The following is a 41308-nucleotide window of genomic DNA, read 5'->3' on the forward strand; positions in this document are numbered from 1 at the left end:
GTCTCGCGCATCACCACCCTGGCGCTGGGCATCATCGCCGTGCTGCTGGGCATCGTGTTCGAAAAGCAGAACATCGCCTTCATGGTGTCGCTCGCCTTTGCGGTGGCGGCTTCGGCCAACTTCCCGGTCTTGCTGCTGTCGGTACTGTGGAAGGGCTGCACCACCCGTGGAGCCGTGATCGGTGGCTTCCTGGGCTTGATCTCGTCGGTGGCGCTCACCATCGTTTCGCCCTCGGTGTGGGAGGCGACGCTGGGCTATCCCAAGGGCTCGGCCTGGTTCCCGTACACCTCGCCCGCACTCTTCTCGATGACCATCGGCTTTGTCGGTGTCTGGCTGTTCTCGGTGCTCGACAAGAGCACCCAGGCTGCCAAGGAGCGCGATGCGTTCGCCGCGCAGCAGGTGCGCTCCGAAACCGGCCTGGGCGCTGCGGGTGCCTCCGGGCACTGACGGCACACATCGTCAGTCCACAAAAAAACCGGGCTTGCCCGGTTTTTTCATCTCTGGTCTTTGGCAACAAGGGCCGAATCAGGCGGGCTTGAGCCCCGATGGCCGGTTCGCGGCGCTGTCCCATTCATTGCCTGCAAACCATGCGTCGCCATTCAGGTAAGCCGTCAGCATCGGCAGGCCATCCAGCCCCCAGAACTGCTTGCCATCCACCGCCACAGCAGGCACGCCAAAAACGCCAGCAGCAATGGCCGCATCGGTATTGCTGCGCAACAGATCCTTGGCGCGTTGATCAGCGCCCTCGTCCGTCTTGATCTGCTCTGCCAGCGGCAACTCCAGCGCCTGCAGACGGTCGGCATCCAGTGCAGCAGCGCCACCCAGCCATACATGGCGAAAGATGGCATCAGCGGTAAAGCGGTTGATATGACCGTCACGGCTGGTACGCAGGGCCAGGCGTAACAATGGCAAAGGGTTGAACGGATGCTGCGCAGGCATCTGCAAGCCGCAACCGAGTGAGTGCCCCAGCCAGCTGACGTGGCGATAGGTCCACTCACGCTTGCCCGCAATGCCTGCAGGGCCCGGGTTGTTGTGCTGCTGCAGCAAGGCCCCCAGCAACACCGGCGTATAGCGCACATGCACGCTGTGGCCTTGCAACGCCTGTGGCAGCGCATGGAACGCCAACCAGGCATAGGGAGAGACAAAATCCAGATAAAAATCAACGGTTTTCATACGATTCCTTGCATGACGACGGTCGCTCGGGAATTCCTGGCCTGCCACATGAGGCTTTCTTAGCTTCCGGCCTCCGAGGCCGACTCATCCTTTGGCAGCGCACGTCCATCGTGGCCCAGGCCTGCGCGCGCCAGCAATTGCTGCCACATCTGCAAGCGGCCTGCGTTATCGGATTTGGACCAGGCACGGATCTCGTCAATCGTGCGGTAACACCCCAGGCACAGGCTGCGGTCCGCATTCATTTTGCAGACCGATACGCACGGCGAAGGCACCACATCGTCATACCCCGCAGCAAACGCGCCGCTGGCCCTTACCTGCTTGGTGCGCGCCGCCAAAGGCGCATTGGTGTAGACCTCGGCGAGCTTTTCATCCAACTCGGTCATGCCGCATCCTTCACCACGTCAGCCACCGGCGCGCCAGTCAGTTTTTCCAGATCCTGTGGAGCGAGCGAAAATACACCGTAGGGATGGCCTGCGGCAGCCCAGATCTGGGCAAAGCGATACAGATCGCGGTCGATCAGGGTGACCGGCTCGCTGGCGTGTCCCACGGGCGACACCCCGCCAATCGCAAACCCGGTGCGCGCCTTCACAAAATCGGCATCAGCCTTGCCGACCTTGCCAATCAACGCTTCCACCTTCTTTTCGTCCACGCGCCGGTCGCCGGAGGTAATCACCAGCACACAGGCATCATCGCTCTTGCGCCGGAAGATGATGCTCTTGGCGATCTGCCCGACGACGATTCCCAGTGCATCGGCGGCTTCCTGCGCCGTGCGCGCCGCGTCGTTGAGCATCTGCGGCGCATGCGGATGGCCTTTGTCCTGCAGCACTCTGGCGACACGCTGCACGCCTTCAGGCAGACTCTTCAACTCCGCTCCACACATGGTTCTTGCTCCTAGGTATCGATGCCCAGATTGTGCCGCCGTGCCGAACGCACCGCAGCACCCCGGCAATTCACCTCAATTTTGATAGCTGATAGTGCTTACCGGTTCAGCACCGTAGCAATTTTTTCCCACAAGGCAAAGCCCGCACTCAACAGGGCAGGCTTTGCATCGCAGGGCGGCAACCAAGCCGTCATCCCGCCCGCTTGTTGATCAGTGCCACCGCAACGCGCGAATTGGGTTTGCGCTGCAGGAAGTCGCTGATGAAGATGCCTGCATCCACCAGCTTGTCCAGATCAATGCCTGTCTCGATGCCCATGCCGTGCAGCATGTAGACCACATCCTCGGTGGCCACATTGCCCGTGGCCCCTTTCGCATAAGGGCAGCCGCCAAGGCCCGCAATGGACGACTGAAAATTCCAGACCCCCATCTGCAATGCCGCCAGGGTGTTGGACAGCGCCTGGCCGTAGGTGTCGTGGAAGTGACCGGAGACATGGTCCACATCAAAATACGGCAAGGTGGCCTCGATTGCCTTTTGCACTTTCAGTGGCGTGCCCACACCGATCGTATCGGCCACATCGACCCGCTCCACGCCAATGCCCTTCATCAGCTCTGCCAGGTAGGCGACGCGCGAAGGCGCAATCTCGCCTTCGTAGGGGCAGCCTACCGTGCAGCTCATGGCACCGCGCACCGCAATGCCTGCGGCCTTGGCCGCAGCCACCACCGGCGCAAACCGCTCAATGCTCTCGGCAATGCTACAGTTGATGTTTTTCTGGCTGAAGGCCTCGCTCGCTGCGCCAAACACCACGATCTCGTCAGGCTTGGAATCGACGGAGGCCTCATACCCCTTCATGTTAGGGGTGAGTACCGAATACCGCACGTCCGCACGGCGCTGCACGCCGGCCATCACCTCGGCGTTGTCACCCATCTGCGGCACCCATTTGGGAGACACGAAGCTGGTGACTTCGATCTCCTTGAGCCCAGCATCCTGCAGGCGGTGCACCAGCTCGATCTTGACCGAGGCGGGTACGGGCGATTTCTCGTTCTGCAGGCCATCGCGCGGGCCCACATCGATGAGTTTGACTTGCTTGGGATAGGCAACCATGGATGCTCCTTGTTTCTTTTCCATCAGGTTCAGGGAATTTTGCTCAATACCCGCGATCGGCATACACCACACCGGTCACCTGCCCGCCCGCAGCAAAGGCCTGGAGCTTGCGCAGAATCTGCTGCAAGGTCTCCTCAGGCAAGGTGCGGGCAGACCCATGCGGCGTGATGCTGATCTGCGGGCAGCGCCAGAAAGGATGATCCTTCGGCAGCGGCTCCGTGCGGAACACATCGAGCATCGCACCGGCAACCTGGCCGCTGTCGATGGCTGCCAGCAGATCCGCCTCCACCAAATGCCCGCCACGCGCCACGTTGATGACATACGCGCCGCGCTGCAGTTGCGCCAGCAGCTGACTGTCAATGATGTTTTCCGTCTCTGGCGTCAAAGGCAGCAGGTTGACCAGGATGCGCGTGCCCGCCAGAAAATCCGCAAATTGCTCTGCACCGTGAAACGTCTGCACACCGTCGATCTGCTTGGCAGAACGGCTCCAGCCGAGCACCGGAAAACCAAACTGCGCCACCGCCTTGGCAACGCGATCGCCCAACACGCCCAGGCCCATGATGCCAACCGGAAAATCGCTGCGCATGCGAAGCGGCGCCAGCTTCCACTCGCCTGCCAACTGCTGCGCGCGGTATTGGCCAAGGCCCCGAAAATGGTCGATCACCGCGTGGCATACATACTCGGCCATCTGCACGGCCATGCCCGCATCCTCCAGCCGCACCACCGGCACATTCGCGGGCAGTTGCAACTGCAGCAAGCCGTCTACACCAGCGCCCATGTTGAAAAGCGCCTTGAGGCCTGCACCCTGCTCGTCCAGCAGTTGCTGCGGCGGACGCCACACCAGGGCGTAATCGGCCTGCGGGGCGCCAGGCGCCCAGGCCCAGGCCTGCGCGTTCGGAATATGCTGGGCAATGGCAGCCAGCCAGGCTGCGGGATTGCCCCCTTCGGAATAGACGACGATCTTCATGGCCTGCATTTCAGCACAGAAAAGCGCCCTGCCCCGTCATCCACGAGGCAGGAGGCGCGCCGCGCTCACTCGGCCACCTTGAGCTTGAGCAGTTCGGCGCCTTCCGTCACCTGGTCGCCCGGTACAAACAGCAGCTCCACCACTTCACCATCGGCAGGTGCGGCAATGGTGTGCTCCATCTTCATGGCCTCCATCACTGCCAGCGGCTGGCCCTTGCTTACCTTGTCGCCTGCTTTTACGGCAAACGATACAACCTTGCCGGGCATGGGTGCGGTGAGGCGGCCGCCTTCACTGCCTGCGTCTCCCGCATGCGCCAGCGCATCGATGGCGGTGATCTCGGCTGCGCCACGCGGCGCAAATACGTGCACCACTTCCCCCTGCTGCCAGGTCTGGACCTGGTCGCGGTGGCCGTTGTACTGCAGCTCCACCAGCTCGCCAGTCGGTGTGAATTGCAGCGGACCGCTGACATCGCCCACTGTCAGCACCAGGCCGCTGGGCTCATAGCGCAATGCAGCTTGCAATTTGTCGCCACCAAATTCAAAGTCAAAGCGGCGCTCGGTCACACCGTGCGACTGCCAGCCATCGCGGCGGCTGAAGGGATCAGCAGTCTCGCTGGAGCGCTCCAAGAGCAGCTCTGCCACTACCGCAGCGGCGGCGGCAGTGTCCACGCCCAGGCTGCGGCGCTTGAAGAGACGCTCTTCTTCGCGCTGGATCAGTGCAGTATCGAGCTTGGCCTGCGCAAACGACGGCGTGGCCAGAATATGGCGCAGGAACTGCACATTGGTCTGCAGGCCCACGATGCGCACTGCCGCCAGCGCAGCGTCCAGGCGCGCCAATGCCTGAGCGCGATCCTGGCCATGCACGATGAGCTTGGCGATCATGCTGTCGTAGAACGGACTGATCGCATCGCCTTCGCGCACGCCATCGTCAATGCGTACATCGCTGATGGAAAAACTGCTGCACACGGGTTTGCGATAGACATGTAGGGTTCCGGTGGCGGGCAGGAAATTGTTTTCGGGGTTTTCGGCACAGATACGCGCTTCGATGGCATGGCCGATGATCTTCAGATCGCCTTGCTGCTTGGGCAGCGGCTGGCCATTGGCTACCAGCAGCTGCCACTGCACCAGGTCTTCGCCCGTGATGGCTTCGGTCACCGGGTGCTCCACCTGCAGGCGGGTATTCATCTCCATGAAGTAGAACTTCATGGCGTCTGGCTGGTCGTAGCCACCAGGCTGCTCAACGATGAACTCCACCGTGCCAGCGCCCACATAGCCCACGGCCTTGGCTGCGGCAACGGCTGCCTCGCCCATTTGCTTGCGGAGGGCTTCGGTCATGCCAGGGGCAGGCGCCTCTTCCAGCACCTTCTGGTGGCGGCGCTGCACCGAGCAGTCGCGCTCGAACAGATAAACGCAGTTGCCATGGGTATCGCCAAACACCTGGATTTCGATATGGCGAGGGCGCAGCACGTATTTCTCGATCAGCACGGCATCGTTGCCGAAGCTGTTGATGGCTTCGCGCTTGCACGATTCCAGCGCTGCTGCAAAGTCTTCGGTCTTTTCCACCAGGCGCATGCCCTTGCCACCGCCGCCCGCACTGGCCTTGATCAGCACCGGGTAGCCGATACGGTCTGCCTCCTGGTGCAGCATGGCCGGATCCTGGCCCGCACCGTGGTAGCCGGGCACCAATGGCACGCCCGCCTTTTCCATCAACTGCTTGGATTCGGCCTTCAAGCCCATCGCGCGGATGGCGTTTGCGGGCGGGCCGATGAACACCAGGCCAGCGCCCGCACACGCGGCGGCAAAATCTTCGTTCTCGCTCAGAAAACCGTAGCCTGGATGGATGGCCTGCGCACCCGTGGCCCTGGCCGCTTCTATGATGCGCTCCCAGCGCAGGTAGCTGTCCTTGGGTGCCGAGCCGCCGATATGCACGGACTCATCGCAGGCCGCCACATGCTTGGCCTGCGCATCGGCATCCGAATACACCGCCACAGTCTTGATGCCCATGCGGCGGGCGGTTGCCGCCACGCGGCATGCGATTTCACCGCGGTTGGCGATCAGAATCTTGGTAAACATCAAAAAATCTCCTCAGTATTTCTCTGGCCACATGTACTCGCCCACGGGCAGCCATGCGCCTTCAAGAGCGTTGTATATCGGTGCTCGTCGCCGGCACCACCGGTTCGTCATAGCCCATCCAGCGCCGCACACGGCGGATCACTGCCTTCAGGAATTTCCACAGCGTCCAGGTCACGATCCACATCACCACCAGCACCAGTGCCAGTGCCACCGCAAACACAACCGGATGGTTGATGGCCAGCCACACCGCGCCGATCGAGGCACCGTCTTCCACCAGGCTGGCACCCCAGTTGGAAAACGGCTCCGGGCTGGTGTTGATGGCAGCGCGCGTGGTGGTCTTGGCCACCTGGCTGCTCAAGGCCAGGGTTCCACCCATCAGCGCTGCAGCAGTGGCCATGGTGGCGTTGTCGGCACCGAACACGCTGGCGGCCAAGGCAGCACCTGCGGGCACGCGAATCACGCTTTGCACCGCATCCCACACCGAATCCACACCCGGAATCTTGTCTGCAAAGAACTCCACAAACAGCAGCGCACCGCTGATGACCAGAATCACCGGCTGCTGCAGCACTGTCAGCGCGCCCGGCAGGGGCAGCCAGCCCGTTGCGCCGAGCATGCCCGTCACAAAGACCACGGCATACAGCCGAAAGCCGCTGGCCCAGCCCAGCGCTGCGGCCAATGCCATCAACTGGCCCCAATCCCACTGGGCCATGGCGTGGCCCATCTGGTTCGCCACCTGACCGACCTGGTCGGCCGCCTGCCCCACGGTTTGCGCCGTGTCCTTGTCCAGATGCACGCCTATGCCGTGCAGCCAGTTGACGATGGTGTTCCAGATGTCCATGGTTCGGGCTCCTCAAATCGAATCAGCAAACGCGCTGGTTATAGCGCCAACGGCCGCTTGCTGCCTGCCATCCAAGGTCGCTTTATTGCGGAATCAGCCTCCCAGCCATCCGGGTTTGCGTTTGTTCAAGAATGCCTGCACACCTTCCTTGCCTTCGGCGCTGGCACGGATGTCGGCAATGCCTTCGACGGTGGCCTGGATCAGGCCTGCATTGATTTCGCGCTCCGCCACATCCAGCACCAGCTTCTTGCAGGCCCGTACTGCTGCGGGCCCTGCACTCAGCAGATGCTTGAGCAAGCCGTCCACCGCGCCGTCGAGCGCATCGCTCTCGACCACCTGGTGCACAAAGCCGATGCGCAAGGCTTCGGCGGCGTCAAAACGCTCACCCGTCAGAAAATAGCGGTGCGATGCGCGCGGCCCCATGGCACGGATCACGTAGGGGCTGATGGTGGCGGGAATCAGGCCAATCTTGACCTCGCTGAGACAGAAGCCGGCATTGGCGGACGCCACCGCCATGTCGCAGCAGGCGACCAGGCCCATGCCGCCGGCATAGACATCGCCTTGCACCCGGGCAATGGTGGGTTTTTCGCATTCGTAGATCACGCGCAGCATCTCGGCCAGCTTGCCTGCGTCCACCAGGTTTTCGTCGCGCGTGTAATCGGCCATGGCGCGCATCCAGTTCAGGTTGGCACCTGCGCAGAAAGCCGGGCCTTCGGCAGCCAGCACCACGGCACGCACATGCTCCTGCTGGCCCACAAACTGAAAGGCCTTGGTGATATCGGCAATGACGGCGTCGCTGAAGGCATTGCGTACATCGGGCTGGGTGAGGGTGATGGTGGCAACCTGCCCGGTCGCTTCCACGGTCAAAAACGTGCTTTTCATGGTTGTCCTCGCTGCTGCCTCGCGGCAGCGCCTGTCTCACATCGATGAAGATTGATCTGGTTTGTGTACCGGCTGCATGCATCAGTCATGCGCCAGCAGCCTGAAACATCCAGAACTTACATACGGAACACGCCGAACCGGGTGTCTTCAATCGGCGCGTTGCGCGTAGCCGCCAAGCCCAGCGCAAGTACGCGGCGGGTATCTGCAGGGTCGATAACGCCGTCGTCCCACAAGCGAGCCGATGCGTAATAGGGGTGGCCCTGGTCTTCGTACTGCTGCCGGATCGGTGCTTTGAAAGCCTCTTCCTCCTCTGCGCTCCACTGGCCACCCTTGGCTTCAATACCATCGCGCTTGACGGTAGCCAGCACGCTGGCCGCCTGCTCGCCGCCCATCACACTGATGCGCGCGTTGGGCCACATCCACAGGAAGCGCGGCGAATACGCACGGCCGCACATGCCGTAGTTGCCTGCGCCAAAGCTGCCTCCGATGATGATGGTGAACTTGGGAACGCTTGCCGTGGCCACGGCGGTCACCAGCTTTGCGCCATGGCGAGCGATACCTTCATTTTCGTACTTGCGACCCACCATGAAGCCCGTGATGTTCTGCAGGAACACCAGTGGAATCTTGCGCTGGCAGCACAGCTCGATGAAGTGCGCGCCCTTGACCGCCGATTCGCTGAACAGGATGCCGTTATTGGCGATGATGCCCACTTCCATGCCTTCGATGCGGGCAAAGCCGCACACCAGGGTGGAGCCGAAGCGGCTCTTGAACTCGTCGAACTCACTGCCGTCCACCACGCGGGCGATGATCTCGCGTACATCAAAGGGCTTGCGGGTATCGACCGGAATCACACCGTACAGCTCTTCGGCCGGATAAACCGGTGCCTGCGGCGCCTGATCCGCCGGATTGCGGGCCTTGGCCTTGTTGAGGTGGCTGACGGCCTTGCGCGCCAGCGCCAGCGCATGGGTGTCGTTGTCGGCCAGATGGTCGGCAACGCCCGACAGGCGCGTATGCACGTCGCCGCCGCCCAGGTCTTCTGCACTCACCACTTCGCCCGTGGCGGCCTTCACCAGCGGCGGACCGCCCAGAAAGATGGTGCCCTGGTTCTTGACGATGATGGACTCATCGCTCATCGCCGGCACATAGGCGCCGCCAGCCGTGCAACTGCCCATCACCACGGCGATCTGCGCAATGCCCTGGGCCGACATGTTGGCCTGGTTGAAGAAGATGCGGCCGAAATGCTCGCGGTCAGGAAAGACATCGTCCTGGTTGGGCAGATTGGCGCCCCCCGAATCGACGAGGTAAATGCAGGGCAAGCGGTTCTGCGCTGCAATTTCTTGCGCCCGCAAATGTTTTTTTACCGTCATCGGGTAGTAAGTTCCCCCTTTGACCGTGGCATCATTGCACACGATCATGCAGTCCACGCCACTGACACGGCCCACACCGGCAATCAAGCCTGCGCCGGGCGCATCGTTGTTGTACATGTTGAGCGCCGCCAACGGCGCCAGTTCCAGAAAAGGCGTACCGGGATCGAGCAGCATCTGCACGCGGTCGCGGGGCAGGAGCTTGCCACGACCGACATGCTTGGCGCGTGCTGCTTCGCCTCCGCCCTGGGCTATCTTTGCAGCCTGCGCGCGCAGATCGTCCACCACAGCGCGCATGGCCTGTGCGTTGGCCTGAAAATCCGCTGATCTGGCGTTCAGCTGTGTACCGAGTTTGCTCATGCTTGTCCTCTTTTCTAATCTAATGCTCCGGGGATCCTCTGCCAAACTCCCTGCCTTGGTCTGAACGCGGTCTCCAGCGATCTGCGTCCAGCCCATTTGGCGAGGGTGCTGCAAAGGTTCCCTAGCGTTCTGTTCAGAGTCGTGTTTTCTTTCAGAATAGTCTGTAACTATAAAAACCGCAGACCATGCATACCGTTGAAACTGTCCTGCTTGTGTTGATGATCGGTGCCGTCACCGGCATCATCGCCCGCTACATCCGAGCCATTCCGTTGCCCCTCATCCAGATCATGCTGGGGGCGGTGTTGTCGTGGCCCCAGAATGGCCTGCACATCGATTTCGATCCTGGCCTGTTCATGCTGCTGTTCATTCCGCCGTTGCTGTTTGCCGATGGCTGGCGCATTCCCAAGCGTGAATTCTTTGCGTTGTACCAGCCTATTCTGAAGTTGGCATTCGGGTTGGTGCTGTTTACCGTGATCGGCTTGGGCTACCTGATTCACTGGATGATTCCGGAGATGCCGCTCACCGTGGCCTTTGCACTGGCGGCCGTCATCTCGCCGACCGACGCCGTGGCGGTATCGGCCATCACCCGCAACCTGGGCATGCCAGCGCACACCATGCATGTGCTCGAAGGCGAATCGCTGCTGAACGACGCGTCGGGCCTGGTCGCCTTGAAGTTTGCCATTGCCGCCACCCTGACGGGTCTGTTCTCGTGGGCCAAGGTGACGCAGGAATTCCTGTGGATTGCCCTGGGCGGCCTGGGTGTGGGCGCTGTCGCGGGCTGGGGATTCAGCTACCTGCGCGAGACCGTGACCCGCCGCCTGGGCGACGTGGCCGCCACACAGATGGTGCTGCTGCTGGTGTTGCTGCCCTTTGCCGCCTACCTGCTGGGCGAAGAGATCGGCGTATCGGGCATTCTGGCCGCCGTGGCGGCGGGCGTAGCCACCAATTTTGGCGATCTGAACCGCGCCGACTACATCTCCGAGCGCATGCAGACGGCTGGCACCTGGGCCATGGTCGAATCGGCCTTCAATGGTGCCATCTTCCTGCTTCTGGGGCTGCAGCTTCCGTCCATCATTGGCGTCACCCTGCGGGACGCGGGCCATGACTGGTGGATTCTGGTGGGCTATGTAGCCATCATTTCGGTGGCGCTGCTGGTGTTGCGCTGGATCTGGTTGATGCTGGGCGTGCGCAGCAGTCTGTACAAGGCGCACAGGGCCGGCAAGCTGGTTGAAAAGCCCGATATGTGGCTGAACCTGGCGACCACCCTGGCTGGCATCCGCGGTGCGGTCACCTTGGCCGGTGCACTGTCCGTGCCCTTGCTGCTGAACAATGGCCAGCCTTTCCCGGCGCGCGACATGCTCATCTTCCTTGCCACCGGAACCATTCTCTTCACACTGGTGATCGGCAGCATCGGCCTGCCGCTGGTACTGCGCCGCGTGCCCAAAGTGAGCGAGCCCGAATCGGTGATCGAAGAGCGCCAGGCACGCCTGGCCGCTTGCCGCGCTGCCATCAACAGCCTGGCGATCAACGAAGAAACCACCACCCAGCAACCGACCGAGTGGCAGGCTCAACAGCACGAGATCGAAGGCCGCATCGCCCGCGAATACCGCAACCGCATCGACATGCTGGACGAAGACCGCTCGCCCGATGCCGCAGACGCGTCCGATGCCGCCAGCCCCGAAGCGGTACAGCAGCGGCGTGAACGCTATGTCATGGAGCTGGAGATGCGGCTCAAGTGCATCAAGGTGGAGCGGCACACCATTTATGCCGAACGCCAGCACAACCGGATCAACGACGAATCTCTGCGCAGTCTGGTGCAGGAGCTCGATCTGAGCGAAATCACCCTGCGCAAACGCCTGGACGTGGCACGCCGTGCCGCCGCCAAACAAGCTGCCAAGCGGGATGACTCCCGATAAAGCTGGCTGCTGGCGCGCGTGGCAAGCCCTTTTCAGGCTTACACCAGTCTGATGATATGGATTGACGCGCGCCACAAGCTACCCTTTTAATAGCGGATCGACCTTCAAGCCGTCTTGGCAATTTCCAGCTTCAGCGACTCGATCATCGCCTCGCGGATCTTGAACTTCTGGATCTTGCCGGTGACCGTCATCGGGAAAGCATCGACAAAGCGGATGTAGCGCGGCACCTTGTAATGCGCGATACGGCCCTTGCAATAGTCGCGCACATCTTCCTCGGTCAGCGACTGCCCCGCCTTGGCGATCACCCAGGCGCACAGCTCTTCACCAAAGCGGCTGTCTGGCACGCCTACCACCTGCACATCCTGCAGTTGGGGATGGGTGTAGAGGAATTCTTCAATCTCGCGCGGATAGATGTTCTCGCCGCCTCGGATCACCATGTCCTTCATGCGACCGACAATATTGACGTAACCCTCCGCATCCATTGTGGCCAGATCGCCGGTGTGCATCCAGCCTTCCGCGTCAATGGCTTCCCGCGTCTTGGCTTCATCGCCCCAGTAACCATGCATCACCGAATAGCCGCGCGTGCACAGCTCGCCCGACTGGCCATTGGGAACCATCTCACCCGTTTCCGGGTTGATGATCTTCACCTCCAGATGCGGCTGCACCTTGCCCACCGTGGAAACGCGCTTGTCCAGCGGGGTATCGGTAGAGCTTTGGCAACTGACCGGACTGGTCTCCGTCATGCCGTAGGCGATGGTGATTTCGGACAGGTTCATTTCGCTGACCACGCGCTTCATCACCTCAATCGGGCAAGGCGAGCCCGCCATGATGCCGGTACGCAAGGTAGACAGATCGAACTCCGAAAAACGCGGGTGGTCCAGCTCGGCGATGAACATGGTGGGCACGCCGTGCAGGCCCGTGCACCGCTCGGCCTGCACCGCTTCCAGAACAGTAACCGGATCAAAACCGTCGTTCGGATAGACGATGGCCGAGCCGTGCGTCATGCATGCCATGTTGCCCAGCACCATGCCAAAGCAGTGGTACAGCGGCACGGGAATGCAGAGCCGGTCCTGTTCCGACAGCTGCATCGCCTCGCCAATGAAGTAGCCGTTGTTGACGATGTTGCGATGGGTGAGCGTTGCGCCCTTGGGGAAGCCCGTGGTGCCGCTGGTGAACTGGATGTTGACCGGATCGTAGGGCGTCAGTGTTCTGGCGATCTCTGCAATCTGCGGATCCTGGGCATCACCCATGGCAATGAAGCGCGAGAAGCGCTCCATGCCGCGCTGCTCGCCGCCTTGGGGCGCACCTGAGCCGGCTGTGTCTAAGCCGACCGCGCCTGAGCCGGCCGCGTCAATCCACACCACCCAGCGCAGGTCGGGCAGCTTGGCGCTTTGCAGCTGGCCAGGGTGGCTAGTGGCCAGTTCGGGGGCCAGCTCGCGCACCATGCCCAGGTAGTCGCTGGTCTTGAAGCGCTCCATCACGAACAAGGCCTTGCACTGCACCTTGTTCAACGCATACTCCAGCTCGGAGGTGCGGTAGGCCGGGTTGATGTTGACCAGAATGATGCCGACATGTGCGGTAGCGAATTGCAGCAGTACCCATTCCACATTGTTGTGCGACCAGATACCTACGCGATCACCCTTCTGAATACCGGCGCGCAGCAGGGCGCTGGCCAGTTGAAAGGATTGGGCGAGCAGCTGGCGGTAGCTCAGGCGGATATTCTGGTGGCGGCTGATCAGCGCATCACGGTCGCCAAAACGGGTGGCCGTATCTACCAATTGCTGCCCAATGGTTTTGTCCAGCAGGCGGGGCTCTGCGGCGCCGCGCGCATAGCTGGTCATCAAAGCGTGGTCGCTCATGCTTGTCTCCTGTCTGCAAAGCGCTGCGCACGCCCGCGTATCTGGTATATCTTGGTTGCGCACCAGCATACGCCAGCGGGCCGCGCAAATGGTGGCAGGCAGGTTGCAAAAGTCGCCAGTACAATCAATGCTTGCTGGCAGATTTTCGCCCCCATGACCAAGCCGCTTCCGTCATCCGCAGTCATCCATCACCCGGCCGTTACGCCCATGGCCTTCGTGCGTGCAATTGCACGCGCCTACCAGCACCGTGGGCTCAACCCCGACAAGGCATTGCACCTGGCGCAAATTGACCCCTTTACGGTCGAACAAGATACCGTTGGCATCACCGCCTTGCAGTTCGAGACCTTGTCCGACGCCGCCATGCAGGAACTCGACGATGAGGCTCTGGGCTGGTTCAGCCGCCGTCTGCCTTGGGGCAGCTATGGCATGCTGGCACGCGCATCCCTGACCAGCCCGGACCTGGGCGTGGCCCTCAAGCGCTGGTGCCGCCACCATGGTCTGCTGACGGATGACCTGCAGCTCAGCTTACAGGTGCATGGCAACACGGCCACGCTGGAGATCGTGGAGCATGCGGGCCTGGGCGAGTTGCGCGAGTTCTGCCTAGTGTCGATGCTGCGTAATATCCACGGGCTGTCGAGCTGGTATGTGGATTCGTCGCTGCCGCTGTTCAAGGTGGCTTTTCCGTTTGCAGCCCCAGGGCATGCCGATGTCTATTCGCTGCTCTTTCCCGGCGAAGTGCAGTTTGACGCGCCGGTCACCAGCATGCAGTTCGATGCCCGCTATCTGGCCTTGCCCATTGCTCGTGATGAAACCGCCCTGCAGCGCATGCTGCAGCGCGCCCTGCCGCTGACGGTACGCCCTTATCGCCGCGACCGGCTGATGGTGCAGCGCGTGCGTCAGTTGCTGGCCGCCGATCCTTCGGCCATGCACAGCGCAGAAACCCTGTCCAAGAAACTGCACCTGTCGCTGCGCACCCTGCACCGCCAGCTCAAGGACGAAGGCGCTTCGCTGCAGGCCTTGAAGGACGAGGTACGGCGCGAACGCTCGCTTACCTTGCTGCACCGCACCAACCGCCCCATCAAGCAGATTGCGCAACTGGCAGGCTTCAGCAACGACAAGAGTTTCATCCGCGCCTTTCGCACCTGGATGGGAATGTCTCCTGCCGAGTACCGCAAGAGCACCCGGCCACCGGCGTGAAGCGCGCGGAGTCCATCGGCGGCATGAACTGCAACCTGGCTGACACCTAGAAGAACCCCGCCGCATCCCATCCGTGCCAAGATGGTGTCATAACGATTGCACGACTTGCGCAAATTCAAACCAGGCCAGATCGCCTGCCGGTGAACATATCCACCGCGCGCCATAGTTTGCGTAGGTTCTCAACAGGAGACATTGCCGTGATGGAGCTCTACCACTGCGTCAGCGCGCGCTCATTCCGCGCGCTGTGGATGCTGGAAGAACTGGGTCTGCCCTACCAGTTGCATATGCTGCCCTTTCCGCCGCGTGCACTGGCCAAGGAATATCTGGCCCTCAACCCGCTGGGCACGGTGCCCCTCCTGATCGATGGCGCCACGCGCATGACCGAGTCAAGCGCCATCTGCCAATACCTGGCGAGCAAGGCGCCCGCGCGCCAGTTAGGGGTTGCACCAGACGAAAAGGCCTATGGCAGCTATCTGAACTGGCTGTACATGGCCGATGCCACCCTCACCTTTCCACAAACCCTGGTACTGCGTTACTGCTTTTTTGAGCCCGCGGTGCGGCGCCAGCCCCAGGTAGCCGAAGACTACGAGCGCTGGTTTCTGGGCCGCCTGCGCGCGGTGGAGGCTGCCGCGCAGTCTTTGCCCGCAGACAAGCCCTATCTGTGCGCGGGGCGCTTTACGGCGGCCGATGTGGCCATCGGCTATGCACTGATGCTGTCCGACTACCTGGGCATGAGCGCCCAATGGGGCCCGGCCACCCAGCACTACTGGATGGGCCTGCAGCAGCGCGCAGCATTCTTGCGCAGCCTTGATATCGAAAAGCAGGCCGCGCTGGCCCAGGGCGTCGATCCGATACCGTCACCGCTGATCAGGCCTTGACGGGGGAGTACCACATGATTGACATCCATGACCACACCACCATCGGCGAAGCCCTGGCAGCCGCTATTGCCAAATATGGCAGCCTCAGCCTGCTGGCGGTTCCCGCCAACCCCGGGCGCAGCTATCTGCCCGAGGGCCGTGAGTTCAGCTACGCCGAAGCAGGCCAGCTGATCGATGCACTCAAGACGCTCTACCAGGCAGCAGGCTATGGCGTAGGCCATCGCGTGGGCCTGCTTCTGGAGAGCAGGCCCGAGCACATGCTGCACAAACTGGCGATGAACAGCCTGGGCATCTGCTGTGTGCCCATCAATCCTGATTACAAGCGGCGCGAGCTGAACTACCTCATCGACCACGCGCAGCTGGATGTGATCGTCTGCCTGCCCACACGCCTCGCGGCCGTGCAGGAATCGTTGCAGGACACGCGCACCCAGCCCGGTGTCGTCACCACCAATACAGAAGACTACACCGCACTCACCCTGCCCCCGGCCCAGCGCCCAGCCCAGGGCGCGGTTACCGCAGACACGCCCGCCAGCATCCTCTATACCTCCGGAACCACCGGCCAGCCCAAAGGCTGCGTGCTGTCGCATGCCTACGAGCTGGCAGCTGGCAAATGGTATGCATCTCACCCCGGCTACGTTTCGGTGCAGGAAGGCAGGGAACGCCTTTTCAACCCGCTGCCGCTCTTTCATGTGAACGCGTCGATCCTGTCCTTCTACTGCATGCTGCTCTCAGGCGGTTGCCAGATCCAGACCGACCGCTTTGCCCCCAGCCGCTGGTGGGAAGAAGTGGCCAGTACACGCGCCACCATCGTGCACTACCTGGGCGTGATCATTCCGCTGCTGCTCAAGCAGGCGCCCTCCGAATGGGAGCAAAGGCACTGCGTGCGCTTTGGCTATGGCGCTGGCGTTGAGCCGCAGTTGCATGCGGCGTTTGAAGCGCGCTTCGGCTTTCCGCTCATCGAGCTGTGGGGGATGACCGAAGTGGTGCGCACTATCTCCGACCATGGCGCAGATCGCGAGGTTGGAACACGCTCCTTCGGCAAAAGCGCACCGGGCCTGGAAGTGCTGGTGGCCGACGAAAGCGGCCAGCCCGTAGCCCCCGGCACGCCGGGCGAAATGCTGGTGCGCTACTCTGCCCAAACACCGCGCAAGCACTTCTTCAGCGAGTATCTGGACAACCCCGAAGCCACGGCCAAAGCCTGGGAAGGCGGCTGGTTCCATACCGGTGATGTGGTGGTGCAGGATCCGGACGGCTTGCTGCACTTCATGGACCGGCGCAAGAACATCATTCGCCGCAGTGGTGAGAACATTGCCGCCGCTGAAGTGGAAGCCGTGCTGCTGTCTCATCCCAAGGTGCACCAGGTGGCCGTGCTGGCCGCCCCCGACGACATCCGCGAAGAGGAAGTGCTGGCCAGCATTGTGCTGATACCGGGTGTGGAAGCCGGCACCGCCATCTGCCAGGAGCTGTTTGCCTTCTGCCAGCAGGAGATGGCGTACTACAAGGTGCCGGGGTGGTGGTGGTTCACCAGCGAGATTCCCACCACCGGAACGCAGAAAATCCAGAAGCACCGCATTCTGGCTGCCGGGCAAAACGCGCAGACCCTGCCCAATGTGCTGGACATGCGGGCGCGCAAGAAACGCTGATGTCTGCTGCAGCCTGCGTCAGCGGGCGCTGCGGATCATCTCGGCGCCCTTTTCACCGATCATCATCGTGGCAGCGCAGGTATTGGCCGACGGAATCTCGGGCATCACCGAGGCGTCCACCACGCGCAGGTTGCGAACGCCGTGCACGCGCAACTGTGCGTCCACCACAGCGCCCGCATCGCTGCGTGGCCCCATCCGCGCCGTGCCATTGACGTGGTAGGACGAAACACCGTAGCGGTAGATGAAGTCCAGAATCTCTTCATCGGACTGCACTTGCGCGCCCGGCATGGTTTCCGACTCGCGGAACGGTGCCAGCGCCTGGGTCTGCAGCAAGGCACGGGCAATGCGCACGCCACGCAACAGCGTCTGCCGGTCCTCTTCGTCGTCCAGATAGTTGGGCTGCACAATCGGATCTGCCCAGGGATTGGCGCAGGCCAGCGAAACACTGCCCATGCTTTTGGGGCGGTGCTGCCACACGCCACAGGTCATGCCGGGAAACCGGTCGAGCATGCCCACATAGCCTTCGCGGTAGCTGGCGGGAGAGAAAACACCCTGCAGATCGGGCCGCGGCAGCCCGGGCTGCGACTGCCAGAACCAATGCACCACAGAAGGGCTGAGCGCCAGAATATTGGGCTTGCCGCGCAGCCAGTTTGCCGCCTGCCCCCACAGGCGCGGAGCCCGTGCCAGCTCATTGATGGTGACGGCGTTCCTGACGCGGGCCACCAGACGAATCGAGAAATGGTCCTTCAAATGCTGACCCACGCCCGGCAGATGCGCGTGGGTCTCGATACCCAGCTCGCGCAGCCGGTGACCATCGCCAATGCCCGAGAGCATCAGCAGCTTGGGTGTGTTGATCGCCCCGGCACAGACAATCACCTCGCGCCGCGCATGGATCGTGCGCAGCACACCCGCTTGCACATATTCCACCCCCGTGGCCATGGCGTTTGCAATCTGTATGCGCTGAACCTGGGCCCCCGTCACCACCCGGAGATTGCTGCGCCGCTGTGCAGGCCGCAGAAATGCCGCGGATGTGCTCACCCGCCAGCCCTGGTCGATCGTGCGCTGAAAATAACCGACGCCTTGCTGGCTGGGACCGTTGTAATCCGGGTTGAGCGGCATGCCCATCTCTTGCGCACCTTGCAAAAAGGCCTCGCAGACCGGGTGCGGCCAGTGTGGAAGGGTCACCTTCAAGCGACCCGAGTGTCCGCGCAATGCCGGGTCTCCACCATCGACAAAAGTTTCGCTGCGCTTGAAATACGGCAGCACCTCGTCATAGCTCCACCCTGGATTGCCACGCGCGGCCCAGCCATCAAAATCTTCCCGCTGGCCCCGGTTGTACACCAGCCCGTTGATCGACGTGGAGCCCCCCAAGGTTTTGCCCTGGGGCAGCGGAATGCGCCGGCCTGCAGTGCGCGCAGAGGGTTCGGAGCTGAACTGCCAGGCTCGCTCCGGGTTGAAGATGACCTTGATGAACCCCGCTGGCAACTTGAGGTAGGGGTGCCAGTCCGCACCGCCAGCCTCCAGCACACAGACGCTGACACCTGAATCTTCACTCAGCCGCGCGGCAACAATCGCGCCAGCAGCGCCGCTTCCCACTATCACATAGTCGAAGGTTTCGCTGGCGCCTGCCGTTGTCATGCATGTGCCCCCAGGTAGGCTGCGCGCACCTTGGGGTCGCGCCGAAGCTCGAAGGCACTGCCTTCCAGCGTGAATCGCCCCGTTTCCAGCACATAGGCGCGGTCTGCCACACCCAGCGCCTGATTGGCCATCTGCTCTACCAGCAAGATGGTGACGCCCTGCTGCTTGAGCTGCCGCACGATGGCAAATATCTCCTTGACGATCAGCGGAGCGAGACCCAGCGAAGGCTCATCGAGCAACAGCAACTGGGGGCGGGCCATCAACGCCCGCGCGATGGCCAGCATCTGCTGCTCGCCGCCCGACATGGTGCCTGCCATCTGCCCGCGCCGCTCGCTCAGGCGCGGAAACGTGGCAAATTGCCGCTCAATGTCTGCCGCGATGGCCGCAGCCCCATCCTTGCGGTGGTAGGCCCCGAGCAGCAGGTTGTCATGCACGGTCTGGTCTGCAAACACCTGGCGGCCTTCCGGGCTTTGGGCAATGCCCAGCGGTACGCGCAGATGGCCAGGCATGCGCGTGATGTCCTGCCCGAGGAATGCGATCGAACCCCCGGCTGCGGGCTCCAGGCCCGATATGGCTTTCATGAGCGTGCTTTTGCCAGCGCCATTGCCACCGATAATCGTCACCACCTCGCCAGCATTCACATGCAGCGAAACACCCTTGAGCGCCTGGACGGCCCCATAGTGCACCTGCAGCGACTCCACACGCAGCAATGCGGTTGCCTGGTCAGACATGGGGGCCTCCTGTCGCATCATTGCCGTCCTCTTCCTCATCGCTGCCCAGATAGGCGGCGATCACGCGCGGGTTGCTCTGCACTTCGGCTGGCGTTCCTTCTGCAATCTTCTGCCCATAATCCAGCACGATCACATGATCGGAGACCGCCATCACCAGATCCATGTGGTGCTCGATCAGCAGCACGGTGATCCCGAGATCACGGATACGGGCAATCACCTGCACCAGCTCCTGCGTCTCCTGCGGATTGAGGCCTGCGGCAGGTTCATCCAGCAGCAGCAGTTGCGGGTGTGTGGCCAGGGCGCGCGCCAGTTCCAAGCGCCGCTGCAGGCCATAGGGCAGGCTGCCAGCAATGTGAAGCGCCTTGTCGCGCAGGTGCAGCCGGTCCAGAATCTGCAGCGCTTCGTCTCGCGCCGCCAACTCTGCGCGGCGTGCCTTGCCCACTCCCACCAGGCTTGCAAAAAAACCCGCCTTGATATGCGAATGCAAGCCCACCTTGACGTTGTCGAGCACCGTCATATCACTGAACAGGCGCAGGTTCTGGAAGGTACGCCCCAGGCCCATACGCGCAATCCGGTTAGGCGACACCCCGACAATGCCATGCCCTGCGAACTGAATCGTTCCGCGCTCTGGCGTCACGATCCCCGAGAGGATATTGAGCAGCGTCGTCTTGCCCGCACCATTGGGGCCAATGAGCGAATGCACATGCCCCGGCCGAATCTGGATATCGACATTGTTGGTGGGCACCACGCCACCATATGCCTTGTACAGGCCTTCACCATGGAGCAGAACACCGGCCGAGGCAGCGCCTGCAGAAGGCTTCAGCTGCCACGCAGGCAGACCCGTGGGCAATTGCTCCTTGGGCACCAGCCCCGGCGTGAACCTGCGCGCAAAACTGCGTACAAACCCCGCCAGCCCATTGGGCATGGCGTAGAGGGCAAACAGCAGCAAGGCACCATAGGTGAAGTGCTGCACATCCGGCCAGCGCGACAGCAGCGAATCCAGCAAGGTCAGCACCACTGCCCCCAGCAGTGGGCCGTAAACCGAGTTGCCGCCAAACAGCACGATCAACAGGAAGAAGATCGACAGGTTGAAAGTGATGAAATCCGAGTTGATGTACTGGTTCTGCTGCGCAATCAGCGCCCCAGCGATGCCGCAGGTGAACGCACTGATCACAAAGGCCAGCACCTTGAACTTGTACACGCTCACCCCCACACTCTCCGCTGCCACCTCGGCCGTATTCACCGCCAGAAACGCCCGCCCAAACCGGCCACTCAGCAGATGGCGAAACATCACATGCAGCAGCACACACAGCCCTAGCACGAACCAGACCCAATGCTTGGTGCTGAACATCTGCCCGCCGATCTGCAGCGGCACCACACCGTAAATGCCCTGCTGGCCAGCGAACACGTCTTGCCATTCAGAGACGATCTTCTCCACCACGATGCCAAAGCCGATCGTCACCATCGCCAGCGCCGGGCCTTTCACGCGCAGGGCCGGCAACGCAATGACCACGCCAAACAGACCCGCGAGCACTCCCGCCGCTGCAAACGCGGCCCATGGGTTCCAACCCCAACGCGCGGTCAGCAGGGCCACGGCATAGGCGCCCACGGCAAACAGGCCGGCATGGCCGAGCGACTTCTGGCCGGTGTAGTTCACCAGTACATTCAGCCCCGATGCGGCGATGTAGTTCACCCCAATCAGAAACACAATGCGCAGATAGAAATCATTGCTGGTCGCCAGCGGTATCGCCGCCACCAGCACGGCCACGACGAGCAGCCACAGGTAATGCTTGAACTCGCTGCGCATCATCAGACTTTCTCCACGATCTTCTGGCCCAGCAGTCCCTGCGGGCGCACCACCAGAACCACGATGATCAGCACGAAAATGCTGATCTCGCGCAGCTCTGCCTGCCACAGCCCCACCAGCGCCTCAATCAGCCCCAGGATGAAGCCGCCGAGCATGCAGCCGCGGGGGCTGGTCAAACCGCCCAGAATGGCCGAAGAAAACGCTTTCAGCGCCAGCGACATGCCCATGAACACCGATGCCGTGGTGATGGGTGCAATCAGCAGGCCGGCAAGCCCCGCCAGACTGGAGCTGATGACAAACGCAAGCACGACGATCGCAGACACGTTGATGCCCATGAGGGTAGCGGCGCTGCCGCTTTGCGCAACGGCACGCACCGCCTTGCCGATCCGGGTGCGCCGCATGATGAAATCAAGGCTGAGCAGCACAGCCACACTGGCAGCGAGCACCAGCAATTCCTGCGGCAGCACGCCAGCGCCGCCGATGCGGATCACCTCACTGCCCAGGGGCGAAGGCATCACCATGGGTGAAGGCCCCCAGATGGCCAGTGCCGTGTTCTGGATGATGATGCCAAAGCCAATCGTGCTCATGACCCAGGCCATGCCACCACGCCCCACAAATGGGCGCACCGCTGCGTAATAGAGGATCACGCCCAGCACTCCCAGAACCGCCATCGTGCCAACGAGGCTGAGCAGGTAGCGACCCAGCGTCACATCGGCGGGAACCAGTGTGTCGGTAACGTTCTTGCCCACCAGCAGCAACAGCACCGAAACCGCGACAAACGCGCCGGCCACCAGAAACTCGCCCTGGCCAAAGTTCAAGGTCTTGGTGGTATTGAAGGTGATGTTGAAACCCACCGCCACCAGGGCATAGATACTGCCCAACGCAAGCCCGCTGAAGACAGCCTGCAGTATTGAATCAAACATACTCGCCCCATGCACATGCTGCAAATGACAAGGCAGCCGGGCGGCCCCATGACCGCCACGGCCCCTGAACGGCTTACTTTTTCAGGTCGGCAGGCTGGAGCGATTTGTAGACATCGTCCTCAAAGCGCACCACTTCGCTGCCCTTCCAGCGCGCCAGGTAGAAATCGCTCACACTCAGGCCTTCGTGGTTGGTCTTGCTGAATGGCTTGTCATAGGTCTTGATCACGCCTTCGGTCTTGGAGAGGTTCTCCAATGCGGCAGCCACCTTTTCGCCGTCCGTGCTGCCTGCCTGCTTCATGGCGGCAGCCAGCAGCATGACCGAATCGTAGGCCTGCGCAGAACATGGGAAGGTGGTGAGCGTTGGGAAGTTCACCCGCACGCGTTTGCCCAGCGACTTGGTCTTGTCCGAAGTGTCTTCGGTGGTGGATGCCGCCATGATCAGGTGCTCGGCAAGCTTGGTGCCAGCCATCTTGGGCAGGAGCGAGCTCAGGTTGCCCCAGGTTCCCAGGGTGATCGGCATGTAGTTGATCTTCTCCATGCTGCGAAGCACCTGCGCCGCGCCATCGGCAATGCCATAGATGATCACGGTATCCGCGCCCGCCGCCTTGATCTTGTTGAGCTGCGAGGTCATGTCGGTGTCCTTGGGGCCGTACTTCTCGACCGCCACGGGCTTAACGCCATGAAGCGCCAGAATGTCGGTCGCATCCTTGATGCCACCCTGGCCATAACCGGTCGAATCCGCAAGAATCGCGATCTTCTTATCCTTGGAGGCCTTCACCGCATAGGCGCCCAGCAGTGCTACCTGTTCGCGGTCCACCATGGAGATGCGGTAGAGGTAGTTTTGCGGCTCCTTGGCATAGCGCGTGGTGATCTCGGTCGCCGTGCCAATCGGCACCACCACGGGCACCTTCTTCTGCTGCGGAATATGCAGCCATGCAAGCGCGTTGCCGGAGTTGGCCGGGCCGACGATGCCGCTGACTTTCTCGCTGTCGATCAGCTCCTGCACCGTCTGAATCGCCTTGGGCGGCGTTCCCTGGTCGTCGCGGATCACGCCAACGACTTTGCGGCCCAGAATGCCGCCCGCTTTGTTGATGTCTTCAATCGCCGCTTCAAAGCCCCAGCGGCCTGCAATACCCAGCTCTGCCACGCCGCTGGCCGACTGGTCTGCGGTATAGCCGATCTTGATGTCCTGCGCCTGTGCAGAGAGCGCAAAAACACTGGCGCCCAGTGCTGCGATTCGGGTGAGTCGATAGATGGTTCTGCTCATGCTTGTCTCCTTGCTTCGTTGTCAGTTTCTGGGTCCCAAATTCCGCACCATTCACAGAAACGTGCGGCTCGATCAAGTGCTTCCTCTTTCAAAGCTTCTTCTGGCTCACGCCTACGCAGGATTGTTTGGCAAACCCTTTCCCTGCGCGTTTTTCCTCAGTGCCAACTGCGACTTCACCGCGGTCTGAAAGCGCGGATCCAGCATGGCGGCCACGTTGCAGCGCGACCAGGGCGATGGCGCTGCAGAGTCCAGATGGAATATGCGGCCCGGCGCCATCTTCACGCCATGCGCAAGCAGCGCCTGCGCCCATTCCAATGAATCCTCCACGCCGGGAAACCGTACCCACAGGTACAGCGTCTGTGCACTGCGTGCAAACACCGTACAACCTTGCTCATCCAGCCACTGCTGCGCCTGTGCGGTGGCTGCGCCCAGCTTCTGCCGCAGCTTGACCAGATGGCGCTCGTAGCGGCCTTCGCGCAGCATCACATCCACCATGCGCTCGCAGTACTCCGACCCGCTCACGTGAATCAAGGTTCTCAGATCCGCCAGGTCACTGGCCAGTGCGGCGCTGCATGCCACGTAGCCCACACGCAGGGCTGCAGAGAATGATTTGGAAAAGCTGCCGATGTAGATCGTGCGCTCCAGCTGATCGAGCATGGACAGGCGCACCGCCGAAGTCGGTTTGAAATCGGCGAAGGGGTCATCCTCCACAAACAGCAGGTTGTGCTTCTCTGCCAGTTGCAGCAGCCGGTAGGCCTTGTGCAGACTGAGATCCGACCCCGTCGGGTTGTGTGCCAGCGATTGGGTGAAGAACAGGCGCGGCCGCTCTGTGACCAGAATGCTTTCAAGCGCCGCAAGATCAGGCCCATCAGCCAGCCTGGGGACGCCGATCACACGCGCGCCCGCCAGCTTGAGCTTGCCAAACAGCAGGTAGTAGCCCGGCTCATCCACCAGGACCGTCGCGCCCGGCGGCACAAAGTAGCGGATCACCAGATCCAGCGCATCATTGGCACCCTGGGTAAGCACCAGCTGGCTCTGCGTCACCGGCAGACCCAGCACGCCAAGCTTGCGCACCAGGCTGTCACGCAGCGGCGCATAGCCAAAGCGGTTTCCGTAGCGAAACAGAGACCCGAGGCCGGTGCGCACCACCTTCTGGTGGTAGCGGTCCATGCGCATGTCCGCCAGCCATTCAATCGGCGGAAAACCATCGCCCACGGCAGCCACCTCCGGCTGGCGTATGAGCTGCTCGCGTGCCAGCCAGACCGTATCCATCGCTCGCACCAGCTGACCGTTGTCTTCATCAACCGCCTTGGCCTTGCGCAGCTGCGGCGACACATAAAAGCCCGAACCACGCCGTGGCTCCACCAGGCCGCGCGATACCAACAGATCAAACGCCGACACGACCGTGTTCTTGGCATAGCGGTGCAATTGCGACAGCTCCCGCAGCGAAGGCAGCTTGTCGCCAGGCTGGTAAATGCCATTGGCGATCTGCTGGCCGATCAGATCGGCCAGCTTTTCAGCAATGGGGGCAGAGCGTCGAGACATGGTGGTGCGAAGTGTGTCCGAGAAAAGCCCGCTCCGGTACACCAATGAAGCCATTGCTGCGCTGCAACGATGCTGTTTGCCCAAACTGTACCTTTTTTGAAAGGTACAGCTTCCATACAGTTCGAGCCATTGTTTGACGCCGCATGGTTGATGAAGCGGCATTTTTTTCCGGACCCTCCTTGATCATGGCCATCGACTCCCGCCTCTCCAATTTCCGCGCCCTCAACCCTGCACAACGCTGGGATCACATTGCACAGGCCTGCCAGCTGAGCGACGAGGAGCGCGCGCTGATCGCGCAACCCGGCGCGCTTCCGCACGCACTGGCCGACGGCATGATCGAGAACGTGATCGGCACCTTCGAGCTGCCCATCGGCGTCGCCGGCAATTTCCAGATCAACGGCCGCGACGTGCTGGTGCCGCTGGCCGTGGAAGAGCCATCCATCATCGCCGCAGCGTCGTACATGGCCAAGCTCGCACGCGACAGCGGCGGTTTCCAGACATCGAGCACCCAGCCGCTGATGCGTGCACAGGTACAGATCGTCGGGCTCAGCGACCCTTATGGCGCGCGTATTGCGCTCTTCCAGGCGCGGGACGAGATCATCGCGCTCGCCAATAGCCGCGACAAAGTGCTGATTGGCCTGGGCGGCGGTTGCAAAGACATTGAAGTGCATGTGTTCCCCAGCTCGCCGCGCGGCGCCATGGTGGTGATGCACCTGATCGTGGATGTGCGCGACGCCATGGGCGCGAACACGGTCAACACCATGGCTGAATCAGTATCACCGCTGGTGGAAAAGCTGACGGGCGGCTCGGTGCGCCTGCGCATCCTGTCGAACCTGGCCGACCTGCGCCTCGCCCGCGCCCGTGTGCGGCTCACACCTCAAACTCTGGCGACCCCGGAGCGCAGCGGCGAGGAAATCATTGAAGGCATTCTGGATGCCTACACCTTTGCCGCCATCGACCCCTACCGCGCAGCCACACACAACAAAGGCATCATGAACGGGATCGATCCCGTGATCGTCGCCACCGGCAATGACTGGCGCGCAGTGGAAGCTGGTGCGCATGCATATGCCTGCCGCAGTGGTCACTACACCTCGCTCACCACCTGGGAAAAGGACAACAGCGGCGCGCTGGTGGGCACCATCGAGTTGCCCATGCCGGTGGGCCTGGTCGGCGGTGCCACCAAGACGCACCCGGTGGCGCGCCTGGCGCTCAAGATCATGGGCGTTCAATCCGCGCAGGAACTGGGCGAGATTGCTGCCGCCGTAGGCCTGGCACAGAACCTGGGTGCGCTGCGCGCGCTTGCGACCGAAGGCATTCAGCGCGGCCACATGGCGCTGCACGCCCGCAACATTGCGCTGGTGGCGGGCGCCGTGGGTGAAGAGGTCGACCAGGTGGCCCGGCGCCTGGCCGCAGAACACGACGTGCGCACCGACCGTGCGCTGGAAGTGCTGGCGCAATTGCGCGCCGCGCAGTAAACACCCTGCTCAGGGAGCACTCCAGCACTCGTGCTCTTGAAGGCCTACCGCGCGCTCACACCAGTTGTGGCAGTTCACCCATGTGCGCAAAACAGCGCGATGCACCAGCGGCTTCCAGCTCATGCGCCGGGCACACGGCATGCAGTGGCGGATGGTAGGCCCACACCGTGGCCTGCGCGGCCACGCCCGCCTGCGTTCCCGTTACGCTGTCTTCAATGACGAGGCAACGTTGGGGATCGGCGTCCAGCGCCGCAGCCGCAGCCAGGTACACATCCGGAAAAGGCTTGGTGCGCGGCAACTCGTGCCCGCTGAAAATACGGCCCTCAAAGTACGGCAACAAACCGGTGATCCGCAGTTGCATCTCCACCTTCTTGCGATCTGCTCCCGAAGCACAGGCAATCTGCCCGCCCATCTGCGCATGCAGTGCCTTTACAGCCTCTACGGCACCCTCGATTGCCTTCACATCCTTCTCCAGCGCCGTATTGCGGCGCTCATAGAACTCTTCCATCCAGACATCGGTCAAAGGCTTGCCAGTGTTGGCCTCGATCAGGTCTTTCTGGCTGCGCACCATCTTGCCGATGAACAGCTGCAGGCACGCTTCGCTCGTAAGCGCCCAACCTGCTTCATTGAGCATGGCGCAGAGCACGCGGTTGGTGATCGTTTCGCTGTCTACCAGCACGCCATCGCAGTCAAACAGTACTGCTTCAAAGCGGGCAATCCTAGTCATTTCGTATCCTCATGGGTGTGCGCAGACCATGGACCAGTCAGAACTGGTCACCGTCCACATAAAACCAGCGCCCGTGCTCCTGCACGAAACGGCTGCGCTCATGCAGCCGCACAGCGCGGCCCTGTACTTTATAGCGAGCGACGAATTCAACCTCTGCATGCGTGTCGTCCTGCGCTTGAAAGTCTTTCACCTCCAGTCCCAACCAATGGCATTGCGGATCGAAATCCAGGCTGGGGGGGCGCTGCGGCGCGTGCCAGGTGGCCAGCAGATAAGGAGCCCGCTCCATAACAAACGCGGTATAGCGGGAGCGCATCAACCGCTCGGCGTCCGGCGCCGGGGTGTGCAGAAAGTCGTCGATAAAGCGGCCGCAGCATGCGCTGTACGCCACCGCTGATCCACAAGGGCACGCAGTAGCGTCGGTGCCTGCTGCCGCTTTCTTCTTGGCCATGGCTCTGTCTCTTTTCAGTATTTGCAACGGGATCGCCGTTTGCGCCGCCTCTGAAGTGCCTCCTTGTTGGAGGCACGCTGGCAGCAAAGCCCGTATTGTGCCAAATATGCCTTTAGCGCATACAGAATGCACACAAGTAGCTACTGGAACAATAGCAAAAAGACAACCATGCCAGAGCCTGCCTGCGTACAGGGTAAACCTCGCCCTGCACAGACTGCGGACTATGATTGCCTGGTCAGCGGGCACATTGCAGGCACATGCAGGCGCCGCCCGTCCACAGGTTCTGAGGAGTCAGCCATGTTTTCTATGAGTGTTCCGTGGTGGGAATTTGTCGTGCGCGGCTTTGTGGTCTATGCGTTCTTGCTGGTGTTTCTGCGCATGACCGGACGCCGCCAGATCGGGCAGTACGATCCATTCGATCTGATTTTGTTGCTGATCCTGTCGAACGCCGTGCAGAACTCGATGAACGCGGGCGACAACTCCTTGATCGGTGGCCTCATCTCGGCCACGACACTGATTGCCTGCCACTCCATCATGGCGCAGCTGAGCTATCGCAGCAGAAGGATATCGCGCTGGGTCGATGGCATTCCCAAGCGGCTCATCTCCAACGGCCAGGTCAACCGGCAGGTGATGGATGCCGAGCTCATCACGAGCGATGACCTGAAAGCCGCCCTGCGCGGCGCCGGCTGCCTGCACACCTACGAGGTAGAGCAGGCCACCATCGAAACCAATGGCCAGATCACGATTGTGCTGCGCAACCGCGACAGCACCGAGGACGCACCCGACGGGGTGTAGCTAGGCAAGTGCCACTTTCAATTGCTCGCGCAGTTTGAACTTCTGGATTTTTCCCGACGGTGTGGCAGGCATTTGCGCCAATACCACCAGGCGTTCAGGCAGGTAGTGCGGAGCCACCTTCTGCGCTCGCAGGAAGTCGGTCACATCCCCCAGCGTCGGCTCCACCGCCCCTGGCTTGAGCACGATCACCGCACAGGCGCGCTCGCCCAAACGCTCGTCCGGATAGGCCACCACGGCAGCCTGGGCAACGGCCGGGTGCCTGTAGAGCAGGGATTCCACCTCTACCACCGGAATGTTCTCTCCGCCACGGATGATCACATCCTTGCTGCGGCCGGTGATGCGGATATAGCCTTGCGCATCCATGCGCGCCTGGTCGCCGGTATCGAACCAGCCGTCTTCGGTGGTGGCATTGAGATGCGGGCGCTTCAGATAGCCGCCAAAGTTGGAGTTGGCCCTGACCCACAACTGGCCAATTTCGCCGCGTGGCAGCTCCTGGCCCAGATCATCCACCACCTTCACCTCCGCGCCGGGCAATGGCAGACCATCGGTTTCCACCGCGCGTTGCGCGCTGTCGCTGGGCAATGTGGTGGTCACCGCCCCGTTCTCCGACATACCCCAGGCCGAGATGATCTGCACTCCCAATGCCGCCTGCGCCTGCTCGACCAGCGGCCCGGGTATCGGCGCGCCCGCACACAGAAAGGTCCGCAGACTGGGCACCGGGCCGCTCACCGCTACTTCGCGCGACAAATCGGCCAAAAACGGCGTCGATGCCATCGTGAAGGTGCAACGCCATTGCCGTATCAGCTGCGCGGCAGTGGCAGCATTCCAGACATCCAGCAGCACCGCCGTCGCGCCCAGCATCACCGGCATCATCAACCCGTACATGAAACCGGTCTGGTGCGCCATGGGCGACGCCATCAATACCGCATCAGCGCTGTTCAAGGCCAGCCGTTCGGCATAGGCATTGATGTTGGCCATCAAGGTATTGGACGAGTGCATGACACCCTTGGGCTCACCCGTGGTGCCGCTGGTATAGATGAGCTGTGTGACGGCGTCGGGCTGTACCCGGTTTTGTTTCAGAATCTGCACCGCATCGGCATCCTCTTCCCACGCAGGTTGTGCGAGCAGGGCCTCAAAGCTGTCAGCACCCGCTCCACCGATCGCCACGACATGCTGCAAGTGCGGCAACTGCGGCTGAATGCCTTTGAGCATGGCTTCGTAATCCACATTGCGAAAGTTCTTGAGCACGACGATCACCTTGGCTTCACCATGGCCGAGCATGAACAGCAGTTCGCGCTCGCGGAAGATCGGCATCAAGGGATTGAGCACAGCACCAATGCGCGCGCATGCCAGGTACAGCACCGTGAGCTGCCAGACATTGGGCAACTGGCAGGCCACCACATCGGCGGGCCGCACACCCAGTCGCCACAACCCCACCGCTACACGATTGGCCATGCGAGCCAGCTCTGCATAGCAAAATGGCTGCGCAGCCTCTTCACCAGCGCGCTGCCCTACCAGCGCCAGCCGGTCGGGCCACTGGCGCGCCGCGTGGTCCAGGGCATCGTTGATGGTGATGTCCCGCCACCAGCCTTGGCTTCGCATCTGCGCGCGGCGCGGTGCCAGCAATACGGCATCAAACTGCATGTGTGTCTCCTGTGTGTTTTAGGGTAGCTCCACGCCTGTTGGCTGCGCTCTGGAGTCGATCGCACCACCTAGGCAGGCACGGCCTGCCTGCCAGCACGGTCGCGGGCAATGATGGTCTTCATGATCTGGGCCGTGCCGTCACCAATCTGAAAGCCCAGCACATCCCGCAGGCGCTGCTCCATCACACCCCGGTCGTAGCCACCATGGCCGAACATCAACAGACACTGGTGGATGCAGTCATACGCCAGCTTGGGCGCCCACCACTTGCACATTGCTGCTTCCGCACTGTGAGGCTTTCCCTGGTCCTTGAGCCACAGGGCTTGCAGGCACAAGAGGCGCGCTGCACCCACCTGCGTATCAAAGTCGGCCAGAGGGTGCGACACACCCTGAAACGCGGACAAGGGCTTGCCGAAGGCCTGGCGCTGCGCGACGTATTGCCAGGCATCGTCCAGCGCCGCACGCGCCACGGCCAGCACCTGCAAGCCGATCAGCGCACGCGAATAGTCAAAGCCCTGCATCACCTGTACAAAGCCTTTGTTCTCATCACCCAGACGATGCGACAGCGGCACACGCACATTGTCGAAAAACAGCGAGCCCCGGCCGATGGCGCGCTGTCCATGGCAATCAAAGCGGCTGCGCGTGATGCCCGGCAAATCCATCGGCACCAGCAAAGCCGTCACGCCGTGCGCCCCCGATTCCACCGTGCCTGTGCGGCCAAACACCACGGCAATGTCGCATTGGTCTGCGGCCGAGATGGAGGTTTTCTCGCCATTGAGCACATAGCAGTCGCCATCGCGTTCGATCCGCAGGCGCAGGTTGGCCGCGTCCGAGCCGCCCCGGGGCTCGGTCAGCGCAATGGCGCACAGCGCCTCGCCCGCCACCATTTTCTGCAGCCACGGCCCGGTAATACTAGGCTGCCCGTGCGCCGACAGTATCTGCGCATTGAGCGACGCCAGCAGCGGAACGTACGACATGCTCAGATCCGCGCGCGCCAGCTCTTCATGCACCACCCCGGCTGCGAGGCAACCCATGCCCTGCCCGCCCAGATGCTCGGGCAACTCCGGCGCAATCAGGCCCATGTCACCCATCTCGCGCATCAGGGTACGATCAAGAACGCGGGTCCGGTCGCGCTCCAGAAAGCCGGGGGCCACGCGCTCTTGGGCAAACCTGCGCACCGATTGGGCCAGGGTCATCAAATCATCGTTCAAGTACGGATTCATGGGCACCTCTTGCAGGTTGCTTTACCTGGCGTGTTTGCGGAAATCGGGCTTGCGCTTTTCCTTGAGCGCTGCCACGCCTTCGCGCGACTCGTCGGTGTCGTAATACAGCTTGAGCGCGTACATGCCCATGCCCGCAATGCCCGCCTGGTGCGCGGTGTCCATATTGAAGCTGCGCTTGGCGATGGCAATCGCGGTGGGGCTGCGCTCGCAGATGGTTTCAGCCCATTCCTGCACAGTGGCATCGAGCTGGTCTGGCGCTACACAAAGGTTAGCTAGGCCCATGGCCACGGCCTCCTCGCCGGAATATCGCTTGTTCAGGTACCAGATCTCGCGCGCCTTTTTCTCGCCCACCACGCGCGCCAGGAATGCCGTGCCGTAGCCGGGGTCGACCGATCCCATCTTGGGGCCCACCTGGCCGAAGATGGCCTTGTCGGAGCAGATGGTCAGATCACAGATGGTGCACAGCACATTGCCGCCGCCAATAGCATAGCCTTGCACGCGGGCGATCACCGGCTTGGGCACGTTGCGGATCGCATCGTGCAGCTCTTCCATCGGCAAGCCAATCGTGCCGCGGCCATCGTAGTTGCCATCGTGGGCCGATTGGTCGCCTCCGGTGCAGAAAGCCTTGTCGCCAGCACCGGCCAGCACGATGCAGCCTACGCTCCTGTCGTAGCCCGCCTTGTTCAGTGCACGGATCAGCTCGTCGCAGGTGGTGCCGCGAAAGGCATTCATCTTCTCGGGCCGGTTGATGGTGATCCAGGCCACGTGATTGCGCACTTCGTACAGGATGTCTTCGAATTCCATGTGAGTCTCCTTCTTGAATGGGGCCTTCAACCGGCCATCGTGAGGCCGCCGGATACGCTGATGACCTGGCCGGTCACGTAGGCAGCATCGCCGGAGGCAAAGAACAGAATCGCGCCTGGCAGGTCTTCCGGCTGACCGATGCGGCCCAGCGGGATCGATCGGGTAAAAGCTTCAAGCAGTTTTTCCGGGTTGGCTGCGCCTTCCTTGTAGCTGGCGAACAAGGCGGTGTCTGTCGGGCCAGGGCACACCACGTTCACGGTGATGTTGTGGCGCGCATGTTCGCGCGCCAGGGTTTTGGACAGTGCCACCAATCCGCCCTTGCAGGCGGCGTACACCGCTTCGCCGGATGAACCCACACGCGCCGCATCGGATGCAATATTGACGACGCGCCCCGCCTTGCGCTCTGCCATGAGCGGTAACACCGCATGGTGCATGTGCAAGGCGCCCACCAGGTTGACGGCAATGAGCTGCTGCCATTCACCCTCGGTGGTCTTGGTGAAGGGCTTGAAAACGTCCCAACCTGCGTTGTTGACCAGGACGTCAATCGCCGCCCACTGCTCCGCCCGCTGCACTGCGGCATCCACGCTGGCACGGTCGGTAATATCGCAAGCTATGGCCTGCGCCTGACCTCCCGCCGCAGCAACGGCACCCGCCACTGTCTGCGCTGCAGCCAACTGCTTGTCGAGCACGGTCACCCGGGCGCCTTCGGCGGCAAATCGTTTACAGGTGGCTCCGCCAATACCTCCCCCCCCGCCCGTTACTACAATATGTTGCCCATCAAAACGTGCCATGATTCAACCTTTCTTGCGCATTGCATCGTTTAATTAGACAATATATTTACACAAATGCATTGCCATGGCAATATAGAAATCATGAGCAAATCCGCAAACAGCACTAGAGAAAACCCGAATCAGTTGCGAACCGATCTGGCCAATCGGCTCTACTTCAAGCTGTACCAATGCGCCAATATGTTGCATAAAACCGGTACCAAGGCCGTGGAGGCCCAGGGCCTGACGACGCAGCAGTGGGCGGTGATGGGCGCGCTCTCGCGGCCCGAATCCGCACAAGGCATGGGCATGGGAGACCTGGCGCGCTACCTGTTGATGAGCCGCCAAAACCTGACCGGCCTGCTTTCGCGCATGGAGGCCGCAGGCTATGTGCACAGCGTGCCCGACCCGGCAGACAAGCGTTCACGCCTGGTACAGCTGACAGAGGCTGGCCAGCAGGTGTGGCAGCACGATGCAGCCGAATCGATTGGCCGCTACTACGAGCAGGCGCTGGAGGGGTTTTCAAGCAACGACATGGTTCACACCTTGCACTACCTGCTCAAGCTGCTGGACAACATGAAGGCCATCGACGCACGGCAAAATGCAGGCAAGGAGGAGAGCTGAAAGCCCATGCTCTGGGCCTTTGCCAGTCTACAAAAGCACGGCAGGCGCTGCCCTTTCCTGGAACAAAGACCAGCGGGTTGCTCTTCTCCGACCACGGCGAGCAATCTCAATAAAAATGCCCCGCTGCGTTCATCCACAGCGGGGCATGGCGTCAAAACCAATAGCGATTACATCAGCGCGCGGGTGATGATGATCTTCTGCACATCACTGGTGCCTTCATAGATCTGGCATACGCGCACATCGCGGTAGATGCGCTCAACAGGGAAGTCATTCACCACGCCATAGCCGCCCAGGGTCTGTATGGCCGCACTGCAGACGCGCTCGGCCATCTCGCTGGCAAACAGCTTGGCCATGGCGGCTTCCTTCAGGCACGGCAGGCCCGCATCGCGCAAGCTGGCGGCATGCCAGATCAGCTGGCGCGCCGCCTCGATCTGCACGGCGCAATCGGCCAGGCGAAAGCCAACCGCCTGGTGGTTGATGATGGATGTGCCAAAGCTCTCGCGCTCCTTGGCATATTGCACCGCCACATCAAACGCGCTGCGCGCCATGCCAACGCTTTGTGCTGCAATGCCGATGCGACCGCCCTCCAGGGCGCCCAGCGCAATCTTGTAGCCTTCGCCTTCGGCGCCGATCAGGCTCTCTGCCGGGACTACACAGTTGTCAAAATTGATCTGCGCCGTATCGCTGCTGTGCTGGCCCAGCTTGTCTTCGAGCCGGGCCACCTGGTAGCCAGGGTTGCTGGTGGGCACCAGGAATGCGCTCATGCCTTTTTTGCCAGCGCCCTTGTCGGTCACTGCAATCACGATGGCGATGTGGCCGTTCTTGCCGCTGGTGATGAACTGCTTGACGCCGTTGATCACATAGCTGTCGCCCTGGCGGGTTGCAGTGGTGCGCAGTGCGCTGGCGTCCGAGCCCACATGCGGCTCCGTCAGGCAGAAGGCACCCAGCATTTCACCCCGCGCCAGTGGAGCGAGCCACTGCTTTTTCTGCGCGTCGCTGCCGTAACGCATCAAAATGGCATTGACGGGGCAGTTGGTGACACTGATGGCCGTGCTGGTGCCGCCGTCACCAGCAGCAATCTCCTCCAGAACCAATGCCAGGCTGATGTAGTCCAGCCCGGCTCCGCCCAGGGCCTCCGGCACGCAAATGCCGTATGCCCCCAATTGCGCCAAGCCCTGGTGTGCGGCCGCAGGAAAGGTATGGTCGCGGTCCCACTGCGGCGCGTGGGGCCACAGCTCGGCCTGCGCAAACTCGCGCACGGCGTCTCGTATCATTTTCTGATCATCGGTCAGAAGCATGTGTCTGTCTCCAGTGTCTTTTTGGTTTCAATAAAATTTGGGGCCTGCGCATATCCAGATTCAACGCTGGCAAGAGCCTCTCGCCCCACATACCCCACGGATTACCAATGCGCGGCGCGTCGGCCATCATGGTGCAGCAGGCGGCCCTTGTCGGCATCGGTAACCGAGGCGAGGGTCTTGCGCATGCCGGTCACGCTCTCGTGCACCGTCAGCGGTGCGCCATCGCCCCCCATGTCGGTCTGCACCCAGCCTGGATCGATGGTGACCAGCCGGGCATGTGGGTAATCGTGCTGTGCAGCCGCCACTGCCATGTTGAGCGCTGCCTTGCTGACGCGATACAACCAGGAATAGCTGTTGGCAACACCCTCGATCTGCGACATGGAAGACGACACAAAGGCAAATACCCCCCGCGCCTCTTCAACCAAGGGCGCAACCTGGGGCAGCACCTGCATGGCGCCCAGCACATTGGTATGCATGACTGCATCAAAATCCGGCTGCGTGGGTGGCGTGCGTGCATCAGGCCGGCGGATGACACCTGCCACATACAAGGCCACATCGATCTTCTCGCCGTCCAGCAACCACGAAAAGCCGCTAACACTGGCGGGCTGCGCCACATCCACCAGTTTCACTTCGGCACCCAGCGCCGCCAAACGCGCCTGTGCGCCCGCATCACGAACCGTGGCAATCACCCGGCAACCCTCTGCGCGGTACTGTCGCACCAGCTCCAGCCCAATGCCGCGCGATGCGCCAATGATCAGAACCGTGGTCATCAGCCCCCCTGCTCCTGCGCAATCAGCGCCTCGTAACGCGCCACCATGTCCGCCTGTGGCTCTGGAGCCGCCTGCAAGCCGATCTGGTCGTGAATCATCTGGTTGAGCGAAGGCAGCACGCTGCGCTCCACCTGGGCCTGCGCACTCCACAGCCGCGAGCGCATCAGCGCCTTGGCGCAGTGCAGATACGCTTCGCGCACCTCGATCTCGATCACAAGCCTGGGCAATTGCCGCTCACCGGCAAATTGCTGGATGAATGCATCCTCGTCACGCAGCCGGGCCACACCATTGACCCGCAGGGTTTCATCCACACCGGGCAGCAGAAAGAGCAGCCCGACGCGCGGATCGCGCACCAGATTCTCCAGCGAATCGAGCCGGTTGTTGCCGCCCGCATCGGGCAGCAGCAGGTGCTGCGCATCGGTGCATTTGACAAAGCCCGGCGGCCCGCCGCGCGGCGAGGCATCCAGCATGGCGCCATCCTTGCCTGCTGTCGCCATCACACACAGGGGCGACAGCGCCACAAAGTGCTGGCAATGCGCGTCGAGATGGTTCAACTCCTTGCGCACGGCACGCTCTGCCGGCTGGGCATACAGCGCACGCAGCTGTTCGTGCGTGGTGATCATGCCGCATCGCCCTCTGGCCGCGGGGCCGTGGCAGCATAGAGCGCGCAAAACTCCTGCCACGATGGATCAAACATGGCACTGACTTCCACATCCAGAGATTCAGCGTACTGCTGGGCAGCGGCATGCACCTGCGGCACGGCCGAATGCGGGTTCTCGATGTAATAGCCGGATACCAGCTCGCCCTCACCATTGAGGCGGCTGAAGGCCAGAACGCCTTGCTCCATCGGCTCCCAAAGGGACTGCAGGCTTTCCTGCACCTGCTTGGCAGCGTCCAGCTCGTTCTGGTTGCCCACGGGCATGACCACTTCCAGGTAATGCGCCAGATCAGCCCGCGTGGCGAGCGCATTGGCGCTGGTGCGCAGCGACAGCAGATCGGCAGGCGCGTCCTCCTGCGCATCGCGCTGGCGCACTTCAAACACCGTCCACCGGTCGTCGTCCCCCTTGGGAAACCGATAGCTGCGCCCCATTTCGTCGCGCAGGAAGGCATCGAATATGGCAGGAAACACCGACAGCGGCTCCGCACCGCTGACGCCTTGCGAGAACGCCTCGACAAAATCCACCGGCCCCACGCGCACCGCAAAATCCCATTCGCCCAGCACATGGTCGAGCATGATGAAGCTCATGTGCCGCGCATGGTCCAGCATATCCTGCGGAATGATCTTTTCAAACGACAGCTCCAGCCCCACCACGCCACCCGCGTCGTAATGCGCCACCAGCACATCCGAGCAGGCCAGCTCAAAGCCATCCATACCCATGCTGAAATCGCTGCCCAGGGTGCGCGTACGGAAAGCCTGCACCTTGTAACCCGGTAGGCTGGGGGCTGCGCGCACCAGCGCCATGGCATTCTCGAACTGCTCGGTGTTGCCGTGAGCGCTGATCACCAGGCGCTTGAACAGGCTGCCATCGGCCTGCTCCAGCTCCAGCGCCAGTTCAGGCGCATACCGCGCCAGAATCTCATTGGCCTTGGAGACAAACTCCTGCTCGGGCAGGAGCGCGAGATTGCGTTCGTCGTAGGCAAAAGCCTGCCAGAAGCCTTCAATGGCTGCGGCGTCCAGCAGCACGGGCTGGTCGGTATGTGCTTCATCGTTCATGGCGAGGAGCCTCCTTTACCAGCCCATTGTGCAAGATTTAGATGATTTCGATCGCCATGGCGGTTGCTTCCCCCCCACCAATGCACAGGGTTGCGAGGCCGCGCTTCTTGCCACGCGCCTTCAGGGCGTGCAGCAGCGTAACCAAAATACGCGCGCCACTGGCTCCAATCGGGTGGCCAAGTGCGCAAGCGCCGCCATTCACGTTGACGATGTCATGCGAAATGTTCAGCTCCGCCATCAACGCCATGGGAACGACGGCAAAGGCCTCATTGATCTCCCACAGATCCACATCGGCCACAGACCAGCCGATTTTCTTGAGCAGCTTTTCGGTCGCTCCCACAGGAGCCGTGCTGAACCATTCCGGTTCTTGTGCATACGTGGCATGGCCCACAATGCGTGCCAGCGGCGTGCAACCCAGCTCCTTGGCAGTCGATGCGCGCATCAGGACCAGGGCGGCAGCGCCGTCGTTGATGCTGGAGCTGGAGGCGGCGGTGATGGTGCCATCCTTCTTGAACGCGGGCTTGAGCGCGGCAATCTTGTCCAGCCGCGCCTTGGCGGGGCCTTCGTCCTCCGAAATCGTCACCTCGCCCTTGCGGGTGGAAACCGTCACCGGCGTGATCTCTTCCTTGAAAGCACCTGATTTGGTAGCCGCCTGCGCACGCTCCACGCTCGCGATCGCAAATTTGTCCTGTTGCTCTCGGGTGAAGTTGTACTTGGCCGCACAGTCCTCCCCAAAGGTACCCATGGAGCGGCCGGGCTCGTAGGCATCTTCCAGGCCATCGAGCATCATGTGGTCAAACACCTTGTCATGGCCCATGCGGTAGCCGCCGCGGCCTTTCTTGAGCAGATACGGCGCATTGGTCATGCTCTCCATCCCGCCAGAAACCATCACGTCGCGGCTGCGCGCCACCAATTGGTCATGGGCCAGAATGGTGGCCTCCATGCCTGCACCGCACATCTTCGAGAGCGTCACGGCACCCGTGCTCTTGGGAAGACCGCCCTTGAACAGCGCCTGACGCGCAGGCGCCTGGCCCTGACCAGCCATCAGGCAGTTGCCGAACAGCACCTCTTCCACCTTTTCGGGGGCAATGCCCGCACGCTCCACCGCTGCCTTGATGGCTGCGCCGCCCAGATCGTTGGCAGACAGTTCAGCAAAATCCCCCATGAAGCCTCCCATGGGGGTGCGGGCAGCGCTGACGATAACGACGGGATCTTGCATGGGGAGTCTCCTAGAACAAAAAGATGAGCGGTCTGCGTTTGATAAGTAATGGATTCAGATGCCTTTGGTTTTGAAACCCTTGCACATCAATCGGTAACCGCTCTTGTTTTTACATCAATGAAATTCAACTGCGCTCACGTGTTGCCACCAGCTCTACCGCACGGCGGCGAACTTCAGCGATGCCGCCGACATCCGGCACGGTCATCTCCAGATTCGTGATGAGACCATTCTTGAGGCTATAGCACCAACCGTGCAGCACCACTTTCTGACCGCGCGCCCAGGCATCCTGCATCACCGTGCTCTGCGCTACATTCATCACCTGCTCAATGGCATTGAGCTCGCACAGCGCATCATGGCGCCACTGAGGCGACAGGCTTTGCAACAGCGTGGCATGCTTGTCGCGCACATCCTTTACATGGCGGATCCAGTTGTCAGCCAGGCCAACCCGAGCGTCCTCCAGCGCCGCCAGCACACCGCCGCAGCCATAGTGGCCCACCACCATCAGATGCTCCACCTGCAACTGGTCAATGGCGTACTGGATGGTGGAGAGGCAGTTCAAGTCGCTGGGCACCACCACGTTGGCAATATTGCGGTGCACAAACACTTCGCCTGGCGCCAGGCCGGTGATCTGATTGGCCGGCACGCGGCTGTCGGAGCAGCCAATCCACATGTACTTGGGGTTCTGCTGCGCCATCAGTCCGGTGAAAAAACCGGGGCGATCACGCTCCATCTGGTCCGCCCACTCGCGGTTATGGACGAACAATTCTTCGATGGAGGTTTGGGACATAAGCAATCCTTTAGGTTGTTTTTACTAGGATGGCGCCTGCAGCCCGCAGCTTTTAGCAGGTTTCAGCAAACAACTCGCGGCCAATCAGCATGCGACGGATTTCGCTGGTGCCGGCGCCAATTTCGTAGAGTTTCGCATCTCTCCACAGTCGACCGAGCGGGTACTCATTGATATACCCATTGCCGCCATAGATTTGCACCCCTTCACCAGCCATCCATGTTGCCTTCTCCGCGCACCACAAAATGACGCTCGCGCAATCCTTGCGCACCTGGCGAACATGGTCAGATCCCAGAAGATCAAGGTTTTTAGCAACCGTATAAGCAAAGGAGCGGCCTGCTTGCAGCACGGTGTACATATCGGCCACCTTGCCCTGGATGAGCTGAAACTCGCCAATGCTCTGGCCAAACTGCTTGCGGTCGTGAATATAGGGCACGACATTGTCCATCACGCTCTGCATGATGCCCAGCGGCCCGCCGGTCAGCACAGCGCGTTCATAGTCCAAGCCGCTCATGAGCACCTTGGCACCACCATTGACCGCACCCAATACGTTCTCAGCCGGTACTTCCACGTTCTGGAACACCAACTCGCCCGTGTGGCTGCCTCGCATACCCAGCTTATCGAGCTTCTGTGCAATCGAGAAACCCTTCATGCCCTTCTCGATCAAAAAGGCCGTCACGCCACGCGCACCCAGCTCCGGCTCCGTCTTGGCATACACCACCAGGGTATCCGCGTCTGGGCCGTTCGTGATCCACATCTTGTTGCCATTGAGCACGTAGTAGCCGCCCTTGTCCTCGGCTTTCAGCTTCATGCTGATCACATCGGAACCTGCGCCCGGTTCACTCATGGCCAGCGCTCCCACATGCTCCCCACTGATCAGCTTGGGCAGGTACTTGGCCTTCTGCACTTCATTACCATTTCGATTGATCTGGTTCACGCACAGGTTGCTGTGCGCACCATAGGACAGGCCCACCGATGCGCTGGCACGCGAAATCTCCTCCATCGCCACCATGTGGGCCAGATAGCCCATGTCCGCACCGCCATACTGCTCGGGCACCGTGATGCCCAACACGCCCAGATCACCAAACTTGCGCCACAAGTCCATCGGAAACTGGTCATTGCGGTCAATCTCGGCGGCTCGGGGCGCAATCTCCGCCTGTGCAAATTCGCGCACTGCATCGCGCAGTGCATCAATCTCTTCACCGAGTTGGAAATTCAATCCTGGAAGTCCGAACATGTTCTTGTCTCCTTGGGTTCGCTGTCATGGTCAACGGGTTGCCAGCTTGAAGGCTTTACATGACAACTACGTTTACGTTAACGTCAAATATAAGCTATTTTTTTTCAAATGGCATCTGCAGCAGCGCCTGCGCTTCTTGCAGATGCTCATCAATTTCTGCCAAATTGGCTTGCAAATCTGCCAGTTGCTCCAGCAAGCGCCCGCGCTGCGCGGAAAGCACCTGAACAAAGCGGTTCAGCTGCATCTGGGTATCGCGCGGCGATTCGTAGAGATCGAGAATCTCCTTGGCTTCCTGCAGGCTCAGCCCCAGGCGTTTGGCGCGCAAAGTCAGGCGCAGGCGCGTTCGATCCTTGGCAGAATAAATGCGCTGCTTACCACTGGCTCCTGCCCGATCTGGGTGCAGGAGGCCCATGTCTTCATAGAAGCGAATAGCTCGCGTCGTCAAGTCAAATTCTGCCGCGAGATCGCTGATCGTGTAAGTGAGTGCGGGTGTCCCCATGCAGTATTCCTGTTGTTCTGTCTGCATTATCAGCTGGAGTTGCGAATATCAGCGTCACCCAAGGGCTGAATGGCACAACATTCACCACACAATTTCGGGCGAGCAAAAGCAAAACCCCCGCAGTCGGAGACTGAGGGGGTTTGGGAATAAAAGCCTGACGATGACCTACTTTCACACGGGAATCCGCACTATCATCGGCGCGAAGTCGTTTCACTGTCCTGTTCGGGATGGGAAGGAGTGG

Annotated in this window: 38 protein-coding genes (1 of these 38 only partly in view); 8 read left to right on the forward strand and 30 right to left on the reverse strand. The window is 61.6% G+C overall.

Annotated features, from left to right (window positions below; genetic code table 11):
* A protein-coding gene (locus HNP33_RS06190) for a cation acetate symporter (RefSeq protein ID WP_184706389.1) crosses the window boundary here: on the forward strand, positions 1–447 show its 3' portion. It extends 1275 nt beyond the left edge of the window; the window shows 447 of its 1722 coding nt (coding positions 1276–1722); the start codon falls outside the window, past its left edge; the stop codon is at positions 445–447.
* A 78-nt stretch (positions 448–525) separates the two neighbouring features.
* Here the strand turns inward: HNP33_RS06190 and HNP33_RS06195 are convergent, their stop codons facing one another.
* From HNP33_RS06195 to HNP33_RS06235, 9 genes are all read right to left on the reverse strand, one after another.
* Positions 526–1173, reverse strand: a complete 648-nt coding sequence (locus HNP33_RS06195; protein WP_184706391.1) for a DsbA family protein — start codon at positions 1171–1173, stop codon at positions 526–528.
* 59 nt (positions 1174–1232) lie between these two features.
* Positions 1233–1556, reverse strand: a complete 324-nt coding sequence (locus HNP33_RS06200) for a DUF1289 domain-containing protein (protein WP_184706393.1) — start codon at positions 1554–1556, stop codon at positions 1233–1235.
* On the reverse strand, positions 1553–2053 hold the full coding sequence (locus tag HNP33_RS06205) for a YbaK/EbsC family protein (RefSeq protein WP_184706395.1): 501 nt from the start codon (positions 2051–2053) through the stop codon (positions 1553–1555). The genes HNP33_RS06200 and HNP33_RS06205 overlap by 4 nt, the downstream gene beginning before the upstream one ends.
* Positions 2054–2243: 190 nt before the next feature.
* On the reverse strand, positions 2244–3155 hold the full coding sequence (locus tag HNP33_RS06210) for a hydroxymethylglutaryl-CoA lyase (RefSeq protein ID WP_184706397.1): 912 nt from the start codon (positions 3153–3155) through the stop codon (positions 2244–2246).
* A gap of 43 nt (positions 3156–3198) precedes the next feature.
* Complete coding sequence (locus HNP33_RS06215) at positions 3199–4122, reverse strand: 2-hydroxyacid dehydrogenase (RefSeq protein ID WP_184706399.1); 924 nt, start codon at positions 4120–4122, stop codon at positions 3199–3201.
* Positions 4123–4187: 65 nt separating this feature from the next.
* On the reverse strand, positions 4188–6194 hold the full coding sequence (locus HNP33_RS06220; RefSeq protein WP_184706401.1) for an acetyl-CoA carboxylase biotin carboxylase subunit: 2007 nt from the start codon (positions 6192–6194) through the stop codon (positions 4188–4190).
* Positions 6195–6255: 61 nt separating this feature from the next.
* On the reverse strand, positions 6256–7032 hold the full coding sequence (locus tag HNP33_RS06225) for a DUF4126 domain-containing protein (protein WP_184706403.1): 777 nt from the start codon (positions 7030–7032) through the stop codon (positions 6256–6258).
* A 93-nt stretch (positions 7033–7125) separates the two neighbouring features.
* Entirely contained in the window at positions 7126–7914 is a 789-nt protein-coding gene (locus tag HNP33_RS06230; protein ID WP_184706405.1) for an enoyl-CoA hydratase/isomerase family protein, read from the reverse strand.
* Positions 7915–8030: 116 nt separating this feature from the next.
* Complete coding sequence (locus tag HNP33_RS06235) at positions 8031–9638, reverse strand: carboxyl transferase domain-containing protein (protein WP_184706407.1); 1608 nt, start codon at positions 9636–9638, stop codon at positions 8031–8033.
* A gap of 185 nt (positions 9639–9823) precedes the next feature.
* On the opposite strand from HNP33_RS06235, the gene HNP33_RS06240 reads away from it, so the two are divergent.
* Positions 9824–11554 carry a Na+/H+ antiporter gene (locus HNP33_RS06240; protein ID WP_184706409.1) on the forward strand — a complete coding sequence of 577 codons (1731 nt, stop codon included), beginning with the start codon at positions 9824–9826 and terminating at the stop codon, positions 11552–11554.
* Positions 11555–11658: 104 nt separating this feature from the next.
* Here the strand turns inward: HNP33_RS06240 and HNP33_RS06245 are convergent, their stop codons facing one another.
* Positions 11659–13413: an AMP-binding protein gene (locus tag HNP33_RS06245; protein WP_184706411.1), complete on the reverse strand. Its 1755-nt coding sequence runs from the start codon at positions 13411–13413 to the stop codon at positions 11659–11661.
* A gap of 153 nt (positions 13414–13566) precedes the next feature.
* Between HNP33_RS06245 and HNP33_RS06250 the strand changes: the two genes are divergently transcribed.
* The 3 genes from HNP33_RS06250 to HNP33_RS06260 all read left to right on the forward strand — a co-directional run bounded on the left by HNP33_RS06250 (position 13567) and on the right by HNP33_RS06260 (position 17131).
* Positions 13567–14610: an AraC family transcriptional regulator gene (locus HNP33_RS06250; protein ID WP_233464410.1), complete on the forward strand. Its 1044-nt coding sequence runs from the start codon at positions 13567–13569 to the stop codon at positions 14608–14610.
* A 197-nt stretch (positions 14611–14807) separates the two neighbouring features.
* Complete coding sequence (locus tag HNP33_RS06255; protein WP_184706413.1) at positions 14808–15488, forward strand: glutathione S-transferase family protein; 681 nt, start codon at positions 14808–14810, stop codon at positions 15486–15488.
* A gap of 14 nt (positions 15489–15502) precedes the next feature.
* Entirely contained in the window at positions 15503–17131 is a 1629-nt protein-coding gene (locus HNP33_RS06260) for an AMP-binding protein (RefSeq protein ID WP_184706415.1), read from the forward strand.
* 18 nt (positions 17132–17149) lie between these two features.
* Here HNP33_RS06260 and HNP33_RS06265 read toward each other — a convergent pair whose 3' ends face one another.
* From HNP33_RS06265 to HNP33_RS06290, 6 genes are all read right to left on the reverse strand, one after another.
* Positions 17150–18769: a GMC family oxidoreductase gene (locus HNP33_RS06265; protein ID WP_184706417.1), complete on the reverse strand. Its 1620-nt coding sequence runs from the start codon at positions 18767–18769 to the stop codon at positions 17150–17152.
* Complete coding sequence (locus tag HNP33_RS06270; RefSeq protein WP_184706419.1) at positions 18766–19500, reverse strand: ABC transporter ATP-binding protein; 735 nt, start codon at positions 19498–19500, stop codon at positions 18766–18768. The genes HNP33_RS06265 and HNP33_RS06270 overlap by 4 nt, the downstream gene beginning before the upstream one ends.
* On the reverse strand, positions 19493–21307 hold the full coding sequence (locus HNP33_RS06275) for an ABC transporter permease subunit (RefSeq protein WP_184706478.1): 1815 nt from the start codon (positions 21305–21307) through the stop codon (positions 19493–19495). Before HNP33_RS06275 ends, HNP33_RS06270 begins: the two co-directional genes overlap by 8 nt.
* A 2-nt stretch (positions 21308–21309) precedes the next feature.
* Positions 21310–22230 carry a branched-chain amino acid ABC transporter permease gene (locus HNP33_RS06280; protein ID WP_184706421.1) on the reverse strand — a complete coding sequence of 307 codons (921 nt, stop codon included), beginning with the start codon at positions 22228–22230 and terminating at the stop codon, positions 21310–21312.
* A gap of 73 nt (positions 22231–22303) precedes the next feature.
* Positions 22304–23497 (reverse strand): ABC transporter substrate-binding protein, encoded by a 1194-nt coding sequence (locus tag HNP33_RS06285; protein WP_184706423.1) that lies wholly within the window; start codon positions 23495–23497, stop codon positions 22304–22306.
* 111 nt (positions 23498–23608) lie between these two features.
* Positions 23609–25042 (reverse strand): PLP-dependent aminotransferase family protein, encoded by a 1434-nt coding sequence (locus HNP33_RS06290; protein ID WP_184706425.1) that lies wholly within the window; start codon positions 25040–25042, stop codon positions 23609–23611.
* A gap of 185 nt (positions 25043–25227) precedes the next feature.
* On the opposite strand from HNP33_RS06290, the gene HNP33_RS06295 reads away from it, so the two are divergent.
* Positions 25228–26517 carry a hydroxymethylglutaryl-CoA reductase, degradative gene (locus HNP33_RS06295; RefSeq protein WP_184706427.1) on the forward strand — a complete coding sequence of 430 codons (1290 nt, stop codon included), beginning with the start codon at positions 25228–25230 and terminating at the stop codon, positions 26515–26517.
* Positions 26518–26572: 55 nt separating this feature from the next.
* Here HNP33_RS06295 and HNP33_RS06300 read toward each other — a convergent pair whose 3' ends face one another.
* Both HNP33_RS06300 and HNP33_RS06305 read right to left on the reverse strand, forming a co-directional pair.
* Positions 26573–27235 carry an HAD family hydrolase gene (locus HNP33_RS06300; RefSeq protein WP_184706479.1) on the reverse strand — a complete coding sequence of 221 codons (663 nt, stop codon included), beginning with the start codon at positions 27233–27235 and terminating at the stop codon, positions 26573–26575.
* A gap of 46 nt (positions 27236–27281) precedes the next feature.
* Complete coding sequence (locus tag HNP33_RS06305; RefSeq protein WP_184706429.1) at positions 27282–27692, reverse strand: YchJ family protein; 411 nt, start codon at positions 27690–27692, stop codon at positions 27282–27284.
* Positions 27693–27989: 297 nt separating this feature from the next.
* On the opposite strand from HNP33_RS06305, the gene HNP33_RS06310 reads away from it, so the two are divergent.
* Entirely contained in the window at positions 27990–28487 is a 498-nt protein-coding gene (locus HNP33_RS06310; protein WP_184706431.1) for a DUF421 domain-containing protein, read from the forward strand.
* Here HNP33_RS06310 and aliA read toward each other — a convergent pair whose 3' ends face one another.
* The 4 genes from aliA to HNP33_RS06330 form a co-directional block, all read right to left on the reverse strand.
* On the reverse strand, positions 28488–30131 hold the full coding sequence (gene aliA, locus HNP33_RS06315) for a cyclohexanecarboxylate-CoA ligase (RefSeq protein WP_184706433.1): 1644 nt from the start codon (positions 30129–30131) through the stop codon (positions 28488–28490).
* Positions 30132–30199: 68 nt separating this feature from the next.
* Complete coding sequence (gene aliB / locus HNP33_RS06320) at positions 30200–31351, reverse strand: cyclohexanecarboxyl-CoA dehydrogenase (RefSeq protein ID WP_184706435.1); 1152 nt, start codon at positions 31349–31351, stop codon at positions 30200–30202.
* 21 nt (positions 31352–31372) lie between these two features.
* Positions 31373–32155 (reverse strand): 2-ketocyclohexanecarboxyl-CoA hydrolase, encoded by a 783-nt coding sequence (gene badI / locus HNP33_RS06325; RefSeq protein ID WP_184706437.1) that lies wholly within the window; start codon positions 32153–32155, stop codon positions 31373–31375.
* Between the two features lie 26 nt (positions 32156–32181).
* Positions 32182–32946, reverse strand: a complete 765-nt coding sequence (locus tag HNP33_RS06330) for a glucose 1-dehydrogenase (protein ID WP_184706439.1) — start codon at positions 32944–32946, stop codon at positions 32182–32184.
* A gap of 81 nt (positions 32947–33027) precedes the next feature.
* Between HNP33_RS06330 and HNP33_RS06335 the strand changes: the two genes are divergently transcribed.
* Positions 33028–33546 carry a MarR family winged helix-turn-helix transcriptional regulator gene (locus HNP33_RS06335; RefSeq protein ID WP_184706441.1) on the forward strand — a complete coding sequence of 173 codons (519 nt, stop codon included), beginning with the start codon at positions 33028–33030 and terminating at the stop codon, positions 33544–33546.
* 167 nt (positions 33547–33713) lie between these two features.
* Here the strand turns inward: HNP33_RS06335 and HNP33_RS06340 are convergent, their stop codons facing one another.
* The 8 genes from HNP33_RS06340 to HNP33_RS06375 all read right to left on the reverse strand — a co-directional run bounded on the left by HNP33_RS06340 (position 33714) and on the right by HNP33_RS06375 (position 41067).
* Complete coding sequence (locus tag HNP33_RS06340; protein ID WP_184706444.1) at positions 33714–34844, reverse strand: acyl-CoA dehydrogenase family protein; 1131 nt, start codon at positions 34842–34844, stop codon at positions 33714–33716.
* A 101-nt stretch (positions 34845–34945) separates the two neighbouring features.
* Positions 34946–35614 carry an SDR family oxidoreductase gene (locus HNP33_RS06345; protein WP_184706446.1) on the reverse strand — a complete coding sequence of 223 codons (669 nt, stop codon included), beginning with the start codon at positions 35612–35614 and terminating at the stop codon, positions 34946–34948.
* Positions 35614–36237, reverse strand: a complete 624-nt coding sequence (locus tag HNP33_RS06350; RefSeq protein ID WP_184706448.1) for a pyridoxamine 5'-phosphate oxidase family protein — start codon at positions 36235–36237, stop codon at positions 35614–35616. Before HNP33_RS06350 ends, HNP33_RS06345 begins: the two co-directional genes overlap by 1 nt.
* The gene (locus HNP33_RS06355) at positions 36234–37328 is read right to left on the reverse strand and encodes a hypothetical protein (protein ID WP_184706450.1); all 1095 of its coding nucleotides are present in this window, start codon (positions 37326–37328) and stop codon (positions 36234–36236) included. Before HNP33_RS06355 ends, HNP33_RS06350 begins: the two co-directional genes overlap by 4 nt.
* 37 nt (positions 37329–37365) lie before the next feature.
* Positions 37366–38547 carry an acetyl-CoA C-acyltransferase gene (locus HNP33_RS06360; protein ID WP_184706452.1) on the reverse strand — a complete coding sequence of 394 codons (1182 nt, stop codon included), beginning with the start codon at positions 38545–38547 and terminating at the stop codon, positions 37366–37368.
* Between the two features lie 124 nt (positions 38548–38671).
* Complete coding sequence (gene can, locus HNP33_RS06365; protein WP_184706454.1) at positions 38672–39334, reverse strand: carbonate dehydratase; 663 nt, start codon at positions 39332–39334, stop codon at positions 38672–38674.
* 52 nt (positions 39335–39386) lie between these two features.
* Positions 39387–40568 carry an isovaleryl-CoA dehydrogenase gene (locus HNP33_RS06370; protein WP_184706456.1) on the reverse strand — a complete coding sequence of 394 codons (1182 nt, stop codon included), beginning with the start codon at positions 40566–40568 and terminating at the stop codon, positions 39387–39389.
* A 94-nt stretch (positions 40569–40662) separates the two neighbouring features.
* The gene (locus HNP33_RS06375; RefSeq protein ID WP_184706458.1) at positions 40663–41067 is read right to left on the reverse strand and encodes a MerR family transcriptional regulator; all 405 of its coding nucleotides are present in this window, start codon (positions 41065–41067) and stop codon (positions 40663–40665) included.
* Positions 41068–41308: the final 241 nt, after the last annotated feature.

This window comes from Comamonas odontotermitis (genome assembly GCF_014207855.1).
In the GTDB taxonomy this organism is placed as follows: Bacteria; Pseudomonadota; Gammaproteobacteria; order Burkholderiales; family Burkholderiaceae_C; genus Comamonas; species Comamonas odontotermitis_A.

Bases quoted from the DNA above. Each gene is read 5' to 3' on its own strand.
- HNP33_RS06195 (WP_184706391.1), bottom strand. From the start codon at position 1,173: ATGAAAACCGTTGATTTTTATCTGGATTTTGTCTCTCCCTATGCCTGG.
- HNP33_RS06200 (WP_184706393.1), bottom strand. From the start codon at position 1,556: ATGACCGAGTTGGATGAAAAGCTCGCCGAGGTCTACACCAATGCGCCT.
- HNP33_RS06205 (WP_184706395.1), bottom strand. From the start codon at position 2,053: ATGTGTGGAGCGGAGTTGAAGAGTCTGCCTGAAGGCGTGCAGCGTGTC.
- HNP33_RS06210 (WP_184706397.1), bottom strand. From the start codon at position 3,155: ATGGTTGCCTATCCCAAGCAAGTCAAACTCATCGATGTGGGCCCGCGC.
- HNP33_RS06215 (WP_184706399.1), bottom strand. From the start codon at position 4,122: ATGAAGATCGTCGTCTATTCCGAAGGGGGCAATCCCGCAGCCTGGCTG.
- HNP33_RS06220 (WP_184706401.1), bottom strand. From the start codon at position 6,194: ATGTTTACCAAGATTCTGATCGCCAACCGCGGTGAAATCGCATGCCGC.
- HNP33_RS06225 (WP_184706403.1), bottom strand. From the start codon at position 7,032: ATGGACATCTGGAACACCATCGTCAACTGGCTGCACGGCATAGGCGTG.
- HNP33_RS06230 (WP_184706405.1), bottom strand. From the start codon at position 7,914: ATGAAAAGCACGTTTTTGACCGTGGAAGCGACCGGGCAGGTTGCCACC.
- HNP33_RS06235 (WP_184706407.1), bottom strand. From the start codon at position 9,638: ATGAGCAAACTCGGTACACAGCTGAACGCCAGATCAGCGGATTTTCAG.
- HNP33_RS06240 (WP_184706409.1), top strand. From the start codon at position 9,824: ATGCATACCGTTGAAACTGTCCTGCTTGTGTTGATGATCGGTGCCGTC.
- HNP33_RS06245 (WP_184706411.1), bottom strand. From the start codon at position 13,413: ATGAGCGACCACGCTTTGATGACCAGCTATGCGCGCGGCGCCGCAGAG.
- HNP33_RS06250 (WP_233464410.1), top strand. From the start codon at position 13,567: ATGACCAAGCCGCTTCCGTCATCCGCAGTCATCCATCACCCGGCCGTT.
- HNP33_RS06260 (WP_184706415.1), top strand. From the start codon at position 15,503: ATGATTGACATCCATGACCACACCACCATCGGCGAAGCCCTGGCAGCC.
- HNP33_RS06265 (WP_184706417.1), bottom strand. From the start codon at position 18,769: ATGACAACGGCAGGCGCCAGCGAAACCTTCGACTATGTGATAGTGGGA.
- HNP33_RS06270 (WP_184706419.1), bottom strand. From the start codon at position 19,500: ATGTCTGACCAGGCAACCGCATTGCTGCGTGTGGAGTCGCTGCAGGTG.
- HNP33_RS06275 (WP_184706478.1), bottom strand. From the start codon at position 21,307: ATGCGCAGCGAGTTCAAGCATTACCTGTGGCTGCTCGTCGTGGCCGTG.
- HNP33_RS06280 (WP_184706421.1), bottom strand. From the start codon at position 22,230: ATGTTTGATTCAATACTGCAGGCTGTCTTCAGCGGGCTTGCGTTGGGC.
- HNP33_RS06285 (WP_184706423.1), bottom strand. From the start codon at position 23,497: ATGAGCAGAACCATCTATCGACTCACCCGAATCGCAGCACTGGGCGCC.
- HNP33_RS06290 (WP_184706425.1), bottom strand. From the start codon at position 25,042: ATGTCTCGACGCTCTGCCCCCATTGCTGAAAAGCTGGCCGATCTGATC.
- HNP33_RS06295 (WP_184706427.1), top strand. From the start codon at position 25,228: ATGGCCATCGACTCCCGCCTCTCCAATTTCCGCGCCCTCAACCCTGCA.
- HNP33_RS06305 (WP_184706429.1), bottom strand. From the start codon at position 27,692: ATGGCCAAGAAGAAAGCGGCAGCAGGCACCGACGCTACTGCGTGCCCT.
- HNP33_RS06310 (WP_184706431.1), top strand. From the start codon at position 27,990: ATGTTTTCTATGAGTGTTCCGTGGTGGGAATTTGTCGTGCGCGGCTTT.
- aliA (WP_184706433.1), bottom strand. From the start codon at position 30,131: ATGCAGTTTGATGCCGTATTGCTGGCACCGCGCCGCGCGCAGATGCGA.
- aliB (WP_184706435.1), bottom strand. From the start codon at position 31,351: ATGAATCCGTACTTGAACGATGATTTGATGACCCTGGCCCAATCGGTG.
- badI (WP_184706437.1), bottom strand. From the start codon at position 32,155: ATGGAATTCGAAGACATCCTGTACGAAGTGCGCAATCACGTGGCCTGG.
- HNP33_RS06330 (WP_184706439.1), bottom strand. From the start codon at position 32,946: ATGGCACGTTTTGATGGGCAACATATTGTAGTAACGGGCGGGGGGGGA.
- HNP33_RS06335 (WP_184706441.1), top strand. From the start codon at position 33,028: ATGAGCAAATCCGCAAACAGCACTAGAGAAAACCCGAATCAGTTGCGA.
- HNP33_RS06340 (WP_184706444.1), bottom strand. From the start codon at position 34,844: ATGCTTCTGACCGATGATCAGAAAATGATACGAGACGCCGTGCGCGAG.
- HNP33_RS06345 (WP_184706446.1), bottom strand. From the start codon at position 35,614: ATGACCACGGTTCTGATCATTGGCGCATCGCGCGGCATTGGGCTGGAG.
- HNP33_RS06350 (WP_184706448.1), bottom strand. From the start codon at position 36,237: ATGATCACCACGCACGAACAGCTGCGTGCGCTGTATGCCCAGCCGGCA.
- HNP33_RS06355 (WP_184706450.1), bottom strand. From the start codon at position 37,328: ATGAACGATGAAGCACATACCGACCAGCCCGTGCTGCTGGACGCCGCA.
- HNP33_RS06360 (WP_184706452.1), bottom strand. From the start codon at position 38,547: ATGCAAGATCCCGTCGTTATCGTCAGCGCTGCCCGCACCCCCATGGGA.
- can (WP_184706454.1), bottom strand. From the start codon at position 39,334: ATGTCCCAAACCTCCATCGAAGAATTGTTCGTCCATAACCGCGAGTGG.
- HNP33_RS06370 (WP_184706456.1), bottom strand. From the start codon at position 40,568: ATGTTCGGACTTCCAGGATTGAATTTCCAACTCGGTGAAGAGATTGAT.
- HNP33_RS06375 (WP_184706458.1), bottom strand. From the start codon at position 41,067: ATGGGGACACCCGCACTCACTTACACGATCAGCGATCTCGCGGCAGAA.